This is a genomic window from Rhodococcus sp. 21391 (genome assembly GCF_016772255.1).
Classification (GTDB): domain Bacteria; phylum Actinomycetota; class Actinomycetes; order Mycobacteriales; family Mycobacteriaceae; genus Rhodococcus_F; species Rhodococcus_F opacus.
Map to the genome: position 1 here is coordinate 4476688 of NZ_CP063781.1, position 57671 is coordinate 4534358.

The window sequence follows — 57671 nt, forward strand, 5'->3', positions numbered from 1 at the left end:
CGCGGTCGGTTGCCGTGATCCAGCCCGGATCGGTGCCCGCTCGCTCGACGGCGCCGGCGAACCGCTGGTGATAGCCGGCGAACCGGTCCATGCCCGCGACCGGGCGCGCCTCGAGTTCGCCCAGGGCGTGCGCCGCGGTCGCCAGGCGGGTGATCGTCGCGTCGATCGTCACGGTCGCCTCGCCGAGGCCCATCTCGGCCAGCTGCCAGGCGGTGCACGCGTCCGCCACGGCGACGTTGTGCGGCAGGAAGTCCTGGTGCACCTGCACCACCACGGCGCGGGTGCCGCACCGGTCGAGCTCGGCGGCGAGCAGTCGCTCGCCGTGAACCTTCCCGGTTTCGGTCAGGGACCAGCCGCTGTCCCCGGCAAAGTCGGTGTGGGTGACCCACCCACGGGCCTCGGTCTCGAGCAGGTGCTCGCCTGCCAGTCCTGCAGGCAGCGCGAACCGGGCGGCGATGCGCGCGGTCTCCGCGTAGCCCAGGATCCGCACGGCGTGCAGCACCAGGATGTCCGTCGGTGTGCGGTGCGACATCAGTTTCTCCCAGTGTTCCCGGTGGCGGTGCCGACGTGCCCGTGGGTGCCGTCGACGCGGACCAGCCGGCCCTCGGTCAGGGTGGTCATGGCCCCCGCCGCTGCCGGGACTGCCGGGATGCCGAATTCGCGGGCCACGATCGCGGCGTGCGCGAGCATCCCGCCCGTCTCGGTGACCACCGCGCAGGCTCGGGCCAGCAGCGGGGTCCACGCCGGCGAGGTCGTACGGCTGACCAGCACGTCGTCCGGACGAAAGCGGGCGAAGTCGTCCAGGCTGCCGATGATCCGCGCAGGCCCGACGGCGGTGCCCGGGCCGGCTGCGATGCCTGTCAGCAGAATGTCGCCCGACGTGGCTCGCACTGGCCGCGCGGTGGAGGGAGCGGTCGTGATCGGGCGGGCTTGCAGGACCCGGATGTCTTCGCCGGCGATCGCCCACTCGATGTCCTGCGGGCGGCCGAACAGGCTCTCGATATCGCGTCCCAGCGCCGCGAGGGCGAGGGCCTGGGCAGAGGTCAGCAGTTGCCCGCCCCGGTGCCGGGCGACTTGCACGTGCGCACCGTCGACCAGGTACGCCTCCGGAGTGACGGTCCCGGCCACGACACTGTCGTCCAGGCCTCTCGTAGCCTCGATCACCACCTGCTCGGCCCCGCTGACCGGGTGCCGGGTGAACATGACTCCGGCCGTCTCGGGTTGCACCATCACCTGCACGATCACCCCGGCCGACGCGGGGGCTTCCTGATCCGTGCGAGCCGCGTACGCGACGGCTTCGGGTGAGGAACCCGACGCGGCGCTGCGATGCACCGCCTCGATCACCTCGGCGCTGGTGGTGACCCCGAGCGTCGTGGCCAGTTGTCCGGCGAACGAAGACTCGACGCCGTCCTCCGCGAGGGCGGACGAGCGCGCCGCGAACGGACCGGGACCGAGACGGTGCAGTCCGGCCTCGATCTCCCGCTCCCAACCGGGATCGCCGAGCGGGTCGGGTATCACGAATCCGTCGGGTACCCGGTATCCGGCACAGCAGCCAGCCGAGGTTGCGGGCCTTCACACCGCAACGCTAGGACGCGTCCGGCAGGGGGAGCATCGGCACTGCTCAGGCCTCCGCGCCACGGTCGCCTGCTCTGGCAAGGACCCGGTTCAGGCGCTGCTGGGCTGCCTGCGCCGAACTCAGGCCGAGCGCCTCCGCGACCTGCGGCCAGGTCATCCCACTGGCACGGGCAGCGAACAGCAGGCCGGACTCGATCTGATCGAGCTCGACCCGAGCTGAGGACAGCAGCCGCAGCCCGGCCGCGAGCACCGCCGGGTCCGTGCCCTGTGCGTCCCGGCCGGCCCACGCCGCGAACCTGACGAGGTCGGTGTCCGAACGTGGCTGCCCGGAATGCTCCCAGGGACGCCGCTCGAGCCGGGCGGCACCGGCCTCGTTCAGCGTCGTGCGTGCCTGATCGAGGTCGGCCGCGTGGGTCTGGTCGTCGGTGGTCACCCGACCAGACACACGCTATCAACAGTCTGTTGTCAACATTCTGTTGATGGTCGCGTCGTCGGGCGAGGTCCCGGCGTCCTCAGCCGGCGAGGATCCCGGCGACGAAATCCTGCGCGTCCTTCTGCGACGCACCGATCGTCCCGCGATGGTCCGCACCCTCGTACGTCCGATACGTCAGTTCGTTCCCGTTGTCCTCCAACGTCTTCACCATCAGATCCGTCGACGGCTTGCTCACCACCAGGTCGCCCGAACTCTGCGCGACCAGCGTCGGGACCTGCACGTGGACCCGCGACGGCTCCTGACGGGCCAGATACTCGGTGAGCGGTCCCAGGTCGGCGTCGGGACGGAAGACCTGACCGGCGGGCACGGGCGGCACCTTCCGGATGTCGTCGATGCAGCCGGTCCGCGCCACCGTCAGCAGGGGTTGCGCCTGCTCCGTCAGCAACGTCGACGGGTCGATGGCTGGATCCGCGGCCTGGGCTCCGAGGAGGATCAGCGGGAGGAACGCCTCGGCCGCCTCGATACCCGGAACACCCGAGCGGAAGTACTGCGGCGTCTGGTCGAGCCCGTTGCCCGGCGCGATCGCCACCGCACCACCGAGGCGCAGTTCCGGGGCGCGCTCCCCGCCCTGCGCGGCGGTGAACAACGCCGCCTGCCCGCCCTGGCTGTGACCGATCACGAACCACGTCGAGCCGACCGCCGGATCCATCGTCCGGGCGGCGCGCACGATGTCCACGACGGCGTTCGCCTCCGTGTCACCGTTGATGTACGGGTGGATCCCCGGCGTGCCCAGACCCAGGTAGTCCGTGCTCACCACCGCATATCCCTTGGCGACCCAGTCGTCGAGGGACGCGTCCACCCCGGAGAGATAGCCGTGGGCGGGGCCGCCGGCGAAATCCGCGGACGGGGCGCAGGCGTCCGCGACGCCGGTCGTGCCGTGCGCCCAGCTGATCACCGGATACCCGTCCTCGGGTGCCGGCGTGCGGGGGATCGACACGGTGCCCGACACCACGACGGGGTCGCCGTTGACGTCCTGCGACACGTAGGTGATCACGTCGTTTCGCGCGGCACTCGGCAGTGCGGGACCGTCTGCGACGGCGCGGGACGACAGAAGCTGGCCCGGCCGCAGTGCGCCCGGGTCGGTCGCCGTCTCGGATGTCGCAGTGGAACAGGCGGTTCCACCGACGAGGAGGACGAGTACGGCCACCGCGCCGATCCGGGCGCGCGACAACGTCATGAGAACGCCGCCAGCGGCTCGGAACCCGACCAGTCGTGCCCCCAGTAGCTGTCCGCCGTGATCTCCTCCGCGGTGTAGTGCATCTCGTCGACGAGCATGCCCTCCGTGCCGAACTCGAGGTCCCAGCCGCCGGGGGCACGCACGTAGAACGACACCATGCGGTCGTTGGTGTGCCGGCCGAGGGTCGACGAGATGGAGAAGCCGAGCTTGCCGAGCCGGTCGAGCGCCTGGCCGACGGCGTCGAGGGTGTCGACCTCCGTCATCAGATGCACCATCCCGGGTTCGCCGCTGCGCGGTGCAGGGCACAACGCGAGGCTGTGATGGCGCTGATTGACGCCCATGAACCGCACCCGGCGGGCCGGTCCCGGGGCGTCGGACGGTCCGAGCCGGATCGCGCCGCGCGGCAGGAAGCCCAGCACCTCGGTGTAGAACGTGTAGGCCTCCTCGAACGCCGGCGTCGGGAGGACCACGTGCCCCAAACCCTGTGCGCCGGTGACGAACCGGCCGCCGTGCGGAGTGACGACCGGACTGTGGTCGAGCACGGGCCCGAAGAACACCTCCACCCGTGTGCCGGACGGATCGTCGAACGCGATCACCTCCTCTGCGTCGCGGTGGCGTGACTCCTCCTCGGACAGGACGTCGACCGTGACACCCGACTTATCCACCTGCTCACGCACCCGCTGGAGAGCGAACTGGTCGCGTACCTCCCACCCCACCGCGAGTGCCGTGTCCGTGTCGCCGGGGAGGACGATCAGCCGCGACCGCCGCTCGTCGACGCGCAGGTACAGGCCGTCGGGCTCGGGGCCGGACCCCTCGGCCATGCCCAGCCCGTCCACCACCAGCTCACGCCAGCGTGGCACGTCCTTCGTCTGGATCCTGAGGTAGCCGAGTCCTCGAATGTCGGTCATGTGAAAGTCCTTTCCTGGAGGCGGCTCCGCCGCGCCTAGATCATCGAGCGGTGGATGCCCTGAGGTTCCCCGCCGAGCTGGGTCAACGCCGAGGAGTGGAAGATCGACCCCGGCACGTGGATGGCATGGGAGAGGCCGGCGTGGGCGTCGCGCCAGAAGCGCTGCAGGGGTGTCTTCAGTTGGAGCGCACCGCCACCGGAACGTGCGAAGATCTCGTCCACGGCGCGCACCGCCCGCCACGCGGCGGCCGTCTGCGTGCGCCGGCCGATGGAGCGGAGTTCGAACGAGACGTCCTGCCCCTTCTCTGTCATGTCCCAGAACCGGTCGACCGTCTCGAGGATCGCCGCGCGCGACGCCGCGATCTCCGCCGCCGCCTCGCCGATCGCGAACAGCACGTACGGGTCGTCCTTGATCGCGGTACCCGACACGGTGACACGTTCACGCTGCGCATTCAGGTGGCAGGCCAGCGCGCCCTCGGCGATCCCGATCAGCGACGACGTGATGCCGAGCGGGAAGATGCACGAGAACGGGAAGTTGTAGAGCGTCTGGGTGCGGCCGAACTCCTTCGGCGCAGACCCGTCGAACACCTTGTCGGCCTGCAGGGTCCGGTGCTGCGGGATGAACGCGTCCTTGACGATCAGGTCCTTGGACCCGGTGCCGCGCAGTCCGACGACGTTCCAGCTGTCCTGGTCGATGTCGTAGTCCGAGCGTGGCAGCAGCACGTGCAGGATCTGCGGGGGCATCACCCGGTTGCCGTCCCGGTCACCGACCGCGGCGCCGATCATGATCCACCCGCAGTGGTCGGTGCCCGAGGAGAACGACCACCGTCCGTTGAGGACGTAGCCGCCGTCGGTGGGCACGGCCACACCCATCGGCGCGTACGGCGAGGCCATCCACATGTCGGAGTCCTCGCCCCACACCTCGTCCTGGGCCGTGCGGTCGAAGAACGCCAGTTCCCACGGGTGGACGCCGACGATGCCGCTCACCCAGCCCGCGGCCCCGTCGATGGCGCCGATGCCCATCGCGGTCTCCGCGAACTCGCGCGGATGCGATTCGTAGCCGCCGTACTCCTTGGGCTGCAGCATCCGCATCACGCCGGAGTCGCGCAACCGTTTCGCGGAGGTGTCGGACAGGCGCATCAGCTTGTCGCCCTCGGCGCCTTCCGCGCGGATCTCGTCCGCGTACTGTCCGATCCTGTCAAGAACCTGGCCCATGATGATCTCGGCTTTCTGGTGTCGGTACCCGGCGAAACGCCTAGGCGGACTTCTTCTCGGCGACTGCGGAACCCGCGGACTCCCGGTCTGCGAGACCGAGGGCGATCTCGATCAGCTGGTCCTCCTGACCGCCGACCAGCTTGCGTCGGCCGGCCTCGATGAGGATCTCCGCACCGGACACCCCGTACCGGCGGGCGTGGGAATCGGCGTGCTTGAGGAAGCTGGAGTAGACACCCGCGTAGCCCATGGTCAGCGACAGCCGGTCGAGCAGGCAGTCGCCGTCCATGATCGGCCGGACGACGTCCTCGGCGGCGTCGATGATCTTCAGAGTGTCGATGCCGGTGCGGATTCCGAGCTTCTCGGTGACGGCGGCGAACGCCTCGACCGGGGTGTTGCCCGCGCCCGCACCGAAACGCCGGGTGGAGCCGTCGATCTGCAGGGCGCCGGCCTCGACGGCGAGCACCGAGTTGGCGACACCGAGCCCGAGGTTCTCGTGCCCGTGGAAGCCGACCTGCGCGTCGTCGCCGAGTTCGGCCACCAGGGCGGACACGCGGTCGCTGACGGCGTTCAGGATCAGCGCCCCGGCCGAGTCCACCACGTACACGCACTGGCAGCCGGCGTCGGCCATGATCCGGGCCTGCTTCGCGAGAACCTCCGGCGGCTGGCTGTGCGACATCATCAGGAAGCCGACCGTCTCCAGCCCGAGTTCGCGGGCGAGACCGAAATGCTGCACGGAGATGTCGGCTTCAGTGCAGTGCGTGGCGATGCGGCAGATGCTCGCGCCGTTGTCCGCGGCCTCCCGGATGTCCGACTGGACACCCAGTCCGGGGAGCATGAGGAACGCGATCCTGGCCCGCTCCGCCGTCTCCACCGCGGCCTTGATCAGCTCCTGCTCCGGGGTGTGGCTGAAGCCGTAGTTGAACGAGGAACCGCCGAGTCCGTCGCCGTGGGTGACCTCGATGACCGGAACCCCGGCGGCGTCGAGCGCCCCGACGATCGAGCGGACGTGTTCGACGGTGAACTGGTGTCGCTTGGCGTGGGAGCCGTCGCGCAGCGACGAGTCCGTCACCCGGATGTCGAGATCAGCACTGTAAGGCATCGGTATTTCCTTCGAAGAGTGAATGGGGCGGACGCGCTCAGACGCTCGCGCCGAGGATCTGCGTCGCGAAGCTCTCGCCGACCTTGGTGGCGGCGGCGGTCATGATGTCGAGGTTGCCGGAATAGGGCGGCAGGAAGTCGCCCGCTCCCTCGACCTCGAGGAAGATGCCGACCCGGGCGAGGCCACCGCTGATCGGCGTCGGGTCGTCGAACTGCGGTTCGGCGCGCAGACGGTAGCCGGGGACGTAGGCCTGCACGGACGCCGCGACGTCGTGGATGGACGCGGTGATCGCGGCCCGGTCGGCGTCGGCGGGAATGGAGCAGAACACGGTGTCCTTCATGAACATCGGCGGTTCGGCCGGGTTCAGGATGATGATGGCCTTGCCCTTCTTCGCCCCGCCGATCGTCTCGATGCCCCGGCTCGTGGTGATCGTGAACTCGTCGATGTTCGCGCGGGTGCCCGGGCCTGCGGACGGCGACGCCACGCTGGCGACGATCTCGGCGTACGCCACCTCGGTGATCCGGGAGACGGCGTGGACCATCGGGATGGTCGCCTGGCCGCCGCACGTGATGAGGTTGACGTTCGGCGCGGTCCGGTGCTCGCCCATGTTCACGGCGGGCACGACGGCGGGTCCGAGCGCGGCGGGGGTGAGGTCGACGGCCTGGATGCCGAGTTCCCGGTAACGGGGTGCGTTCACCCGGTGCACGTAGGCGGACGTGGCCTCGAAGACGATGTCGGGCCGCTCGTCCTGGGCGAGCAGCCAGTCGACGCCCTCGGCGCTGGCGATCACACCCCGGTCCGCGGCGCGCTTCAGTCCCTCGCTGTCCGGGTCGACGCCGATCATCCAGCGGGGCTCGATGATCTCCGAGCGGAGGAGCTTGTACAGGAGGTCGGTGCCGATGTTGCCGGATCCGACGATCGCGGCGAGAGCCTTGGTCACAGTTGTCGCCTTTACTTGAATTCTACTGATACGGAACCGATGTCACTGAAATCGGCGCGGAACACGTCGCCGGGCCGGGCGTCGATCGCGCGGGTGCACGAACCCGGCAGGATCACGTGCCCGGCCTCGAGTCGCACTCCGAAGGTTGCGACCTTCCGGGCCAGCCAGGCCACGGCCTTCGTGGGATTGCCGAGCACCGCCGACGCCTCGCCCCGCGCGATCTCCTCCTCGCCCTGGAACAGCACGGCGCAGATCCCGCCGATGTCGACGTTCGCCGGCTCGACCCGTCCGGCGCCGAGGATCACCCCGGCCGAGGACGCGTTGTCGGCGATCGTGTCGGCGAGCCCGATCTTCCAGTCGGTGATGCGGGAGTCGATCAGTTCGATGCTGGGAACGATGTATTCGGTGGCCGCCAGCACGTCCGCCTCGGTGCATCCCTCCCCCGGCAGGGTCTCGCCGAGGACGTATCCGATCTCCACCTCGATGCGCGGGTAGCAGAATCGGGCGGTGTCGATCGGCGTCCCCTCGGCGTACACCATGCTCGACAGCAGATGTCCGTAGTCGGGTTCGTCGACGCCCATCATCTTCTGCATGACCTCGGACGACAGACCGACCTTGTGGCCGTACACCGTCTCCCCCGCACCCCGCCTTGCCCGGATGTTGATCAGCGCGATCTCGTAGGCGTCGACGACGTCGATGCCCGGGAACACGGTGGTCAACGGATCGATCGGCGCGCGGCTCTGTTCGGCGTTCCGCAGGAGGTGGGCGGCGGACAGTCGCTGTGCATCGCTCAGCATCACGCCACCTCTCCCGCACGTGAGTGCTGTCGCGCGCCCCGGGACGTCTCGCCACTCACGTCGGCGACGTGCAGCGCGGCGATGTAGCCGAACACCATGGCGGGACCGATGGTCGCGCCCGCACCGGCGTATTCATTGCCCATCACCGACGCCGACGTGTTGCCGGTGGCGTACAGGCCGTCGATGACGGAACCGTCCTCGCGGAGCACCCGCGCGTCGGCGTCGGTGACGAGTCCGCCCTTGGTGCCCAGGTCGCCGGCCTCGCACCGGATCGCGTAGAACGGTCCCTCGACGATCTCGTCGAGGCACGGGTTCTTCATCGTCGGGTCGCCGTAGTACCGGTCGTATGCGCTGTCGCCGCGGCCGAAGTCCTCGTCCTTGCCGGTGCGGGCGAAGCCGTTGAACCGGTCGATGGTCGCAACCAGGGTGTCGGCCTTGACGCCGATCGCGTCGGCGAGGTCACGCAGGGTGTCCGCCTTGTGCACGACCCCGGAGTCGTAGAACCCCTGCGGGAACGGCACACCCGGCAGCACCTGCGCGAACGGGTACCGCGACTTCGCCTTGCCGTCCATCACGAACCACGCCGGGACGTGACCGCCGTCGAGTTGGTCGTGGACGAAGTTCACGTACGGCGACGACTCGTTGGTGAAGCGTTCGCCGCGGCCGTTGACGATCACCGACGGCGGAATGCACCGCTCCGACACGAGCGGGATCACGGCGCCCGTCGGGTGGAACACCGACGGCATCCACCAGGCGTCGTCCATGAGGTCGACTGCCGCGCCGAGCTTCTGGCCGGCGACGATGCCGTCGCCGGTGTTCTCCCGGGCACCGGCGCTGACGTCCGGGACGCCGTGCTTGGGCAGGTACTTCGCGCGCATGTCCTGGTTGTGGTCGAAGCCGCCGGTCGCGAGCAGCACGCCGCGACGCGCGCCGATCCGGACCGTTCGTCCGTCGCGTTCGGCGAGAACACCCACGACGGCTCCGGTGCCGTCGACGATCAGTTCCGTCATCGACGTCTTCAGCCACAGCGGCACCCCGGCGTCCTTGAGGACCATCCGCATCCGCGCCACGAGTGCGCGGCCGCCGGTGGCCATGTGGCGTCGGCGGATCACGTTGGACGCCACCCGCCACGCCGCGACCAGTGATGCCTTGCGGCCCTTCCAGGTGCGCTTGACCATGGCGAGGTCGTGGTAGTCCTTGGACGTGACCCACAGTCCCAGCGGGCCCTTCATGCTGTTCGGCCGCTGGTACTGCTCGTCCTCCTTCAGCGCCCGGGTGTCGAACGGCGTGCATTCGATGGTGCGTCCGAGCGGACGGCCGCCGTCGTACTCCGGGTGGTAGTCGGAGTAACCCTTCACCCAGTAGAGCTTCATGTGCGGGCTGCGGTCGAGCAGTTCCATCAGCTCGGGGCCCTTGTCGACGAACGCGTCGAGACGGTCGGCGGGAACCGTGCCCTCGGTGATGATGTCCAGGTAGCGGCGGATCGATTCCCGCGAGTCGATCACACCCCTCTCCCGCAGTGTCGGGGCGTTGGGAATCCAGATGCCGCCCCCGGAGATGGCGGTGGATCCGCCGAACGTGGCGCCCTTGTCGATGACGAGAGTGTCGATTCCCCGGTCGGCCGCGGTGATCGCCGCGGCCATGCCACCGCCACCGCTGCCGACGACGAGGAAATCGACTGTGGTGTCGAAGTTTTCTTCGGTGCCGCTCATCGTTCGCTGCCGTCCTTGCGGAGCAGGAAGGCGAGGACGGCACTCTCGAACGCCGTCTTCTGCTCGATCATCGCCCAGTGCCCGCAGTTCGGGAACACGTGCAGTTCCGCCCTGGGAATCGACCGCATCGGGATGATCGCCATGTCCAGCGGGCTGACCCGGTCGTCGCGACCCCACGTGAGCAGTGTCGGCGCCTTCACCTTGTGCAGCTGCGCCCAGTACGGCGTCGCATCGGACTCGAGCGCCGCCTTGGCGCCGGCCTCGAACGCCGCCTTGCTGTACATCTTGCGCGCGCTGGCGAGGGTCTCGGGGTCGGTTGCCTGCGTCCAGCGTTCCTCGATCAGTTCCTCGGTGACCATCGCGGGGTCGAACACCATCGAGTGCAGCCACGCGATCAGTCGTTCCCGGGTGGGGTCGTCCGTGAACTCCGTCAGGAGGTTGATGCCCTCACCGGGGCCGGGGCTGAAGAGGTTCCTGCCGATGCCGCCGATGGTGATCAGCTTGCCGACCCGGTCGGGGTGCGCGATGGCGAACTGGGTGGCGACGATGCCGCCCATCGAGTTTCCGAGCATCGCCACCTCGTCGAGTCCGAGACCGTCGAGGAAGCGGAGTACCGCGTCGCCTGCGGTGAGCATCGGATGACCGCCGAAGTCGTCGCTGACCCCGAATCCCGGGAACTCCAGGACGAAGGTGCGGAAGTGCTCGGCGAAGACGCCGAGGTTGCCGCGGAAGTTGCGCCACCCCGTCACGCCGGGGCCGGAGCCGTGCAGCAGCAGAAGAGGCGGACCGTCGCCGGCCTCGTGGTAGCGAAGCACGCCGAGGTCGGTCTTGAGCTCCTTCAGGGTGCCCTCGTAACTCGAGTCAGTCGTCATGGTCGGTCACGTTGCCAGCGCGCTCCCGGCTCGGACAGAAGCGATCCCGGTCAGCGAGACATCGCCCTGCTCGCGCAGGCATCGGCCGGGGATTTCCACTGACCGAGACGGCATCTCGTGACGGTTCGGGGCCGTCCCTAGCCTCGGGGACGATCGTCGAACGGGTCGGCGACGGAAGAGCAATCGGAGGCGGTCTGATGGCAACCGAACCGGCCGGCACCCAGCCCGGGATACGCTCGGACGCACCGTCACCGGACGAGATGCGCCGCACCCTAAGCCAATTCGCCAGCGGAGTGACAGTGGTAACCGGGCTCGACACGGAGGGTCCGGTGGGATTCACGTGTCAGTCGTTCGCGTCGGTGTCACTGGAGCCGCCGCTGATCCTGTTCTGCGCCGATCACCGCGGGCGGGCATGGCCGCGCATCCGGCGGTCGGGGCGCTTCACGATCAACGTGCTGCGCGAGGACCAGACGGACCTCTGTTTCCGGTTCGGCTCGAGCCGGGGCACCAAGTTCGACGGGCTGTCCTGGGGGCCGTCGCGGTGGTCGACGCCGTCACTGCCGGGGGTTCTCGTGCGCGTGCACGCGGACGTGCAGTCGGTGCACACCGCCGGCGACCACGACGTGGTGATCGGACGCGTCCTGGAACTCGAATCGGTGTGCGAGGAGCGTCCGATGGTGTTCTTCCGTGGCGGTTTCGGCCTCGACGCCGCTCCGCGACCCGTGCGCGCGTAACGAGTCCAGAGATTCGTCACGCGCGCACGGGCGCTACAGCCATTGCCCGGACTGCACCGCGAGGAGCTGGTCCAGGGTCTCGGTCGACCAGGAGCTGTCCGGGATTTCCGGGGTCCGGCGGCCGCGACGGGGTGTTCCCAAATCGGGGTGGAGCGTCCGGGTGACTTCCCGGGCGGCGTCGACGACGAGCGGGGCGACGCGTTCGAGTTGGACGGTGCGCGCGTCGCCGCACAGCGAGATGCCGGCCACCGGCCCGTCGGCGCTGCGGACCGCGACACCGACGCAGCCGATTCCGCGCACCGCCTCCCCCCGCTCGAACGCGAGACCGCGGCGCTGCCGGATCCGGTTGAGCTCCTGGTGCAGTGTGGACCGTTCGGTGATCGTGCGGTCCGTGCTCCGGTTGAGCCGCGGCCCGTACATGCCGTCGACCTCCTCGGGGTCCACCCACGCCAGCATCGCCTTGCCGCCCGCGGTCGTGTAGGCGGGAACGCGCCCACCCACCCGCGACGGCAGGCTCGCGGCCATCCGTCCGCCCACCTTGTCCAGGTACACGCTCTCCGCGCCGTCCAGCACGGCCAGGTGCACCACCATTCCGGTCTGCATGTGCAGTTCGTGCAGCAGCGGGGCCGCCGCGGCCCGAACCTGGCTGTGCCCGTTGTCGCCGCCGCCGAGCCCCATCGCGCGCCGTCCGAGGCAGTAGCCGAAGCTCGCGTGGTCGACCCAGTCGAGGCGGACCAGCTGGTCGAGGATGCGGTGCACCGTGGACCGCGGCAGCCGGGTGCGGCACGCGACCTCCTCGAGGGTCAGGCGCGATGTGCGGCCGTCGAACGCGTCGAGGATCAGCGTCATCCGCTCGACCATCGACGGTGGCAGATCCTTCTTCGCAGCGGGTACCGACAGTGCATCATCCGAATCGACGACAGTCATCGACGCCTCCAAATATCCTGGTCACACGCATACGCCCGACAAAAATTGAAATGAATTCTTAAAATGTACCAGCCGTGCCCGCCGCGGGGAAGAATTCGGACCACCGCCGCGTCCGGTCACCGGGAATGCCCGCGCGGCACCCGGGCACCTCCACTACAACGGTGACGACAGACCGACCCCCGACAGCGGAGTAACGAACTGATGCACATAGGAATCGCGCCGCCCATCGTCATCGCGCACCCCGCCGTCCGCGCGGACTGGGAACTCGGCGCCGGCATCGCGGAGTTGACCGCGATCGCCCGCACAGCCGACCGCCTCGGCTACCACCACCTCACCTGCAGCGAGCACGTCGCCGTACCCACCGACGTCGCGGTCGAGCGCGGCGGCACCTACTGGGACCCGCTCGCGACACTCGGGTTCCTCGCCGCCCAGACCACCGCCGTCCGCCTCGCCACCCAGGTTCTGGTACTCGGCTATCACCACCCCCTCGAGATCGCCAAGCGGTACGGCACGCTCGACGTCGTCAGCGGCGGCCGGCTCGTCCTGGGCCTCGGCGTGGGCAGCCTGCGCGAGGAATTCGACCTGCTCGGCGCCCACTTCGACGACCGCGGTGCCCGCGCCGACGACGCCCTCGCGGCGCTCCGTGCGTCGCTGTCGCAACCCCGGCCCGAGTACCACGGCACGTTCTACGACTTCGACGGCGTCGTCGTCGAACCGCACGCCGTCCAGCCGCGGGTCCCGCTGTGGATCGGGGGACGGACTCTGCGATCCCTGCGCCGCGCCGCGACGCTCGGCGACGGGTGGGTGCCGTTCGGCCTGTCGCTCGACGAGTTGTGCACGCTGCTCGCCAGGGTCGACCTCCCCGACGGTTTCGAAGTGGTCCTCAGCGCCGGCGCGCCCCTCGACCCGATCGGCTCCCGCGACACCGTGACCCGCGCCCTCGAACGACGACGCGACGCCGGCACCACCGTCGTCAGCGCCACCCTCGCGTCCACGAGCGCAGCCCACTACTGCGAGCAACTGGAGGCCCTCCGACAGTTGGGCGACGAACTCGGCGTCTCCTTCCGCACCGCAACCGAAGACAGGATCCGTCCATGACCGGCACCGACGAACTCGTCCGCGCACTCGCCGAACGCGTCACCGCACTCGAAGACAAGCTCGCCATCCTCGAATTGATGACCGCCTACGGTCCCGCCATCGACAGCGGTTCGGCCGACGCGGTCGCGCGGCTGTGGACCGAGGACGGCGTGTACGACGTCGACACCGGGGTGATGCGCGGGCATGCGGCAATCACGGCGATGGTGCAGTCGCAGGCGCATCAGGGCTGGATCGGTGCTGGCTGCGCGCACATGCTCGAGCCCGGGCACGTGCGCGTCGACGGTGACACCGCGGTGGCCACGTGCAAGTCGCAGTTGATCATTCACGACGACGAGGGATTCCGCGTCCACCGGATCACTGCCAACCGGTGGGAGCTCGCCAAGATCGACGGCGAGTGGAAGGTGACCCGGCGCGTCAATCGGTTGCTCGACGGCCGGGAGGAGGCGCGCACCCTGTTGGCGGCTGGTGTGCGGGCCTGAGCACTGGCTCTGCCGCACCGACACGAGGCCCGCAGGTGCTGCGGGCCTCGTGTCGGTGTGCGCGGAGGGAAGGTGTGCGCGGAGGGAAGGTCAGGCGACCATCTCCGACTTGGGCACCGTCGCGCCGACCGGACGCTCGATCTTGTTGCGGGTGAGGAGAAGCCCCATCACCGCGGCCAGCAGTCCGGCGACGGCGAGTGTGAAGAAGGCGTAGACGAAGCCCTTCTCCGAGTACTGCGCGGCACGGCCCACCAGCACGACACCGGGGATCGCGACGATGGCGATCATCACCTGACTGCCGATCGCACTGCCCAGCGAGCCGGACAGGTTCAGCATCCCACCGGCAATCCCCTGCGTCTGCGCGGGCACGGTGCGCATGATGAGGTTCGGCAGCGTCGCCGACGCGGAACCGAGCCCGAGGCCGATCACCAACTGCCCGAATATCATCTGGACCGTCGAGTCGTGCAGGGTGGCGAGCAGGAACGATCCGAGCGCGAGGGACGCGCCGCCGAACACCAGAACCGGCGCCGGGCCGATACGACGGGTGAAGTATCCGCCGACCGGGCCCGCGATCATCGACACGACGCCCGTGGGGACGGTGTAGATGGCGACGGCGAGGGCGGTGACTCCGAATCCGTAACCGAGACCGGGATCGGTCATCACGAACATCGGGATGAGCATCGAATGGCTGACGAGGACGAACTGGACGAAACCGCTGGCGGCCAATGTCTTTGCGACGGGTCCGTGCTTCAGCAGCTGCAGGTCGATGAGCGGTTCCTTCGGCGTGCGTTCGTAGAGAAGCCAGCCGGCGAGGATGGCGAGCCCGCCGCCCACACACAGAAGCGTCTGCGGGGCCGTGTAACCCCACGCGGTGGCCTTACCGATACCGAACAGCAGCACGAATGCGCCGAGTCCGAGGATGGCCGCGCCGAGCACGTCGAGCTTCGATCGCGTCCGCAGCGTGGTCTCGGGAACGAAGATCGCGACCGCGATTCCGACGACCGCCACGTGGAGGAGTTGCGCCCAGAACACGCCGGTGTAGCCGAAGTGGTCGATGAGGTAGCCGCCGATGATCGGGCCGAGGATGGTGCTGGCGCCCATTCCGGTGGCGACGAATCCGACGGCCACGGGAATGATCGACGGGGGCAGGGTGTCTCGGATCAACCCGTAGGCGAGCACGAGTATCGCCATGCCCGCACCCTGGAGTCCGCGGCCCACGAGGAAGAGTTCGAAGTTGGGGGCCAGCGCGCCGAGTAGTGAACCGGCGCCGAACAACGCGGCGGACACGAGCATCATCCGCTTCTTGCCGTAGATGTCGCCGAGTTTGCCGACGAGCGGAGTCGAGGCGGCGAGGACGAGCGTGACGATCGTGATCACCCAACCGACGTTCGCGGTGCCGAAGTGTTTCGCGATCTCCGGCAACGCCGGGGTGACGAAGTTGTAGGCGAGCGGGATGACTTCGACGAGAAGGATGATCAGGGCGAGGAGGGCGAACGACTTCCCGCGTGAGAGCGGTGCGCGCTCCGCCTCACCTGGGGACAGGGGCATGTTATGCATATGTGGCTCCAGGGGATTCGAGAGGGTCAGCACGCCCAACCTGGCATGCCGCTCAGTGACGTCGACCACAGTTCCCACTCACCGAGACCTGTCCGCAGCCGGTGTCGTCGATGCCGAATCGGCAGGAAAAGTAGAAAACATTCCTCTATCAGATTGCGCCTCTCTCGTGACTGATCAGTGGTTCGTGCGATACAACTAGAATGAAATCTAATTCATCTCGCACTCAGGAGTTCCCATGACGGAATCACTCAGCCTCGCCGGACGCACTGCCGTCGTCACCGGCGCGGGCGCAGGCCTCGGCCGGGCCGAAGCCCTCGCACTCGCCGCCGCCGGCGCGGCAGTCGTCGTCAACGACATGGGCGACGGCGCACACGCAGTGACCGCGGAGATCGCGGCGGCCGGCGGCCGCGCCACCGCCGTGACCGGTGACGTCTCCGACTGGTCGCTCGGCGAACGCCTCGTGCACGAGGCCGTCAGCACGTTCGGATCGATGGACATCCTCGTCAACAACGCCGGAATCCTGCGCGACAAGATGATTTTCAACCTCACCGAATCCGACTGGGACGACGTCATCCGCGTCCACCTCAAAGGGCACGCCGCCACGTCGCGGGCCGCGGCCGTGCACTGGCGCGAGGCGAGCAAGGACGCCGGAGGCCCGGTATACGGGCGGGTCGTCAACACGTCGTCCGAGGCGTTCCTGTTCGGATCGGCGGGCCAGCCCAACTACTCGGCCGCGAAGGCCGGGATCACCGCACTCACACTCTCGACGGCACAGGGCCTGTCCCGCTACGGGGTGCGCGCCAACGCGATCTGCCCGCGCGCCAGGACGGCCATGACCGCCGACGCGTTCGGCGAGAACACGGCCGACGCGGGACTCGACCCCCTGTCCCCCGAACGGGTCGCCACCCTCGTCCACTACCTGTCCTCCCCCGCCGCCGACGAGATCAACGGACAGGTGTTCGTCGTGTACGGCAAGATGGTCGCGCTGATGGCGGCACCGACGGTCGAGAACCGCTTCGACGCAGCGGGTTCCGAGTTCTCGCCCGAGGAGCTCGAGGAGCTTCTCACACCCTATTTCGCCGGCCGCGGACCGCACGAGAATTATGCCGCGTTCAGCATCGCCGAACTGGAGAAGGTCGCGCTGGCGACCGGTGACACCGCCGATGTCTGAGCCACAACCGCAGAAGGAGCGCACGATGAGACTGCACGGAAAGACGGCGATCGTGACGGGCGGCGCCGGAGGCATCGGCCGGGCCGTGACGACGGTGTTCGTCCGCGAGGGCGCCAACGTCCTGTTCGTCGACATCGACGACGAACGCGGCAAAGATCTCGAGCAGGAATTGGGATCGTCCGCTCGCTTCCTGAACACCGACATCTCCCGGCGCGAATCCGCCGAGCAGATCCGGGACGCCGCCGTCGCAGCGTTCGGATCCGTGGACGTGCTGGTCAACAACGCCCACGCCTCGCGGCAGGCACTATTGATCGACCACACCCAGGAGATGTTCGACCTCTCGTTCCGGACCGGGTTCTATCCGGTCGTTCACCTCATGCAGGCGTGCTACGAGCAGTTGAAGGCGGCGACGGGGTCGGTGATCAACTTCGCGTCCGGGTCCGGGCTCGATGGCATGCCCACCCAGACGTCGTACGCCGCCGCCAAGGAAGCGATTCGCGGCGTCAGCCGGGTGGCCGCCAACGAGTGGGCGGCCGACCAGATCCGGGTCAACGTGATCTGCCCGTTCGCCGCGACCGAGGGCGTCCTCGCCTGGCAGGAACAATTTCCCGACCGCGCCGCCGCGTCCGTGGCGAAGGTTCCGCTGCAGCGGATCGGCGATCCCGAGACTGACATCGCGCCCGTCGCGGTGTTCCTCGCCTCCGAAGATTCGCGGTACATGACCGGACAGACACTGATGGCGGACGGCGGCAGCATCAAGCTGCGCTGATCCGCCCGGACAGGAGAACGACGATGGAAGACTTCGAAGGCCGGGTCGCCCTGATCACCGGCGGCGCCCGCGGCCAGGGCCGCAGCCACGCGGTCGCACTGGCCGAACGTGGAGCAGACATAGTTCTGTGCGACCGCTGTGAGGACAGCCCGGCCGTGAACTATCCCCTGGCCACTGCCGCCGATCTCGACGAGACCGCGGAGCTGGTGCGCGCCACCGGCCACCGGTGCATCACCGCCAAGGTGGACACCGCCGATCGGGCCGCGATGGACGCACTGGTTGCGGAGGCGGAGTCCGAGTTCGGGCGGATCGACGTCGCGGTCGCGAATGCCGGCGTCTCGGTGGCCGCCCCGGTGCAGTCGCTCGCGCAGGAACAGTGGTCGGAGGCGATCGGTTCCAACCTCACCGGCGTCTTCAACACAGTGGGAGCGGTGGCGCCCGGCATGATCCGGCGGGGATACGGCCGGATCGTCACCATCTCGTCGATGCTCGGCCGGGCCGGCAACACCAACATGGCCGCGTACGCGGCGTCGAAGTGGGGTGTCATCGGGCTCACCAAGAGCGCGGCGCTCGACCTCGCCCCGCACGGCATCACGGTGAATGCGATTGCACCGGGCAATATCTCGACACCGATGATTCACAACGACGCCCTCTACCGGATGATGCGGCCGGACCTGGAGATGCCCGGAGCACAGGACGTGGAACCGGTGTTCCGCAGCCTGCACGCCCAGCCCGTGGCGTGGCTGGATGCCGCCGAGATCACCCGGGTCGTGCTGTTCCTCGCCGCCGAGGGCAGCGCACACATCAGCGGCATCGTCCTGCCCGTCGACGCGGGCAATGCCGCGCGCGGCCTGTGAGTACTTATTAACCGCCCGACGTTAATAAGTACTCACGGGCGCTAATGGTCAAGGCTTTGATTACACCGATTCGGCCGCTAACCTGTGCTCATGCCCGAGGAGACGACCGACCAGAGCAACCTGGACTTCCTGTCCTTCGTGGACTTCGCGGTGGGCAAGACCGTCGACGAACTGCCCGAGGTCGATCCGGTGTCCATGCGCCTGGTTCTCGCGCTGCACCGCGTGACCAGTGCCCTCGTCTACGACCTGGAGTCGACGGTCCACCGGCCCAGCGGGTGGAGCTGGCCCGGATTCCGGGTGCTGTTCGTGTTGTGGCTCGCCGGACCGTGCGAAGCCAAGCGGGTGGCCTCACTGTCCGGGATGAGCAGGTCTGCTGTATCGGCGCTGGTGAATACGCTCGAGCGCGACGGTCTCGTGACGCGGCGACCGTCCGCAGGCGACCGCCGGGCGGTCGACCTCGAACTCACCGACGCCGGGCACGACGCCATCGTCAGCACGTACTCGGCGCACAACAGACGTGAGCAGACGTGGACCGACGCGCTGACAGCGTCGGAACGGCTCGACCTGATCCGCCTGCTGGAGAAGCTGGCGTCGGGCACTGCCGCACGCGAAGCCGTCAAACGCAGTTGAGGTAGACGATGCTCGTGAGCAGTCTCATCCGTCCGGGCGATCAGCGCCTCGTCTCGTTCGACGAGTTCCGCGAGTCGGTGAGCGACGCGTTCGTCCCCCTCGAGATGACGTCGGCAGACCACGACGACTTCCGTGGCGTCGTGCGCGGCGCGACGGTCGGTGCGATCCGGATCAGCGAGGTCATGGCCGCCCCGCACGTCATTCGCCGAACACCGCGGACCATCCGCGCCGCCAACCCCGACTACTTCAAACTCGGACTGCAGGTGCGCGGGTCGTGCGTCCTGAGCCAGGACGGCCGCGAAGCCGCGCTCACCCCCGGCGACTTCGCGATCTACGACACGACCCGGCCGTATCAGCTGTCGTTCGACGACCGGTTCCGGATGCTCGTCGTGATGTTCCCCCGGCACCTGCTCCGCGTTCCGCCCGACGGCATCGCCCAGCTCACCGCGCGCCGGGTGCCGGGCAACCAGGGGCTCGGTGCCGTCGTCACCCCGCTGCTGCGCGGGCTCGGCGAGCAGATCGCCGCCGCCTCCCCCACCGTCGCGGTCCACCTCGGCGATGCCGTCCTCGATCTGGTCGCCGCCGCGTTCGCGGAGCAACTCCACCTCGCCGACGGACTGATCCCACAGTCGCGTGGAAACGCACTGCGAGTCCGGGTCACCGCCTTCATCGACGAGCGGCTCGCCGACCGGGAGCTGGATCTGCACTCGATCGCCAGTGCCCATCACATCTCGGTACGGCACCTGCAGAAGATGTTCGAGGCCGACGGCGACACGGTGAGCGGATGGATCCGACGCCGCCGCCTCGAACAGTGCCGACGCGATCTTGCCGACCCCCGTTACCGCGATCTGCCGGTCTCGGCGATCGGTGCCCGTTGGGGTTTCGCCGACGCCGCCCACTTCTCCCGGCTGTTCAAGAACACGCACGGATCGACGCCCGGCAGATACCGCGCCGACGCCACACCGGTCACCGGGTCGACGCGTCCGGCCCGATGATCTCCGCGATCTCGTCGACGTGCACGGGCCTGCGCCAACTGTCCCAGCCCACGTGGATCTGCCGCGGGTGCACGGACGGGTCGAGCACGCCGTCCTGGTGAGTGTGCCCGTGCAGCAACCAGTCTCCCTCGTCCTGCAACCGGTATTTCACGCCCCGGTCCTCCGCGGTGTGGTCGCCGACGTACGGGAAATGGGAGAGCAGCACGGTCTCGCCCGCGATCTTGCGCCGCGCGAACAACTGCACCGACGCGAACGTCTCCAGGAACACCCGTTGCCGGATGTGGCTGTTGCGGTTCGCCATCGGGTGACACGAGTCGTGATTGCCGGGGATCAGATGCAGTTCGACGTTCCGCTTCCGCGCGAACTCGTCGAGTGCGCGCAACGCCCAGTCCTCGGCGGCCTTACCTCCGACGGTGATGTCGCCGAGTATCCAGAGTTGATCGCCGCTCCCGACGGCGGCGGCCAGCGCGTCGAGGATGGATTCGTCGTGTGCGTCGATCTGCGTTTCGAAGCCCCGGATCTCCACCAGCCGTGCGTGACGAAGGTGCAGATCGGACGTGAACCACACGCTCATGCCAGGAACCGCGACCGCAGTTCCGCGAAGAACGCCGCCGACAGCCGCTCGAAGTCGTCGGCGCTCACGCGGATCCGGTCGCCGATCTCCAGCTTCAGCACGGACTGGCCGGAGACATACTTCAGGACGCTGATGCCGCGCAGGATGCCGTCGTTGTTCATCAACGAGTCGGCGATGATCTCGACTTCGTTGAGCGGGTTCCCGTCCTTGCCCGTCACCGCCCGGATCCGGTGGACGAAGTAGCGGTCCAGCACCAGGACCATGTTGCCGAAGAACAGTGGCTCGAAGTCCTCGAGTGCGGCGAAAACCTTCTTGCCCGTGACCTCGCCCGCAATCGCCCCCGTCAGCGACGTGTACGCGGCGACCTGCTCCGCGACGGACGCCTCGGCGTGATCGATTTCGTCCTTCGTGTAGTTCTTCCGTCCGAGCACTTCGCCGTCTCCTTCGATGCACCGGGTGTCGGATCGACACGCTGAACTCCCAGACCAGCAGTGTTCCACCTTCCACATCCCAGCAGATGAGGGTTCGAGGTGCGATACTCCCGGGTGGCTCTTGCCTCGTATCAACCGGCAACAAAGAAGTCCGGAAGGATGCACCGATGAAGGTCACGATTGCACGAACCGTAGGTATCGCCGCCGCTGTCGCCGGCGCGGGACTACTCGCCGCACCCACCGCGTCCGCGGCACCCGAAGACGTCACGGTCGATATCGGCGTCGACGGGAATGCCGTGGTGATGGACGTCCGGTACGACGTGTCCGGGGCAGTGGTGTGCGTGATGAACATCGTCCCCGTCGACGGAACCCTGCCGGCCGCCACCGTGGGCCCGACCGTCGTGATGGGCGGAGACGACGGCGAGCTGAAGGCCACCGTCGACCCCGGCGAGTACGCGGTGCAATGGTCCTGCTCGAGCGTGCCGTCGTTCGAGCAGTGGGGAAGCATTCCGCCGCTGACCAACGGCACCGTCGAACCCACCATCGTCACCGTCACCGAGACGTCCGGGCCGGGCGGCGGAGGCTCGTCCGTCAGCCCGTTCGGCAGTTGACGGAACTATCCGGGGCGGGTGCGTAACGAAACCGCTGCGAGCGGGGATTGACAGTACGGAATCCCGCAACGGACAGGAACCCTCCGCCATGGCTACCGTCACGCACATCGATATCGCTCGCGCCCGCCGCTCCCGTCGGGTTCTCTTCATCGGCAACCCCACGCGGTACAAAGAGGTGTCGCACTGGGCGATGGTCAAGCAGTGGATGGTGGTCCACGGACTCGAGCCCGTCCGGAAGATGGACGGCCCCGCGCTCTGCGCGATCGTCACCGAGGACGTCCTCGACGGGGTCGGCTCACCCCAGGACGCGCTGACCGTTCAGAATGCTCGTGAACAGGGCATACCGGTGATCAGCGTCCACGACAGCACCCAGATCTGGCAGGCCACGGCCCGCGTCCGCGCGTCCATCGCACGATCCGGCGGCGGCGCACACTCGAGCACGCACCACCAGGGAGCCTGAGGAAGCCGGGCCGCCGCCGTCATGGTCGACTGGGACGGCGAAGGCTACGCCGATGTCGGCGCCCTCCAGCGCGCCGTCGCGGAGACATCGATCGCGGAACTCGCCCTCGCGGGCCGTGAACGGTTGCTCGACGTGGGATGCGGCGACGGATTCGTCACGCTCCGCATCGCCGAACGGCTTCCCGGCGGTTCGGTGGTCGGAGTGGACGCGTCGCCGCGGATGATCGCGAAAGCCCAATCGCGAGTGTTGCCGGACGGCACCCGCGCCGAGTTCCGCATTGCCGACGCACGTGGCCTCCCGTTCGACGCCGAGTTCGACGTCGCGGTGTCGTTCAACGCCCTGCACTGGGTCCCCGACCTGCAGGTGGCCTTGGCCGGGATCGCCCGCAGCGTCGTGGACGGCGGACGGGTGATCATCCAGATGGTGTGCGCCGGCCCGCGGACCAGTGTCGAAGACGTCTTGATGGCCGTAGCGGCGGGCCCGCGATGGGCGGAGTTCTTCACCGACTTCACGGCGCCGTTCATCCACGTCGAACCGGAGAGATTCCGCGACGTCGCGAGGGCGGCAGGACTCGACACCACCGACCTCGTCGTGCGCGACGTCGAATGGGATTTCGGTTCCCGAGAGGAATTCGCGCGGTGGTGCACCGTCGGATCCACCGACTGGACCACGCACCTCGCCGACGCAGCCGTGCCGGAGTTCATGGACGACGTCGTGCGCGCGTACGAGCAGATCTCGGGACGTCCCGGACTGTTCCTGTTCACCCAGATGCGGGCGGAACTCGTCCGAACGTCCTGACCGCAGCTGGAGCACGCCTGTGTAGTGGTGCCCCCAGTCGGACTCGAACCGACACTGGGCGGATTTTAAGTCCGCTGCCTCTGCCAATTGGGCTATAGGGGCTACCGGCCGCCGAGGGTGTCGCTCGGCGACCGTGCGCAGATCACCCTAGCTCAGGCGATCGACAATGCGATTCCGTCGAGGATGTCGTGTTCGCTGACGACGAGTTGGTCGATGCCGGCCTTCTTCTCGAATGCGTCGGCCAGTGTCAGGGTCACGATCGCGCCGCCGCCGATGACGTCGACCCGGCCCGGGTGCATCGGGCCGAGGGCGGCCCGCTCGGTGTGGGTCATGGCGATCAGCGAGTTGCAGACCTCGCGCAGCCGGGGCATCGGGATACGGGACAGGTGCACCCGCTCGGCGTCGTACTCGGGCAGTTCTTCGGCGAGCGCGGCGATGGTGGTCATCGTTCCGGCGACGCCCACCCAGGTGTGGGCCTGTTCGACGGGGACACGCGCGAACGCCTCGTCCAGCCGTTCCTGCGCGAACGCGCGGGCCTCCTCGACCTGTGCGGGAGTCGGCGGATCGTCGTGGAGGCAGCGCTCCGTGATGCGCACGCATCCGATGTCGGTGGAGAATGCGGCGTGGACGCCGGATTCGTCGCCCAGGACCACTTCGGTGGAACCGCCGCCGAGGTCGACGACCACGAACGGCCCCTGCGACGGATCGAGCTCCCCGACCGCTCCGTTGAACGACAGCCGTGCTTCCTCGTCGCCGGTGATGACCTCGGCCCCGGCGCCGGGGATGACTGCGCCCAGCACCTCGCGGGTCATCGAGAAGAAGTCCTCCCGATTGGACGCGTCGCGGGTGGCGGACGTGGCCACCATGCGGACGGCGGTGGCCCCGGCGTCGGCGATCATTCCGGCGTACTCGCTCAACGCGACCCGGGTGCGTTCGATGGCCTCGGGCGCCAGGCGCCCGGTGGCGTCCACGCCCTGTCCCAGCCGGACGACGCGCATCTCGCGACATACGTCGTGCAGTGCGCCCTGCTCGTCGACGTCGGCGACGAGCAGGCGGATGGAGTTCGTGCCGCAGTCGACGGCGGCGACGCGGGTCACTGCTCGGGACTTTCGACGTCGTCGATGCCGGGCCAGTCCGCGGGGATCGCGGTGCCCCTCAGCTTTCCGCCTGCCGCGGACGCGGCGAGGGCCACCGATTCGTCGCCCAGCGGGTTGACGCCCGGTCCCTTCGCCAGCGAGTGGGCCATCAGCACGTGCAGGCATTTGACGCGCTCGGGCATTCCGCCGCCGGTGAAGTCCGTTCCGAGGGGCTCGATGGCGTCACGTTCGGCGAGATACGACTGGTGGGCGCGCAGGTACGCTGCCGCGAGTTCCGGGTCCTGCCCGAGACGCTCGGTCATCTCACGCATCACCCCCGCGGACTCCTGCCGGCTGGCCTCCGCGGTCAGTCGCGGATCGGTCAGGTAGTACAGCGTCGGGAACGGTGTTCCGTCCGGAAGTGTGGGCGCGGTCTTCACGACGCCGGGCGTGCCGTCGGGACTGCGGTACGCGATCTCGAGCACTCCACGCGGTTCGCGGCCCAGCTGGGCGGCGACGGCGTCGAGGTCTTCCTGCGGCACGGGGTTGGACGGGTCGGACGAAGTGGTCACCCGGTGGGTTCTCCTGGTTCTGGCGGTACGGGCGGCGGCACCACGGGGGGCGCCGGAGCCGGTGCCGGCTGCACCTCGGGCGCGGCCGGCGGTTCTGAAATGGTCTTCCACAGGTCGGAGTACCAGGGGCCCGCCATCTCGGCGTCCTTCTCCTCCGGCTTCTCGGGTTCCTTGTAGTCGCCGGGCAGCTGCACCTGGAACGGGGTGTCGCCGGGCTTCACCCACCGGAGCCGGCCGCGTGCCTGCGCCTCGATGTAGGCGGGGTCGGAGTAGCGCTCCTCGAGTATCCGCAGTTCCTGCAGATCCTTCTCGAGCTGAACCTGTTCCGCCGCAACACGGTCCGCTTCCCCACGCTGGGTGAGGTAGTTGCGCAGCGGAACCGCGAGGGTGAGCGCGAGGAGCAGCACGACCATGACGAGGACGAGCGCCCGGCCCGTCGACAGTCCGAGGATCGTGTGCTCGGAGCGCATTGTACGGGCGGCCCCGGCCGCGCCGACCCGTCTCGGGCGGGCGCGACCGGGGAGCACCTTGCCGGTGTCGGCGCCGTCGACGGCGTCCGGCTTGCCGTCGGCCTGCCCCGGCGTCGTCGACTTGGTGGTACGGGGACGCCGCGCTCCGCCCGGAGCGCCGTCCGCCCGGTTTCCGCGGACCCGCTCACCCCGCCCGGAGCCCCGGCCGCCCGGACTTGCTCCGGACGACCGCGGCCTGCCGCGCTGTGCCACCTACCCCAACACCCCTTACTCGACTGTCGAACGTCAGCCTTCGAACGCGAACCGCGGGAACGCGACCTCGCCGGCGTAGCGGGCGGCGTCGCCCAGGTTCTCCTCGATGCGCAGCAGCTGGTTGTACTTGGCGACGCGCTCGCTGCGGGCGGGGGCACCGGTCTTGATCTGACCACTGCCCACGGCGACCGCGAGGTCGGCGATGGTGGTGTCTTCGGTCTCACCGGACCGGTGGCTCATCATCGTCTTGTAGCCGTTGCGGTGCGCAAGGTCGACGGCGTCGAGGGTCTCGGTCAGCGTGCCGATCTGGTTGACCTTCACCAGCAAAGCGTTCGCGGCACCCTTGACGATGCCCTCTTCCAGACGCTCCGGGTTGGTGACGAACAGGTCGTCACCGACGAGCTGCACCTTGTTGCCGATCTGATCGGTCAAGGCAACCCAGCCGTCCCAGTCGTCCTCGTCCAGCGGGTCCTCGATGGACACGATCGGGTAGGCATCGACCAGCTCGGCGTAGAACGCCGACATCTCGGCCGCGGTCCGGTTGCTGCCCTCGAACTTGTAGCCGGTGCCGTCGGTGTAGAACTCGGTGGCGGCGACGTCGAGTGCCAGCGCCACGTCGGTGCCCAGGACCAGGCCCGTCTTGCCGATGGCGACGCTGATCAGGTCCAGTGCTTCCTTGGTGCCCGCGACGTCGGGGGCGAAGCCGCCCTCGTCACCGAGACCGGTGGCCAGGCCCTTCTCCTTGAGCACCGACTTGAGGGCGTGGTACACCTCGGCGCCCCAGCGCAGCGACTCCTTGAACGTGGCGGCACCGATCGGGGCGACCATGAACTCCTGGACATCGACACCGGTGTCGGCGTGCGCACCACCGTTGAGGATGTTCATCATCGGAACGGGAAGGACGTGGGCGTTGGGGCCACCGACGTAACGGAAGAGATCCAGACCCGACGACTCGGCGGCCGCGCGGGCCACCGCCAGCGACGCACCCAGGAGCGCGTTGGCGCCCAGACGCGACTTGTCCGGGGTGCCGTCGGCGTCCAGCAGGGCCTGGTCGACGGTCCGCTGCTCGGTGGCGTCGATCCCGATGATGGCCGGAGCGATCTCGCTCAGGACGGCCTCGACGGCCTTCTCGACACCCTTGCCGCCATAGCGGTCGCCGCCGTCGCGCAATTCGACGGCCTCGTGCTCACCGGTCGATGCACCCGACGGGACCGCGGCGCGAGCGAAACTTCCGTCGTCGAGCAGCACCTCGACCTCCACCGTGGGGTTACCACGGGAATCGAGGATCTCACGGGCTCCGACCTGCTCAATGATGGACACTTGCTGATTCTCCTTATATGGGCTTCGCACTGTGCATCGACCGGTCCGATCGTGCCAGGGACACCAGATCGTGCCAGCACACAGCGTAACGGCACACCGAAACCGGCGCGGGATGGCGCGCCCCGCGGACGGCGAGCCGCCCGCACGACATCCATCGATGTGGCGCCGATCACGTCACAAAGGGGTGGTGGAAGGATTACGGGCGAACCCCGACCGAGTAGGCGGACGCCCGGTCGCGCACCAGCGTGAGGTACTCCCCCGACAGGTTGTAGGCCATCAGCGCCGACTGCCAGCCCTCCGCCGCGGTGAGGTCGCCGCCACGCTCGCACAGGTAGCGGGCGGCGGTCAGCGCCGCATCGTCGATGTTGTCGGCGTCGGCCACGCCGTCACCGTTCGCGTCGACCCCCCACCGCTTCCACGTCTCGGGAATGAACTGCAGGGGACCCATCGCGCGGTCGTGCACCGGGTCACCGTCCATCGCCCCGCCGTCGGTGTCGGGGATTTCGGCGACACCAGGTCCACCGTCGAGGGGGATACCCCGGATCTCGGGCGTCACCTGACCGGTGGGCCCGACCGCCGAACCGGCGTGGGTGCCGTGCCGGCTCTCCACACTCGCGATTCCAGCGAGGGTCGTCCACCCGATTCCGCATTCCGGCTTCGTCTCGGCCATCACCGTCGCCGCGTAGCCGTACGCCTCGAGCGCGGTACTCCCGACGCCGACCGAGTCGGCCAGCCCGGCAGACCATCCGTGCAGCTGGTCCGCCGAACGCCCGGGTGCGTTGATGTCGATCGGCGGGGTCGCCGCGCCGGGCCCGGGTGGGATGCCTTCCGGAATCGCGATCCTCGGTTGCTGCTCCCGCGAGCACGCGCCGTAGGCGAGAACCACGACCACCGTCGCCGCGAGAAGGGCGAACAGCGGTCCGGGCCATCGGGAACGACGTTTCGGCCGCGCGGTATATCGGTTCACGTCTCCATCATCCACACGAAACTCGTCGATCCCGGCCACGCGGGACGGCCCCCGCACCGCGCCGGGTCGCGACCAGGCAACACACCAAAGGTAAAGGGTTGCAAAAGTGCTGGTGAGGGCTTCGTCGGACAAGCAGGCGCGGTGTATGTTTTTCTTCAGGGCTAAGGTTCGCCTTGCCTACCGCAAGGTTGCCTACCCAACCTTGCGGACCACTCGACTCGATCCCGTCTCGCCCAGGAGTATGCATGTCAGTCCTCGCCGCAGGGGCCGCGCCGTCGATCGCCACACAGCTGTTCGGCAGTGGTTTGATCGGTCTGCGCGAGGGCCTCGAGGCAGGCATCGTCGTCATGATCCTTGCCGCGTTCCTCGTGAAAGCGGAGCGCAAGGACGCACTCAAGTGGGTCTGGCTCGGCGTCGGCATCGCCGTCGCGATGGTGGCCGCGATCTTTCTCGTCATCCACTACGGAACGTCCACCGTCACCGGACTCACCGCGGAGGTCATCGCCGGCGTCGCGTCCCTCGTCGCGGTCGCGATCGTCACCGTCATGGTGCTGTGGATGCGCAGGGCCGCGCGGACCATCTCCCACGACCTCAAGGCGGGCATGGAGAAAGCATTGGTCGCGGGGCCCATCGCGGTACTCACCCTCGCGTTCTTCGCCGTCGGCCGGGAAGGCGTCGAGACGGCGCTCCTGATGGTCGGGTACGCCGAGAACACCGCGGGTAGCGCCTGGCCCCTAGTCGGCCTCCTGCTCGGTATCGTCGCCGCCGCGGCCCTCACGGTCCTTCTGTACTTCGGCGCCGTCCGGCTCGACTTCGCGAAATTCTTCAAATACACCGGCATCTTCCTGATCATCGTCGCCGCCGGAATCCTCGGGTACGGCATTCATGCCCTGCAGATCGGCGGAGTCCTGCCCGGCGGCTCGGCACTCGCCTTCGACATCTCGGACGGCTACGACGCGTCCAGCTGGTACGGCACCGTCCTGGCAGGCATCTTCAACTTCCGGCCCGACCCCACGGTCCTGCAGGCCGTCGCCTGGGTCGTGTACGTCGTGGTGGTCCTGTTCCTGTTCCTCCGGCCCGTCTCCGCACCCACACCGGCCCCCGCGGCACCCGAGCGCACCGCTTCCCCCACCCCCGACGAGACCGTTTCATGAAAGGCACCTTCCGCCCATGAAGACCAAGCGCCGAACCACCTTCGCCCTCGCCTCGGTCGCCGTACTGCCGCTGGCGCTCGCCGGCTGCACGGAGAAGTCGACGGCGAGCAACGACGACATCACCGTCACCGCGAGCGACGACACGTGTGACGTCAGCGCCGACTCCGGGACCACCGGGAACAGCACGTTCCAGGTCACGAACAACGGCACCAAGGTCACCGAGTTCTACGTATTCGCCGAGGGCGACCGAGCGATGGGCGAGGTCGAGAACATCGGTCCCGGCCTCACCCGCCAGCTCATCGTGTCGCTGCCCGACGCCGGCACCTACCAGCTCGCATGCAAGCCCGGCATGGTCGGCGACGGCATCCGCCAGGAGTTCACCGTCACCGGAAACTCGATGAGCGCCTCCGACGAGAGCGGACAGCTCGCCGAGGCCGCCGACGGCTACCGCCGCTACATCCGCAGTCAGGTCGTGGCCCTGCAGGACACCACGCAGCAGTTCGTCGACGCGGTCAAGGCCGGCAACATCGATCAGGCCAAGGCACTCTTCCCCGTCTCCCGCACCTACTACGAGCGCATCGAGCCCGAGGCGGAGAGCTTCGGCGAGCTCGACCCCAAGCTCGACCTGCGGGAGGCCGACCTCGAACCCGGGCAGGAATGGACGGGCTTCCACCGGCTCGAGAAGGATCTGTGGGTCACCGGTCCCCAGCCCGACACCAATGCGATCGCCGACCAACTCGTCGTCGACGTCCAGTACCTCGCCGACCAGGTGAACGCCGAGGACTACACGATCGATCCCACCAAGATCGCCGGCGACGCGCAGGGACTGCTCGACGAGATCTCGACGTCGAAGATCACCGGTGAGGAAGACATCTTCTCGCACAGCGACCTGTGGGACTTCCAGGCCAACGTCGACGGCTCGCAGGCCGCGGTCGCCGCACTGCAGCCGATCATCGACGAACGCAATCCCGAACTGGCCGCGAACATCACCCAGCGTTTCGCGGACCTCGATGCCGAACTCGCTCAATACCGCCAGGGTGACGGGTTCGTCTTCTACGACACTGTCGACGAACAACGGCGCCAGGAACTGTCGCGCAAGATCGACGCCCTCTCGGCCGAGGTCAGCCAGGTCCAGGGCGTGGTGGCAGGCGCATGATCATGACTGATCCGACCGGTACGACCGACACGACCACCTCGGTGGACGAGCGCAAGGGCATGTCCCGACGACGTCTGTTCGGCGCCGTCGGGGCGGGAGCCGCCCTCGCCGGCGCCGGTGCACTGGTCGGGCGCGCCACCGCCGCCGAACCGCCGTTCTCGCACGGCGACGTCGTCGCCTTCCGGGGCGAACACCAGGCGGGCATCGTGACGCCCGCGCAGGACCGGATGCACTTCGTGGCGTTCGACGTCACCACGAAGTCCCGTGAGGAACTCGAAGGGCTGCTGAAGAAGTGGACCGTGATGGCCGAGCGGATGACCGCGGGCGAGGAGGCCACCCCGGACGGTGCCATCGGCGACGGAGCCTACGTTCCGCCCAGCGACACCGGGGAGGCGCTCGGCCTGCCGGCGTCCCAGCTGACGCTCACCATCGGGTTCGGACCCTCACTGTTCGACGACCGGTTCGGCTTCGCGTCCAAGAAGCCTGCCGCGCTCGTCGACCTTCCGCACTTCCGGGCGGACAACCTGGATCCGGCGCGCAGCGGCGGCGACATCGCGATCCAGGCGTGTGCCAACGACCCGCAGGTGGCCGTGCACGCCATCCGCAACCTGGCGCGCGTCGCGTTCGGGACGGCCTCCGTCCGGTGGTCGCAGCTGGGGTTCGGCCGCACCTCGTCGACGTCGACCACCCAGGACACGCCGCGAAACCTGTTCGGGTTCAAGGACGGAACGAACAACATCAAGGCCGAGGAACCCGGCGTCCTCGACCAGCACGTGTGGGTGGCGTCCGACGACGACCAGGCGTGGATGGGCGGCGGCGCGTACCTCGTGGCGCGGCGGATCCGCATGCTCATCGAGCAGTGGGATCGCACCGTGCTCGGCGAGCAGGAACGCGTGATCGGACGGTCCAAGGGCACCGGCGCCCCGCTGAGCGGCAAGGCGGAATTCGACGAACTCGACTTCGATTCCAAGAAGGGTCACGACCCCGTCATCGACGTCGACGCGCACGTGCGACTGGCATCCGCTCAGGAACTCGGCGGCATCCAGATCCTGCGTCGTGGATACAACTTCACCGACGGCTCCGACGGTTTCGGCCACCTCGACGCCGGACTCTTCTTCATCGCCTACTGCCGCAACCCACAGGAACAGTTCGTGCCGATGCAGCTCAACCTGTCCAGGAACGACGCGATGAACGAGTACATCCAGCACGTCGGTTCCGCCCTCTTCGCCTGCCCGCCCGGCCTCGCCGAGGGGCAGTACTGGGGTCAGGGCCTGTTCACGTAGAGCCTCCCGATCACCGCACCGGACCGTCGTATCGCGTCAACGGTGCCGGCCGAGCAACCGAAGGTCGAGCTGGTCGGGAGGCAGCGGGCGGCCATGGTAATGCCCCTGGGTGACGTCGCAGCCGTATCGACGCAGGGCCCGCAGGGTTTCCTCGTCTTCGACACCTTCGGCGACCAGAGACGCGCCCAGGCTGTGTGCGAGCTCCACGGTCGATCGCACAATCGCGACGGATCGAGGGTCGCTGGCGAGGCGGGCGACGAAGACCCGGTCGAGTTTCAGCTCATCGACGGCAAGGTCCTGCAGATAGGCAAGGGAGGACCACCCGGTGCCGTAGTCGTCGATCGACAATCCGATTCCGAGACCCTGCAGCGCCTCGACCACCCTTCTGGCGCGCATGTAGTCGGTCATCAGGACACTTTCGGTGATCTCGAGAATGAGTGCGTCGGCGGGTAGTCGAAAGTCCTTCAAGAGCCGGTCGATCTCGGCAACCAGGTCTGCGTCGAGCAGATTCGTGACCGAAAGGTTCACCGCGACGGTCAGCGATACCCCGCGATCGAGCCAGGTGCGCGCTTGACCCAGAGCAAGCTCCAGGACTCTCGTTGTCAGTGGCCGCATCAGGCCCGACTGTTCGGCATGAGGAAGGAATTGATCGGGCAGGAGTAGGCCGTGGCGAGGGTGTTCCCATCGAACGAGAGCCTCGACGCTGTGCACCTGCCCGTCGCACGCGCTGACCTTCGGTTGGTAATAGCACGTGAGCTCGTCGCCGGCGATCGCTGTGCGCAACTCCTCGATGGACTGCCTCTCCTCGATGCTGCGTTGGTACTCGGCAGCGTCGTACACCTCGAGCGCGCGACGGTCGCACTTGGCCCGATACATCGCCACTCCGGCGCGCTGAAGCAAGTCCTGGGGGTTGGCGCAATGTTGCGGGCAGAGGGCGATTCCGATGCTCGCCTCGACGTGAACGGTGATCTCATCGAGGTGGAACGGCTCGCGCAACGCTTCGAGGAGACGACCAGCCAGCGCACGGGCTTCCGTAAGGTCGATCCCGGACGGGAGTAGGACCGCGAACGCGTCTCCGCCGATCCGGGCCGGCAGATCACCCGGTCGCACCGACCGCGCCAGCCGGTCCGCGACCTGGCGCAGCAATTGATCGCCCACGTACCGTCCGAAAGAATCATTGATCTCCTTGAACCGGTCCAGATCCATCAGCAGCAAGCCCGGACCCGGGCGGTGGGGTTGCCCGACCGGCTGCGCCACATGGTCGAAGTATTCGGCCGTCAACGCGGCCGTGATCGCCCGCCGGTTTGCCAGGTTCGTGAGGTCGTCGGTCCTCGCCTCGCGGTGGCTGTCGGCCAGGACGACCACTTCACGGAACGTCACCGCGAATCGGGCCGCGACCGCGACCAGGGTGAGCGCGGCGAGAACCACCGCGAGCCGCGACAGCCGCGCATCGTGGTCGAGCACCAGCAGGCCCACCGACGCAGCGGTGCACACCAGTGGGGGGACCCAGATAGCCAGTCCGGGAAGCTGATTGGATCGCCGCCGGCCGGGGGCCCGCCAACTGGCCAAGGCCACCAGCAGCACCGCGACGTGCGGGAGCGCATCGATCCACGTGCCCTCGACGTAGCCGTCAGCACTGCGGAACAGGTAAAAGGTGTCGGCCACCGCAAACAGCATGAACCCCGCAACCAGCAGCACCCACCGCTGCTCGGCACGCCAACCCAGCACCGCGAGCGCCCCGACCGCAAGCGCGAGGAGCAGCACGTCTCCCACCGGGTACGCCAGCCCGACGATCACCGCTGCGGGTGACCCGCTCGCCACCGACTCGATCGGACCGAATGCGAGGGCCGCCGCCAGAGCCGCGAGCGTCAACCCGGCGGTGACGGCATCCAACCAGATCTCCGCCGGTAGTCGCCGCGCTCGCGCACGGAGGAGCAACACCAGCCCGGTATAGACGAGTGGGTAGAACGCCAACTTCAGCGGATCGGCCACGGATGGGGACTGGCCCTCGGGCACCCACGACATCGCCACGACATCGCCCACGCACCAGCTCGTCAGCCCCAGCGCGATCAGCCACCACGCCTGGCGCTCGGCCGGCACCCACCACGCGCGAGCGGCGACCACGAAGGCGACCGAGAGCGTCAATCCGTCGTAGAGCGCCTCGCGCAGCACGATCCAGCCAGCCCGATCACCCACCGCGATCGAGATCGCGTACGAGACCGCACCGATCAGCAGAATCCCGAGCACCGCCATCACACCGCGCCGTGACCGACCTGGTGGCGACACCCAGCCCGTCCGAAACGGCCGTGTTCGGCTGTGTGCCGACGTCATTCCAGTTGCGGCACGCCGGCCCGAGAGAGGCTGCTCTGTTACGGGTTCCGCGGCTCGAGGCAGGTTCTCGATCTCCCCCGGCCCGGTGTCGACGGTGCGGGAGGTGGGATGGTCGACACAGGGCCGCCCGTCGAACTCGTCGAAGCCGGCCGCATTCGGCATGAAACTGCGAAGGCAGCCACCGCCGCCGCGTTTGGCCGCGTACATTGCCAAATCTGCCTGTTTGAGCAGGCTCTCGGTCGTCGCGTCGGGGACCTCGGATGCGGCAATGGTCAGCCCGATACTGGGACGGATGGAGAGCGCGACACCGTCGATGACGAACGGCGGGATGAAGGCCTCCAGCACCCGATCCGCAGCAGACAGGGCATCCTCGACGCTCCCTTCGACCAGGGCCGCGAACTCGTCACCTCCGAGCCGGGCTACGGTGTCGGTGCTCCGCACGCACCCGGTGAGCCGTTCGGCAACGCGGATCAACAGCTCGTCCCCTGCGGGATGGCCGAGGCTGTCGTTGACTGTCTTGAAATCATCGAGGTCCACACACAACACCACGATCGGTGACCGTTCCCGCCGTTGTCGCTGCACTGCCTGGTCGAGACGGTCGAGAAACAACGCACGGTTCGCCAGTCCGGTCAGTCGGTCGCGAAAGGCCTGTCGGGCCACGGTGAGCAACAACCGCCGGTTCTCGGCCAACACGATGAACTGCCGTGCCAGCAAGGCCGACACCAGGACCATGATCGCAGCGGGAATCGGGCCGGAACCCAGCCCGGGCAGCTCCCGCTGCAGGCCGACGGCAACGGCCAGCAACAACGGAACGTACGGCAACCACAACCGTGCCCGGGACGGAATCTGCACCGGAGCCGGTTCGGGTGACGGTGCGCGGGTGCTCGACAGCGCCGCCAGCCCGATCGCGACGAAGGCGGCCACCCAGCCCAGGTCGGTTACACCGCCGTTGCGATAGGTGCCCAGCGCGGTCAGGTAGGAGACTGCGCTGGCAGACAATGCCATCAGGATGATCCCGATGCACAGCAATCCCAGGGTCAGGCGTTGCCCAACCCGCGCTCGGGTCAGCACCACAATCGCCATCGTCGCAATCACCAGGTCCGCGACAGGATAGGCGAGGGACGACACGAGGCTTGCCGGTGTGTCGCTCCCCGCGTGGTACACGCTGCCGAGCACGCTCACCCACGACACCACGAACAGTGAACCGGCCACGATGATTCCGTCCAGAATCAGCCGGGTACGGGACTGTCCGCTGTCACCGGCCGGGAACAGCAACAACGCCGCGCATGCGCCGACCGGAAACAACAGATACGCCGCAGCCGCCGCGGAGGGGAACGGTATCTGATCACTTCCCTCGTTCACCACGTAGTAGCACCAGATGGCTTGACCGACCGACCAGGCCGCCAGCCCACCTGCCAACGCCGACCAGCTGTGGCGCACCATGCCCCGCCCTACCCAGGCAGCCCAGGCGGCACACGCGGTGGCGAGCACGGCGAACACCAGCAAACTCACGTCGGCAATCGCGATCGTCGTGAACGCTCCATCCCATCCCGACCACCAACCCATCGCGAACAGCAGCGATGGGACGATGAATGCGACGGCGATCGCACACAGACCGCCTCTCCACACGGCCTCGGCGCTCGACGACGTCCCCACCCGCTCGGCTGTCCGATGTCCCATCGTCACCACCCGAACTGCCGCCTGCTGTCAGTGAATTCTTGAATTCAAAGTATCCAGACGTCCATCCTTGCACGACGTACATACTGAAATACAGTGCAGAACGATACTATTAGTATGTTTTGTCGTCACCGTAAGGCAGGCAGGCAAGCACGAACGTTCGACATCGCTTGCCCGATCCGCACCGCTACCGTGCGCGGATCGCGGTCAGCGGCCGACGAGCTTCCGGATCAACCGGGGAAGCGGCCGCCGAAACCGCGGACAGTCGCACAGTGCACAGGACGTGCCCTTGCGGTAGTGCTCGTGAGCGTCGAATGGGTGGCCGCAGCGGCACTCTGAGTTCGACACGGCCATGAACTTGATTCTATTCACACCCGAAACTCGCGCGTCCCGGACGTCACTGGGAGAACCTCACCCAGTCCACCAGCATGGTGGCGGGAAAGCGTGTCGACGACGTGACAGGGCCGGGCCAGTTCCCGCCGACGGCCACATCGAGCAGCAGGTACGCCGGGGCGTCGAACACCCAGCGCTCCTCGGGTCGCAGGTCCGCCGTGGTGACCGTGCCGACGATGTTCCCGTCGATGCCCACCGAGATGCGGCCGGGCGCTTTGATCAGGGCGTAATCGTGGAAACCTGCGCTGAGGTTCGCACCGATAGAGCCGTCCGTCGAGCGTTCCCAGTGCCCGCCGCCGACGGTCGGGCCGTGCACTCCCGCGTGGTATCGCGAACCATCCCCGATCACCTCGAGGATGTCGATCTCGCCGCAGGCAGGCCACCCGACGCTGGTGATGTTGCTTCCGAGCGTCCAGAACGCAGGATGGATTCCCGGACCGGACGGTACCTGAATCCGTGCCTCGATCACCCCGTACGTGAATTCGAACTTTCCACGGGTCACGAGTCGAGCCGACGTGAATCCGCCACCGTTTCTGCGGGCCTCGACGACGAGACGACCGTTGCCGTCGAGCCGCGAATTCTGCCGGGAGTCGGTGTACACCTGCTTCTCGTTGTTGCCCCACCCACCGCCGCCGAGGTCGTAGCCCCAGAACAGTGGATTGGGTGCCGCGTTTGCGGGTCCGTCGAATTCGTCGCTGCCGATCACGGTGTATCCGGGGTAGGCGGTCCGGACGCCTCCACCGCCGGGCGCGGCGGCGGCGACAGCCGGGGTGAGGGACAGCGCGCACAGCGCCACCGAGCACGTCAACGCAATCTCGAACAGGGCCGAGCGCATCCGCCGCATTGTGCCGATGCTAGGCGTCGCCGCGACCGGTCGTGACCGAATACGCGACGTGGCCGTTACCGGCGCGGCCCCGTGTAACGGAAGATCGTGCTGTTGTCGTCCTGCGCGTACACGGACCAGTCGGGGCTGGACCGCATCTGGTCCTCGAAGTTCTCGACGGATCCGTCCGGTAGATAGCCGTAGTAGCGGATGGCGGCAGTGCCCTGCGTGTTGAACACGAGATACGTGTCGCCGTCGCGTTCCGCCGCATCCGCGGTGAGCATCTCGATCTGGCCGCCGTGCGGGAAGCCCTCCAGCACGGCCGGGGGCAAGGCCAGCAAGGGTTGATCGAAATCCTTGTCGACGACGGCGAACTTGATGTAGTCGGCGCTGACCCGAGTGGGAAGGCCGGCGGGATAGAGCGACATGATCGTCGCCGGCGGCTTCTCGTTCGCGAGGATGTCCTCTGCGAATGTCACCTGGGACTGATACCCGATGACCAGCGACCACAGCCCGACATAGCCTTGCAGGCCCGCGAACGTCACGTACGCCAGTCCGCTCGCGAGTCCGACCGGGACGACTCGACGGAGCAATCCGGACCGGAACCTGATCGTGAGAGCGTCCACGAGGATCGGCGCGATGAGAATCGCGCACCCGGGCACGGCGTAGAGATAGACCCGGAAGATCGCCTCACCGCCGTAGCTCTGACCGGCCAGCAGCGCGAACGAGCTGAACGCCATGACGGTTGCGACCCAGGCGGGACGCTTGCGACGCCAGAGGACGATCGCACAGACCACGGCGAGCAGGATGATGCCCGCTGACAGGGAACGGCACACGGCGGAGGTGAAGATCTTCCCGAACGTGCCGACGGCAGTCACGTTGCTGGCGGCGTTGTCGACCGGGTTGAAACCGGACAGCAGCCCGTACGGTGCCACGATGTCCAGCCGGGGAACGAGATAGGCGACGAGGATCGCGAAGTAGGGAACGGGGATCCACCACGGACGGATCTTCCGCGTCACCGCCAGGGCCACTGTCACGCCGAACAGCCAGTACGGGGTCAGCTGGTGGGTGGGCACCAGAGCGGCGAAGACGAGGATCGACAGGTACGCCGCAGAGCGGTGCTCCGTCGACACCACGAGCAGTGCCACCACGCCCAGCGCCATGACGAGGGCGATGGCCTGCGGCGAGAAGTAGTCCTGCCCCACCCAGTTGGCGAGTTCCGCCACCATCGCAACCGTCAGTGCCACCCGCATGCCGAACCCGAGGAGCCGGGCGATCGCGGCGATCACGACTGCCAGCAGCACGTGGATCACCGGCGCGAACCAGTGGGCGATCGACATCATGTCCGCGGACGTGATGTCGCCGAACCACGCGAAAGCGGTGAAGAAGCCCGGCCACTCGCCGTAGATGTCGACGCCCTTGGGCGGCAGTGTCTGGAACTGCTGGATGTAGTCGACCACGCCGAGGTGCTTGTACGTCCACCCGTAGATGGGCACGACGGTGATGAGGGTCGGGGTGAGCCGTTCCACCGCGATCACGCCGAGCACGGCCGCGGCGGCGGTCCCGACGGTCCTCTTGCGAAGAGCCCAGACGAATGCACCGAGCATCATCAGCGCGCACACCACCAAGCCGGGCCCGCTGCCGACGAACAGCAGACCGAACTGTGAGTACGCAGTGGAGCCGAGCCCGAAGAGAACCACCACCCACACGGCGAGCGCCACGGAAACGAGGATCAGGGGCCGGTTGCGGCGGGCAGCGTGCCACCATTGCGACAGACGGAACGACACCTGCTGCACGGTCACCGCGCGAACCGGCTCGGCGCCGGTGTCGTGCCACCGATGCCGCAGCGCGGACGCCACGACGGCAAGGACCATCACCAGCAGCAGACCCGTCGCGGGCCATCGGTAGAACCAGGCCAGGACGGTGGTGGCCGCAGTCACCACGGACAGTCCGAGAACGGGGACGGCCGCGACGGCTGCGGCGACCGGTATCCGCATCCACGTCACGATCGCGAGACCCGGTCCGACCAACACGAACACCGTCAGTAGCACCGAACTCACCGACGACGGAAGCGGCGCCAGGGACGTCAGTCCCGCGACCGCCGAGGCCAGCGCGGCGACGTCGTAGTACCGGGTCAGCTCCGGAGCCCTGGTGTCGAGGCGCTCCCCAGTGAGGAGATCACTCATCGGTGACCCTCACCCAGTCGACGAGCATTGCGGCGGGAAACGTCGTGTCGGCTCCGACGTCGCCCGGCCACCGTCCCCCGACGGCGACGTTCAGCAACAGGGAGAACGGTTTGTCGAACACCCACTCCTGCCCCGGGGCCAGGTCGGCACGCGAGAACTCGCCCGTCACCGCGTCGTCGATGCCGAACGTGACCCGGTCCGGCGACCGCTCCACCCAGTAGTCGTGAAAATCGTCCGACATGTTTCCGCTGCCTTCGGCTTTCACTTCCCAGGGCGTGCCGTCCGAGGAGGGGCCGTGCAGCGCACTGTGGTAGAACGACGCGTCGTTGATCGTCTCGATCACGTCGATCTCCCCCGACTGCGGCCAGCCCACACGGTTGACGTCCGTGCCCATCAACCAGAACGCCGGGTGCAGGCCCTGTCCGCTCGGCAGCTTGATGCGGGCCTCGGCCCGTCCGTACTGGAATGCGAAGCGGTCGAGGGTGACAAGCCGGGCGGACGTGTAACCCGACCCGTCGGGACGGGCTTCGATCACGAGGTTGCCCTCGCCGTCGAGCCGGGAATTGACGGGATCGTCCGTATAGACCTGCGCCTCGTCGTTGCCCCAGCCTCCTCCCCCGACTGCGTGTCCCCAGTAGCGGGGGTCGGGCGCGGTTCCGGCGGGCCCGACGAAATCTTCGAACATGAGCACGGACTCGGCCTTCCTCGATGCCTGCGCGACATCGCTCGACGCGTACCACCCGGTGGCGCCGATGCAGACGAGCGCGAGGAACACCGTCGCCGCAGACACGGCGCGGGTTCGGCGTGGACGGTTCAGCTGCCTATGCACCGGCACTGTCTCCGACCCGGGCGACGGCCGAATGTCGAACCGACTGCAGTTGCGTCACGAGGTGGACGCACACGACGAACCCCAGGATCGCCGAGTAGGCCGCGACCCGTTCGATACCACCCACGCCGAGACCGAGGTCCCAGGAGTAGGTGAAGCAGAAGTACCCCACCAGTCCGAGGACCCCCAGTGCGAGGGCGAGGTACGTTGCCGGCCCGGATATCCGAGGCCCGACGGTAAGTGCCGTCGTCAGTGTGAAGAGACTGCCGAAGATGAGGAACAGCGTGGCGCCGAGTGAATGCAGTTCCCAGTGCGTGTTCGACGGCGCGAGACCGACCACTACTCCGCCGATCCCGGCCACCACCAGGAAGACGACGGGGGCCGGCGGCAGCACCCGTTCGATACGGTGCCAGAGGACGGCGGCAACCATGTAGGCGAGTCCGGTCACCACGAACGACGCGTCCATCAGCAGTGATGTCTTGCTGCACGGCGCGTTTCCGTCCGTGCCGCAGAACGGGACGCCGAGGTCACTGATGAAGTTGGCGGAGTAGCTGTAGTGACCGCGCCACGTGCCGGCGACGAGGAATTCGACGACGAACAACTGCAGGACGGCAACGGTGAGGTACAGCGGAGTCCGCTTCGATGTCTCGAGGACGTGTGAGGGCATGGTCAGAACATCCTTCGAGACAGTAGAGACAGTGGGTCGCACAGTGCGTCCGCGAGTGCGGTGCGGACGAGTTCGGGGTCGAAGACGTTGTCGTGCAGCGACGCCGACACGTCCAGTTCGGAACCGTGGCGCACCGAGTTGAAGACGATCGATGCAGGGTCGGCCGGTTCGCTCAGTGCGGTGACGAGACGCCGGCAGGGCTCGTCGGTCCAGTCGAGATCGGCCAGCAGTGCGGCCTCTCCCATGTCGGAGTACACGAGCCGCGCCAGGGGGTCCGCAGGAACGTGGGTGGCCTGCGCGTGCGCACTGCCGGCACGCACCCGCCTGCGGAACGTGGCGGTGCTGAGTGCGAGCGAGGCGAGCGGCCGGCCCGACGCCGTGGCCTGCGCGATCGCTGCACTCATCTCGGCGGCATCACCCGGATCCGAGAGTGAGAAGCGCACCAGGGCGGCGAAGTTGCCGTTCACCGTCGCAGCCTCGGGAAGGTATCGGCGGCAGTCGAAGAGGACGTCGACCGTGTCGTCGACAGCCAGTCCATGACTCCGCATCGCCCGCGCGACGGCCGCGAACAGCAACGACGACACCGACGCCCGGGGCATTTCCCGATCCCGCCAGCGACGCAGTTCTGCGGTGGTCCCGGACGCTGTGGACGCGATGACCGCGGTGGGCGCGCGGTGCCACGGCACGACCACCCCGGCCGATCCGGAACCGTGTGTGGCAGGTGGCCGGGACTCGAGAAGCGTCGCGACACGTGTGGGGGTCGACGCGAAGGTCCGGGTCAGGGCGCGTGCGAGCGGCAGTGCGCTGTCCCGTGTCCGCGCCCATTCCGGAACTGGCGTCCCGGTGCGTCCACCGGCGACGGCGCGGACGAGAGACAGCGCGAGCCTGCCGTCGCCGAGTCCGTGGGAGATGTCGAGGAGGAGGAAATCGCCCGCGACCGCGACGTTCAGCGCGTGTGCGGACGCACCCGACCGTGCCAGCCGGGTCAGCAACTGCGGCACCTCCTCCCGGGTACAGGGTTCGAGTTCCCGTACCTGCCCGAGGAAGTCCTGCGGTCGGTGCTCCCACCGGCGTGATCCGGGGGCCGGGACGAGACCGATCGGGGTGTGCCGCCCGCCCGCGTGCGCGAGCAGGGTCAGCGTGTCCCGGATCTCGCCGATGCTCGGCAGTCGGACGGGACCGATCGCGGTGATCATCCGGCTCCCGCTGCGCATCAGGTCGCGGGAACTCGCTCTATGCGTCGACATCGGACACCTGCCACATCGGTTTCTGGTTCACGCTCTTCTTCGCCAGCCACCGCTCCCACTTGGCGCGGTTCTGGAGTCGGCGGAGCCAGGAGATGAGCGGTCCGGCGAGGATCACGGCGGTGAGCGTCTCGGCGGCGAGATACGCCCAGCCCACACCCGCGACCCCGATCGACGCGCTGAAGACCAGGCTGCCGACGATGATGACCACCGTGGCCAGGCACTGGGTGACGACGGCGAGGGTCAGCCGGCGGTACACCCGCGCGAGACCGTCGTAGACGGCGCCGATGACGGTGAGAGGCACGAACACCGCGGCGAGATGGAGCAGAGGCGTTCCTTCCACACGGTATTCGTCACCGATGAATCCGAGTGCGGGCGGCGCGACGAAGGCCAGCCCGAATCCGCCCACCACCGCGACCACGGCAATGGTGCGGACGAACCGGCGCGACAGGCTGACGATCTTGTCCGGATGGGCGGCGGCCTCGGCGACGAACGGGCCCACCATGAGGTTCACCATGATGTAGAGGGCGCTGACGATCGACCAGGTCACCGCGAAGTACGCGTTCGCCGCGGTGCCGACCCGGGTGACGACGATCAGCGGGACGACGAGCGGGGCGATGGCCCCCAGCGCCGAAATGCCGTACGAGGAACCGAAGTACACTCCGAGTTCCTTGTTGGAGGGCAGCGCGGGTACCTGCCGGTATCGCGGGTCGGACCGGATGCGCAGGCCCATCGACGTCAACACGACCACCACGGCGAGCGCCGCGGTGACCCCCCAGGACGCGACGATGGCGAGCGCCGACCCCGACGCCGCGAGCACCACGACCGCGAGCAGTTTGGCCAGTGCGTGGAAGACGTTCTTCGACGCCGCCCAGCGGGCCACGCCCAGCCCGGAGACGGTCTGGTCCTGAAGAGCGAAGAGCGCGAGGACGACGACGAACACCGGATAGATCGCGATTTCCAGGTTGTTCTCGAACAGCGTGTCCCGCGGACCGAGGACGATGAGCCCGACGGCCGACACGAAGGCCAGCGTGGCCACGGCGGCGAAACCCTTGACCAGCAACGGTCCCGCGCGGTGGCCCGCCACGGGCAGGAAGCGCTCGAACATCGAGCCGAGGCTGAGATTCGACAGCGTCGACAGCATGATCGCCGTCGAGATGAGAGCGGACGCCACGCCCACCTGATCGGCGGGGAACAAGCGCGCGGCCGCGCCCCAGAAGGCGAGGCCCAGTACACCGGTGACGACACTCGACAGCATCAGGGCCATCGAGTTGAGCTGCAGATTCCGCCCCGCGGAGCGCGGTGGCTGCTCGGCACGGTGCTTCGCGCGTAGTTGCGACTGCGTCGCTGTCGGGGATCCCATGGCTACCCGACCAACTCCGGCCGGGAATCGTCACGGGCGTCGTCGACAGAGCCCACGGTCAGTTCACCGAGCGTGGTGGCGAGGACGTCCCGCAGGACCCTGTCCCGCAGGGCGGTGCTGTACAGCGAGTGATCGCCGGACGGGTACGTCACCAGGCGGCCGTTCCAGCCGGCGCGCCGGAGCCGGCGAAGGCTGCGCTCGCCCTGGTTCTCGACGAACGCGGCGTAGTCGATCGGTGAAAGCAGAACGGTGGTGTGCACGCCACGCTCGTTCAGCGGAGCGAGCATGACCTCCGGCACCTGCAGCAACCCGGCCCGGCCCAGCCACAACCAGCCGCGGTACGGCATCCACACCCGCAGGTACTTTTTCGCTGTCGCCGCGTGCCGGTGGAGCAGCGCGAGCGCTGCACCCTTCAGAGATTTCCGGTCGGCGCCCATCGTCGACTGCTTCACGAACGCCTGACGGGTGATGGTCCAGTCCGCCATGTTGACGAGGACCACCGCCCGGACGGGACGCCGGAGGGCGGCGTAGCTCGAGTTCCACGCCCCCGAACACATGCCCACGAGCACAGCCGATTCGGGCTGCGCACCGCTGACGGAGATGATGTCGACGGCGTCGACCCGGGATTCGTCCGTGTAGATGGTGGTGCATTCGCCGTGCTGCACGGTGCCGGTGTCGCCGGTGCCGCGACGATCGAAGCGGACGCTGACGATCCCGTGGGCAGCGAGTTCGCGCGCCGTCTCGGCCCACAGCCGGACCGGGCCGACGCGGTGCTCGTTGGCGGTGCCGTGGAAGATCACCGTCGGTGCCGCAGGGTTGGGCGTCACACCCCGCTCGGCCGCGACGGACGTTCGGATCGTGAAGAGTTCGGATGCTCCCGCGAAGCCCAGAGTCTCGACGACGTGCCTTCCGTCGACGGTCCGATCCACGACGGCGGTGGTGCGGAGATCGAGTGCCGCACCGGTGTGCTGGTCGCCGAAGGACGCGGACATCCAGTCGGCGATCCGGTCGATGTCGCCGAACGGGAGCCGGACCACGAAGTCCGGCGGCTCGAGGAACGATTCGTAGTCGTGAACCGAGAAGTTCTCGGCGTTCCAGGACGCGACGGCCTCACGCATCCCGACGGAATCGACCTCGCTCTCCCGCAACGCCATCAGGACCTTCGCGCCCGGCGGCGGGGTGGCCGCTCGCAGAGTCATCGCCGACAGTGCTGTAGCCGCGGCCGGTGCGAGCACCGCACCGATGAGGGTGATCCGCGGATCGTCCGCGCCCTCGGGACCGACCACCATCCGGTGGAGCGCGGTCTGCTTGCGCAGGTAGGCGCGGCCGCGCACCACCGGGTCCCACAAGGTTACGGCCCGCACCGGACCGCACGTCGCGGCGACCTGTGCGGCGAGCAGGGCGCCGACCCGGAGGCCGACCAGTCCGACGTCCGTGATGCCGCAGCTGCGCACGAAATCGACGGCCCTCCGGATGCTGTCGAGCCATCCGGCGACCGCGTCGGAATCGTCCTGGGCGCCCGGCGAGTCACCGGTGCCGCGGTAGTCGAACCGCAACACCAGTAGACCGCGAGCCCGCAATTGCTGGGCGAGATACACCATTCCGCGATACGCGTCGACCTGTTCCTTGCCGATCGGCGGGCAGAGGACGACGGCACCGCGGCAGCGGCCGTCCGCGGGAAGATCGACGACGCCGAACAGCGGCGCGTCCTCCGGTCCGAACCAGGTGGCGAACCGGGTACCGTCGGTGCGGCGGGCGAGATCAGGATGGGCCGTCATTGGTCATCCCCCTCAGCGGTGCCGGAGCCCGGCCCTCCACTCGGGCCATCAGATAGGCGAACGGACCACGCGCGATGGACCGCAGCTCGGTGGCTCCGATCCCCACGGGAAGGTCGTCGGCGAGACTGTCCGGAGGGGTGGCGACGCGGGACATCTTCCGCGACAGACGGAGAAACGTCGGCGCCTGCCGCACGGCGATGCGCGCTGCGAGCCAGGCGGTGCGGGGGTCGACGGCGATCTTGGCCAGCCAGGCGCCGAGTCCGAGTCCGTAGCCGCGCGCCTGGACGGCGAGCGCCTCGTTGTCCGCCCGGTGCCGATGCCACACGACCGCCCCGGGCCGGTACGCCAGCTGCCGCCCGGAGTGCAGTACGCGGAAGAACATGTCGAGGTCTTCGCCACCGTCGGTAGGGGCTCCCGCCCCGAGCGCTTCGTCGAAACCACCCAGCGCGAACACGGCCTGCCGATCGACCGCGAAATTCGCACCGGTGCCGTAGACGCCGACCTGGAACGGGAAGAGCGGCACGTCGACGGGCGGGTGCGCGAGGTCGAACAACCGTGGGACGCAGCAACTCGCCCACCCCACCCGCTGATCGAAGTACGCCTGCGCGGGTGTGCGGATCTCCCCGCTCGGGACGATCCCGCACACGCACGCCACCGCATTACCGGCGCCGAATCCGGCGACGAGTTCGGTGAGCCAGTGCGGGTCGACGACGACGTCGTCGTCGGTGAAGGCGACGATCTCCGCGTTCGCCGCGCGGACGCCCGCATTGCGCGCCCGGGACAGGCCCGGGCGGGGCTCGGCCACGACGCGCACACGGGGGTCGCCGAGTTCGGTGACGTACCGCTGCGTGGCATCCGTGCGGGATGCGTTGTCGACCACGATCACGTCGTAGTCGGGATGGTCGAGCGACAGGATCGATTCCAGGGCGACCTTCAGGCTGTCTACCCGGTCCCGGGTGCACACCACCACGGTGACGGAAGGGCCGGATGCGTCGGTGGCGGCGGCGCTTTCGGCCACCGCTCCCGGCAGTAGCCCATCCGATGCGCGCCGCAATGCGGCGGCGTCGAGTCCGCCGTCCTCGATGTCCAGCTCGACGAATCCCAACAGGGTGCGCTCTTCTCGCACGAGCAGCCGGGCACGCCGATACCCCTCGGCTCGCTCCAGCCGGTATTCGGTGTCGTCTCGGACGGGACCGCGTAGTTCGCCGACCCAGACGGCCCCGTCCCACGTCGGTGCCTCGTCACTCACGAGAGCGGGCACGAGGTCGATCCGGCGATCGAGTGTCCCGGTCATGCCGTCACCCGCTTCGATCGCAGACCGACGAGACCCCGGACGTAGCCGGCAGTGGTCGCCGTGAGTCCCGCGACCACAGCACCGGCCCGGGCCAGTCCGCCGTGCCGCGGGGAGGCGATCCCCGTGACGACGGCTCGCGGGAGTACACGCGCGGTGTACGCCCGTTCGCTGCTGAGCGCGTCGCCGGCCCCGACGAGATCGGAGACCAGCGCTTTCGACATGCCCTCGTGGAAGCAGCGCGAGAGGAAGTAGCGGAACGTGGTGCGGTCGTCGCTGACGCGGTGCGCCACCTTCATCGCGGGGTCGAACAGCAGCTGCGCAGTGGGCTGGTGGGCGCGGATCCGGATGCAGAGTTCGGTCTCCTCGCACCCGACCGGCGTCGTCCCGACCCGGCCGATCCCGTCGCTGAACCCGTCGACGGCGTCGAACACCGTGCGCCGCAGAGACATGTTGCAGCCGATGAAGTTCCGCACCGGCTCGATACGTGTCGGCTGCCCGACGTAGCTGCAGCCGACCACCCAGTCGAACTCGGCGGGCATCCACACGGGGCGGTCCGAGGGCCAGACGGGACTCGCGAATCCCCCCACACCGAGCACGTCGGGGTCGGAGTAGTGGGCGGCGGACACCCGGTACCAGTCGGGTTCGGCGCGCGCATCGTCGTCGAGGAACGCGATCATGTCGCCGCGCGTCGCGCGCACGCCCGTGTTGCGGGCTCCGGAGAGCCCCTTCGACCCGGAGTTACGCAGCACGGTCACCCGGGTCTGCTCTGCGAAGTGCCGTTCGGCACGCGAGAACAGTTCCTCGGAGTGGTCGATCACCACCAGGACCTCGAGCACGGGCACGTTCTGCGAGAGCACCGAGTCGACTGCGGCACACAGGTCGGTCCACCGTTCGGTGGTGTAGGCGCAGATCACGACGGAGCAGGACACGAGTGTGGACACCGTCATGGTTGCTCAGCCTCGCGAGACGGGGGCCGGGAACACGTCCGCTGCGGAGACGCGCTGTTCGCTCCTGATGGTGCGCAGCACCCGGAGCCCGTCACGTACCGCGTTGAGATTGCTCTCGCCGTGGATGCGGTCCTGTTCGAAACTCGGCACCTCGGTGATCTTCAGGCCCGCGTTGGCGACCCGCACGTTGATGAGTGTCTCGATCTCGAAGCCGTCGCCCCATTGCGCCTCGGTCGCATCGACGGACGGCAATGCCATCACCGGGACGTGGTGGCGCCAGAATGCGTTGTAGCCGTAGCACAAATCGCTGAACGAGGCCCCGAACTTGAGGTTGACGATGACGTTCAACGCCTTGTTGCCGAGCTTTCTGCTGAACGTGATGTCCGAGCTTCCGCCGCCGGCGGCGAAGCGGGTTCCCTTCGCAAAGTCCGCGCCTGCCACGAGAGCCCCGACGAACAGCGGGATCTCGGCCGGGTCGGTGGATCCGTCGGCGTCGATCATCACGATGATGTCCGACGTGGAGGCGAGGAAACCGCAGGCCAAGGCATTGCCCTTGCCCTTTCGGCTCTGCGTCACGACCGTGGCGTCAGGCCACAGGCTCTTGGCCACCTCGACGGTGTCGTCGACGGAATGTCCGTCGACGAACACGATCTCGTCGATGTCGGCCGGCATCCGCGCGGCCACGTGCGGGAGATTCTTGGCTTCGTTCATGGCAGGCACGACGACCGTGACCGTCGGCCGCTGCGACCCGTCCCCGTCGTTGCGACCGTTGTCTTCGCCATTGCGTTGGTCGACGCCCACGACGTCGGTACCGTCGGAGGGTTCCAGGCGATCAGGCGTGTACAGGCTCATTTGTCCGTCTCTCCTCGTCGGGCGAATCGCCCGGCAGCATCACAGTCGTCCCATGCGAGCACTGACCACCCCTTGTCTGGAGTGATGTCCTCACCACGTGCAGCGTGCAAAGGAAGCAGAGACCGTTCGAACCCCCGCAGTTCAGAAAACTTCAATGTTTTCGACCATAGGTCTTCTTTGCATGGGTAAACCTATCTCAAGTTTGTTTCGAGCGCACCCGTTAACCCGAAGTGATGTAAAACTCAGTTACATTTCGGCAAACCGAAACGATCGCGTGGAACGGCCGCCCTCACGACGGCCAGTGACCCGCCCAATCCGCCGCTCCGAGGGAGGCCTTCCCCTGTGCACGCGCCGCGTTCTCGGCTACCCGGATCCGGGTGATGAACGCGTGCGTCGCCGCCCGGAGTCTCGTCTCGGCCTCCGCCTCAGCTACCAGACCGGACTCGAGCTCGACGGGCACGAGTTCGGACGGCAGGCCGGCCTTGCGCGCGCGGGCGATCACCTTCGCCGCGAGGGACGCCGCGGGCTGGCTCATCGCGACGCCGTCGAGGCAGGAACTCCGCGCCTTCTCCGCCGCCTTCCGGATCTCCCATGCCCGTTCCTGCTCCGCGATGTCGATCGGCCCGACGACATCTTCCCCGAGGTGGGGGCTGCGGTGCACGAGCTTGGCCACCAGGGTCGCGGCTACGTCGTCCACGTCGAAATTGCCCGACGCCGACGCGATGCGCGAATGGAACAGGACCTGCAACAGCAGGTCTCCGAGTTCTTCCCGGAGATCGCCGGGTTCGGACGACTCGATCGCGTCGAGCACCTCGTACGTCTCCTCGACGAGGTAGTGCGACAGGGTGCGGTGCGTCTGCGTCACTTCCCAGCCGCCGTAACTCCACAGTCGATCCATCACCTCGGCGGCCTCGACGAGGTTGTCGCCCGGGACCTTCGGTGCCGCGATGACCCCGGACCCCGACGCGACCCACTCGCGCACGGTGGGGTGGTCGGGATCGGTACTGACCAGGACGGCGGCCCCGGGCGCCTCGGTCAGCAACGTCCGCACGGCCTCGGGTACCTCGTCGGTGAACTCCACTCCGTCACCGACCACCCCGACGGCCTGCATCGGGAGCGTCGTGGGCCGCAACGGATCGAGCAGGACCACCGTCATCGGGTCAGGCCTCCATCACCACGGACCCGGCAGCCTTGCCGTCCAGCGCGAGCACGAAATCGGCAATGTACTGCAGCAACTCCACGTCCCGCACCCGCTCCGCGCCGATTCCGCCCGACCCTGCCCGGGGCAGCGGCAGCTGCACCATCCCGGTGGTGGCACGGTACTGCGCGCTCGGGTAGATCCGCTTGAGACGCAACTGCTTCGAGTCGGGCAGGGCCATCGGCGCGATCTTCAGCTGCGTCCCGACCACGGCGATTTCCTCGAGTCCGTACTCGCGGGCCAGCAGGCGCAGCTTGGCCACCGAAACCAGTCGGCGGACCTCCTCGGGGAGCGGTCCGTACCGGTCGACGAGTTCGTCGACCACGGCCGTGATGCCGTCGAGTTCGGTGGCCGCCGCGAGCTTGCGGTACCCCTCGAGCCGGAGACGGTCGCTGGTGACGTAATCGGGAGGGATGTGCGCGTCGACGGGCAGGTCGATACGGACCTCCTTCGGAGCGTCCTCCGTCGTGATCGGCTTGCCGTCGGCGGCCGCCCGGAACGCCTCGACCGCTTCCCCCACCAGCCGCACGTACAGGTCGAACCCGACACCCGCGACGTGACCGGACTGCTCGGCACCCAGCACGTTTCCGGCGCCGCGGATCTCGAGGTCCTTCATCGCGACCGCCATGCCGGCACCGAGGTCGGAGTTCTGCGAAATGGTCGCGAGGCGGTCGTAGGCCGTCTCCGTGAGCGGCTTCTCCGGCGGGTACAGGAAGTACGCGTAGCCGCGTTCCCGGCTACGCCCGACGCGACCGCGCAACTGGTGCAGCTGCGACAGGCCGAGGGAATCGGCGCGTTCGACGATGAGCGTGTTGGCGTTGGAGATGTCGAGACCCGTCTCGATGATGGTGGTGCACACCAGCACGTCGTAGTCACGTTCCCAGAAGCCCTGCACGGTCCGCTCGAGCGTGTCCTCGTTCATCTGCCCGTGCGCCACCGCGACCCGCGCCTCGGGGACGAGGTCGCGGATCCGCTGGGCCGACTTGTCGATCGAGCTGACCCGGTTGTGGACGTAGAACACCTGCCCGTCGCGGAGCAGTTCCCGTCGGATGGCCGCGGCCACCTGCTTGTCGGCGTACGCGCCGACATAGGTGAGGATGGGGTGCCGCTCCTCCGGCGGCGTGAGGATCGTGGACATCTCGCGGATGCCCGCCATGCTCATCTCCAGCGTTCGCGGGATCGGCGTGGCCGACATCGTGAGAACGTCCACGTGGGTGCGCAGCGCCTTGATGTGCTCCTTGTGTTCCACACCGAAGCGCTGTTCCTCGTCGACAATGACGAGGCCCAGGTCCTTCCACCGGATCCCGGTCTGCAGCAACCGGTGCGTGCCGACGACGACGTCGATCTCGCCGTCCGCCATGCCGGCGATGATCTCCTTGGAGTCCCCCGCATCCGTGAAGCGGGAGAGCCCGCGCACCGTCACCGGGAACGCCGCCATGCGCTCGGTGAACGTCTGCAGGTGCTGCTGAGCGAGCAGCGTCGTCGGCACCAGGACCGCCACCTGCTTGCCGTCCTGCACGGCCTTGAATGCCGCGCGCACCGCGATCTCGGTCTTGCCGTAGCCGACGTCGCCGATGACGACGCGGTCCATCGGGACCGCCTTCTCCATGTCGGCCTTGACCTCGCTGATGACCGTCAGCTGGTCGTGGGTCTCGGTGAACGCGAAGGCGTCCTCCATCTCCTTCTGCCACGGGGTGTCCGGGCTGAACGCATGACCGGGTGCGGCCTGCCGCGCCGCGTACAGCTGGACGAGTTCACCGGCGATCTCACGAACCGCCTTGCGCGCCTTGCGTTTGGTGTTGGCCCAGTCGGAACCGCCGAGCTTGCTCAGCGCGGGCAGCTCGCCGCCGACGTACCGCGACAGCTGGTCGAGCGACTCCATGGGAACGAACAGACGGTCTCCCGGGTGTCCGCGCTTGCTGGCGGCGTACTCGATCACGAGGTACTCGCGCCGCGCGCCGCCGATGGTGCGTTCGACCATCTCGACGAATCGTCCGATGCCGTGCTGGTCGTGCACCACCATGTCCCCGGCGGTCAGAGCGAGCGGGTCCACCTGGTTGCGGCGCTTCGCCGGCAGCCTCTTGCCGTCGCCGACCGCGGCCACCCGGTTGCCGGTGAGATCGGCCTCCGTGACGATGACGAGTCCGGCGATGGAGGCGTCGCCGGGGAAGACCAGGCCGTCGTGGAGCGAACCGCGCAGCACCCCGACCTGGCCCCGCGGGGGCTCGGTACCGGGCGCGAGTTCCGCCGCGGGTACCTCGGCCTCGCGCAGACGCTCGAGGACGCGATGCGCTGTGCCGGCGCCCGCGACCACGATGACGGCCCGCCCGCCGGTGGTGACGTGGGCGCGCAGGCTCACGAACAGTTCCGACAGCAGGTCGTCGGAACCGCGGATCTGCGGTGCCGGCGTGACCGCCAGCTCCAGTTCCTCGCCGTTGCCGGACGCGAGCGGGCTCAGCGTCCACCACGGCAGACCCGTGGTCTCCGCGGATTCACGGACCTGGCTGAGCGAGCGGTAGGCGGAGGCGCCGAGGTCGATGCCGTCGCCCTTCAGCACCGAGGTGTCGAGCGGGACGGCGCCGCCGATCGAGGCCGCCGTCCACGACGCCTCGAGGAACTCCTGACCGGTGCGCACCAGGTCGGTGGCGCGAGTCCGGATCTTCTCCGGATCGCACAGCAGCACGTGTGCGCTCTCGGGCAGCACGTCGGTGAGCAACTGGAGTTGCCCCGGCCGCAGCACGGGCAGCAGTGCCTCCATGCCCTCCACCGGGATGCCGGCCGACATCTTGTCGAGCATCTCGACGAGCGCGGCGTCGGCCTGGTTGTCGACCGCGAGCTGCGCGGCGCGGTCGCGGACGTCCTCGGTGAGCAGCAGTTCGCGGCACGGCGGGGCGATCACGGCGTCGATATCGAGTTCGGGCAGCGACCTCTGATCCGCGACGGAGAACGCGCGCAACTCGGTGACCTCGTCGCCCCAGAATTCGACGCGCACGGGATGATCCGCGGTGGGCGAGAACAGGTCCAGGATGCCGCCGCGGACGGCGAACTCGCCGCGCTTGCCCACCATGTCGACGCGCGTGTACGCCATTTCGACGAGCCGCTGGATCAGCCCGTCGAAGTCGTGCTCGACACCCACGCGCAGCGTGACGGGTTCGATCTCACCGAGACCGGGGGCCATGGGTTGCACCAGCGAACGGACAGTGGTGACGATGACCTGGAGCGGAGCCCCGTACGAGCGGTCGTCCGGGCGCGCGAGTCTGCGGAGCACCTCCACGCGGCGACCGACCGTGTCGGCGCTCGGAGACAGCCGTTCGTGCGGCAGCGTCTCCCACGACGGGAACTGCGCCACGGCGTCGCCGATCATCTCCTGCAGTTCGGCGGTGAGGTCGTCGGCCTCGCGACCGGTCGCGGTGACCAGCAGCAGATGGGTGCGCTCGGCGAGAGCCGCGGCCACGAACGGCCGGGCGGGTGCGGGCGCGACGATGTCGAGGTGATGCCGCCCGAGCGCCTCGGTCACCTGCGCGATGACGGCGTCGCCCAGCGCGATCTTCGCCAGACCGGCGAGCGGGGTGTCGGACGAGGGCTCGGCAGCGATGAGCGGGGAAGACAACGACGCACTCCTGAGCAGTGATGACGAACTGCCGGCGAACAGCTCGGGCCGGGACGAGCGGCCAGTTGCGGACTGAGCCAGCCTAGTCGATATCGCACACGGACGGACCGGGGTCCGTATCAGGTGCAGACCTGCACGACCGGTGCGACGGCCACCGAGTTCAGCGCCCGCACGTGCCCGGTCACCGCGTCCGCTGTCCCGGTCCTGCGCACCGGCACGATCCGTGCTCCGCCGGGCGGCAGGTGGAACCAGGAGTCCGCCGGTTCGAAGCCGCGGAGTTCGAGGTGGACGTACTGGGCAGCGCCGTCGGTTCCGACGTCGACGACCCAGTCCCCAGGCGCCGCCTGCCGCGCCACCGCCGTCAGGCCGACGGTGCGTTCGAGGGCCCGTGCAGGTCCGCCGACGAGGTGCACGGACTCGGCGACGACACCGCCCTCGCTCGACAGGGTGACGGTCACGCTCTCGTAGCCGCGGGGGCCGAAGCGGTGGACGTGTGTCGCGTCGGTGAAACGCCCGAGCACCATGTCGAGCGACCACCGGCGGGCCGCGTGCCCGGCGAGGGTCACCAGTTCGGTGACGTCGAACGCCCGGGCACCCGTGCGGGGGTGCACTTGCACCCGTAACTCCCCCACGACCGTGTTGTCGGAGTCGTTGACCGCGTCGATCCGCAGTCCGTCCAGTCCGTCCTCGGCGAGGAGGACGGCGACCGGCAGCGACATCCGCCGCATCACGAACCACGGCGCCTTGGGCCTGCCGTCGGAGTCGAGCAGCCCCCACCCGGCGCCGGGTTCGAGGTCGCGTAGCGCGAGCACCAGGGCGCCGTCGCATCCCGAATCGGGCCGTCGCCAGTAACCGAGAGTCGCCGCGAACACCTCGCAGACGGCGGCCCGACCGAGGGCGAGGTACCGCTCGGGGTCGCTCCAGCGGACCGTCGACGGTTCCTCGCCGAACAGCGTCCGCACGTAGTGATCGCGGACGTCCTCGAAGTCCCAGGACGCCCCGTTGTCCCGCGGCACGGCCGCCTTCCACCGTGGATGGTGGCCGGCCGCCGCGAGGCTGCCGAACTCGGCCTCGATCGCCGCGTCCGACGGGGGGATCGAGAATGCGAGGCATTCGGCGGCGAACCGCACCCGGGCCTGGCGGACGTCGGACGGCGGAAGCCGGTAGCCCCCGACACCGAAGTAGTGCGCGATACCCGTCCCCACGTGGGTTGCGAGCGCATCGCCGCCCGGCGGCGAGGTCGGTGTCGACGACACCGGCACCACCCCCGGCGCCGTCGTACCGACCACCGCCGGGATCACGTCGTGCACCGCCGTCATGTGCGGCGCCGCGAGTCCGAGCATTGCCGGTTGCTGTTCGGTCTCGCTGCCTCCGCTGAACACGGTGAGCGCGGGGTTCCCGGACAGCGGCCGCAGCACCGCCTCGACCTCCGCGGTCAGCAGGTCCAGGAACGGCTGGTCGTCGGGCGGGTCGAACGTCGACAGCATGGCGTCCTGCCACACCATGACACCGAGTTCGGCACAGTCGTCCCAGAATGCGGCGTCCTCGTACACCGCCGTGCCCGGCACGCGGACCATGTTCAGGCCGGCCTCGACCACCCGCTCGAGGGTGGCCCGTGTCTGATCCCGGCCGCCCAGCCCGACCGGATCCACCGGCGTCCAGACGGCACCGCGGCAGTACACGTCGACGCCGTTGACCGACAGCCGGAATCCGCCGTCGCCGCGCGCCGCGCACACGGTGCGGAATCCGACCGCACCCAGGTCGACGACGTGCTCCCCCAGGACGACGCTCAGCGGATACGTCACGGGGATGCCGTGGGTGTGCGGCCACCACAACCGGACGTCGGGGACGCGCAGGTGAGCGCGGACCTCCTGCGCGCCGGACCCGGAGTCCACGATTGTCGCGTCCACGGTGAGGTCGCCGAGCCGCACGACAGGCGCCGGCCCGGCCGAGCGGTGCACGCGCACGGCGAGGTCCAGTACGCCCGCGCCGGCCTCCACGGTGGTGACCACGTGACGGTCCGACAGGACAGGGGCGGCGCCGTCGTGCAGACGCGCCGCCCGCCACGGACCCACCGGGGCCGGCACACCGCCGAAGACCGGGGCGCGACCGAGCAGGCTCGTGCGAATCCAGCGCAGTCCCTGCGCGCTCACCAGCGACGACCGCCAGCGTCCGCGTGGCCGTCGGCGGCACAGCGCGGCATCGAGCGACGGAAAGCGGATCGCCAGCGTGACCGCGCCGGGGCGGAGAGCGAGTTCGACCGCGGCCGGCACGAACATCGACTCCGACGACAGGACGAGGTCGTCACCGGCCCACACCTCCGCATGCGAGGCGAGGCCGTCGAACTCGAGACGCCACGGGCCCGGGCCGTCGCCGGACACGTCGGTGACGAACCACCAGTCCACCGCATCGGTCTTCGCCGCGCGCGCCGCCGCAGCGCCGTCGATCGCCCGGATCGCGCCTGCCGCGGTGCCCGGCACCTGCGCGTGGTACCACGGACCCGGCACACAAGCCAGGCCCGAGGGATCGGTGACCGATCCCGGTTCCGTTGCCACACAACGCCACCGAGCACCGGTGAGAAGATTCACTACTCGCGTCCGACCACTCGCGCCACGCCGCCCACCGACCGTTCCCACGCCTCGGCCATGCCGTCGAGTTGAGCCGACGGGTCGACACTGCGTCCGCGAGCGGCCCGAGCCATCTGGAACTGCACGCTCTTCGCGCCCTGCGCCACCGCCCGGAAGCCCGGCGCGAACGCCGCCGCCCTCGCGAACCCGTTGCGCTCGAGGTACTCGCAGACGTCGGCGGCCAATTCCGCGGTGGCACCGCACTGCCGCAACACCCCGAACGTCCACAGGTGAAAGGTGTCGATGCCCGCGTCGCGGATCCAGGGCACGTCGGCGACCACCCGCTCACCGAGATCACGCACCGGATTCCCGTCCGGTCGGGTGGCGAGATGATGGCGCAGTACCGCCTCGAAGCGCGCCGGCCGGTACCCCGGGTCCCCGTCGAACCGGACCTGCTCCATGTAGGGGGTGAAGGTCGCCGATCCGGCGACGTCGAGCCCGAACAATCCGCGAAAGTCGTCCCCGGCCAACCGGTGATACCCGCTGTTGTGGAAATACTCGAGCACACCGGCCTCCCGGTCGATGTAGTTCGCGACGATCGTCGTCTTGGTGTGACTCTCGCGGTAACCGGTGCCCACCGTGTCCGGGAGCCAGTGGGCATCCACCTCGACGGTCGACAGCATTCCCGCAGCGAAATTGTCCTCGACGTGGTCGAGGACCCGGCGCCAGACGTTCATCTCCCCCACGTCGATCCCGTACAGCGTGAACAGATCCTCCGGCTTGAACTTCAGGAATGTCCACTGCGATCCGTCGAACCGGGCCCCGAACGCGCACGCGGCGGCGGGCACCGGATCGAGCCCGAGCGAGTGGAGTACCTCCACCCACAGGTCGAGGTAGCAGTTGGTCTCGGTCCACGTCCGCTCGCCGGAGTGGATGGTGTGCGGTTCGTATCCGTCCGGCGAGATGCCGATCAACCGGGACGTCACAGCGACATCCGGGATTTCACCGCACTCGGCCAGCGTGACGGGTCGATGCCGTGGGTCCGCAGCATCGCGAGCGCGATGCGTTCCATCCCGAATCCCACGCACGCACTGTCGGCGACGCCGCCGTCTGCGGTGGCGATGTCGAACGTGACACCGAAGTGGTCCTGATGGCAGTTGCACGAGACGACGGCGGTCCCCTCGTCGAGATCGCCGTACAGGCGCACCGTGAGCTCGGTCTTGAGGTTCTCCTCGCGCTGGTTGGCGGCGAGCATGCGTCCGACCCTGCCGAAGAACGGGTCGTTGGCGACCACCGGCGTGGCGTCCAGCCACAGGTCGGACAGCACCTCGAGCCCGCGCTCGATCCACGAATCACGGTGCGTCGCGGCCTGGTCCGCCGTGCCGATCCGCACGAACTCGTGCATCCGGAACGCCTGCATACGGGCGGGATCGAACGCCGGCTCGTGCCGGAAGCAGTAGCCGTACACGTCGAGCAGCGCACCGCCGTCCGGCAACACACCCGTGAACATCGGGTACGCGGGGTGGCACGCCGCCGACACCAGCATTGTGTCGGCCGGTTCGAGCCACTTGTCCCAGCTCTCGCCGTCGGCTCGCGCCGCGAGCAGTTGGGCGTGCTCGGCGTTGGTGCCGGTGAACGTGTTGATCGCCCCGGTCAGATTGGGGAACGACGCGATGTAGTCGGTGCGCTCGAAACTGGTGCGGGGGAACACCGGAGGAAACCGGAATCGGGCCGCGGACGCGCCCGGCCCTGCTGCCCGCACGACCGCGTCGATGCCGTCGACGATGTCCTCGAACAATCCCGACCGTCCGTAGAGGCCGGCGACGGACGTGTCCACCAGGAGTCCGGCGTCCAGCAGTTCCGCCCGGAACGCACGCCGGGCCCGCTCGAGTTCGCTCGTCTCTTCCCGCTCCACTGCTGTATCCGTGCTCATATCGTCCCCCGGTATGCCGTGGCCATCTGCGCCGAGTTGGCCATGATTCGATCGTTGTTGACCATGACGGCCGCCCCGTGCGCATCGCGCAGGTGCCGGCCGAGCGAGTACTCCGTGTCTTCCCGGTAGCCGGCGATCCCGCAGATCAGCAGGGCCCTGCCGACGAGGTCGACAACCAGGGTCGACGCCGTCACCTTCAAGTTGTTCATCGCCAGCGAATAGCCCACTCCGCCCGCGACTTCGGCCTCCGGCGAACCGGCGGGTGCCGCATCGGCGTCGTCGAACCGGCGGGCCGCCGCGAACACGATGTCCGAGAACTGCTGGTGCACAGCGGCCGCCTCGGCGAGACGCGACGCCGCGGGCGAGGCCACGCCCGGCTGCTTACGCGCTGCCGCTCGCACGTACCGGCGCGCCTTCTCCACCGCGGCGTCGGCGATGCCGAGCCACACGGCCGACCACACCGAATGCGACACCGGGAGCATCGTCGCCGCCGAGATCTCCGCGTAGGGATCGGCGACGACGAGGTCGGGGCTGGTGGTGGCACGCAGCACGAAACCGGGGCTGCAGGTTCCGCGTAGTCCCAGCGTGTTCCAGTCACCGGTGCGCTCGAGCGTCACGTCGGCACGCCGGCAGATGACGAGCACCTGGTCGCTCGGCGGGCTGTCGGGGGTGCGCCGCGCGGTCGCGAGGATCGCGTCGGCGTACTCGCCGTAGGAGATCACGGGGGCATTCTTGACCAGCGACACCACCCCGCCGGACTGCTCCACCGCGCACGTACTGCGCCGGACGTCGCCCCCGATGCCCAGTTCCGTCGTCGCCGATGCCAGCAGGTACCCACCGGCGACCGCGTCACG

General features: G+C 68.5%; 51 protein-coding genes and 1 tRNA gene (2 of these 52 only partly in view). 14 read left to right on the plus strand and 38 right to left on the minus strand.

The window, feature by feature from the left end; all coding sequences use genetic code 11:
* The 11 genes from GO592_RS20765 to GO592_RS20815 form a co-directional block, all read right to left on the minus strand.
* On the minus strand, window positions 1–532 hold the 5' portion of the coding sequence (locus tag GO592_RS20765) for a hypothetical protein (protein WP_007300163.1). Its footprint begins 68 nt before the window's first position; 532 of the gene's 600 nt are visible here — the first part of the coding sequence; it begins with the start codon at window positions 530–532; its stop codon lies beyond the left edge, outside the window.
* The gene (locus GO592_RS20770) at window positions 532–1518 is read right to left on the minus strand and encodes a PEP/pyruvate-binding domain-containing protein (RefSeq protein ID WP_007300162.1); all 987 of its coding nucleotides are present in this window, start codon (window positions 1516–1518) and stop codon (window positions 532–534) included. The genes GO592_RS20765 and GO592_RS20770 overlap by 1 nt, the downstream gene beginning before the upstream one ends.
* A gap of 103 nt (window positions 1519–1621) precedes the next feature.
* Window positions 1622–2008 carry a hypothetical protein gene (locus tag GO592_RS20775; RefSeq protein ID WP_007300161.1) on the minus strand — a complete coding sequence of 129 codons (387 nt, stop codon included), beginning with the start codon at window positions 2006–2008 and terminating at the stop codon, window positions 1622–1624.
* Window positions 2009–2087: 79 nt separating this feature from the next.
* Window positions 2088–3245 carry an alpha/beta hydrolase family protein gene (locus tag GO592_RS20780; RefSeq protein ID WP_007300160.1) on the minus strand — a complete coding sequence of 386 codons (1158 nt, stop codon included), beginning with the start codon at window positions 3243–3245 and terminating at the stop codon, window positions 2088–2090.
* The gene (bphC, locus tag GO592_RS20785; RefSeq protein ID WP_007300159.1) at window positions 3242–4153 is read right to left on the minus strand and encodes a biphenyl-2,3-diol 1,2-dioxygenase; all 912 of its coding nucleotides are present in this window, start codon (window positions 4151–4153) and stop codon (window positions 3242–3244) included. Before bphC ends, GO592_RS20780 begins: the two co-directional genes overlap by 4 nt.
* Before the next feature lie 35 nt (window positions 4154–4188).
* Window positions 4189–5367, minus strand: coding sequence for an acyl-CoA dehydrogenase family protein (locus GO592_RS20790; protein WP_007300158.1), 1179 nt, complete (start codon window positions 5365–5367; stop codon window positions 4189–4191).
* Between the two features lie 40 nt (window positions 5368–5407).
* Complete coding sequence (gene dmpG, locus GO592_RS20795) at window positions 5408–6466, minus strand: 4-hydroxy-2-oxovalerate aldolase (protein ID WP_007300157.1); 1059 nt, start codon at window positions 6464–6466, stop codon at window positions 5408–5410.
* A gap of 37 nt (window positions 6467–6503) precedes the next feature.
* Window positions 6504–7406 (minus strand): acetaldehyde dehydrogenase (acetylating), encoded by a 903-nt coding sequence (locus tag GO592_RS20800; protein WP_005565236.1) that lies wholly within the window; start codon window positions 7404–7406, stop codon window positions 6504–6506.
* 11 nt (window positions 7407–7417) lie between these two features.
* Window positions 7418–8203: a 2-keto-4-pentenoate hydratase gene (locus GO592_RS20805; protein WP_007300156.1), complete on the minus strand. Its 786-nt coding sequence runs from the start codon at window positions 8201–8203 to the stop codon at window positions 7418–7420.
* Window positions 8203–9915, minus strand: a complete 1713-nt coding sequence (locus GO592_RS20810; protein ID WP_007300155.1) for an FAD-binding protein — start codon at window positions 9913–9915, stop codon at window positions 8203–8205. Before GO592_RS20810 ends, GO592_RS20805 begins: the two co-directional genes overlap by 1 nt.
* Complete coding sequence (locus GO592_RS20815) at window positions 9912–10787, minus strand: alpha/beta fold hydrolase (RefSeq protein WP_007300154.1); 876 nt, start codon at window positions 10785–10787, stop codon at window positions 9912–9914. Before GO592_RS20815 ends, GO592_RS20810 begins: the two co-directional genes overlap by 4 nt.
* 197 nt (window positions 10788–10984) lie before the next feature.
* On the opposite strand from GO592_RS20815, the gene GO592_RS20820 reads away from it, so the two are divergent.
* Window positions 10985–11521: a flavin reductase family protein gene (locus GO592_RS20820; protein ID WP_007300153.1), complete on the plus strand. Its 537-nt coding sequence runs from the start codon at window positions 10985–10987 to the stop codon at window positions 11519–11521.
* Window positions 11522–11554: 33 nt separating this feature from the next.
* On the opposite strand, the gene GO592_RS20825 is transcribed toward GO592_RS20820, so the two are convergent.
* A complete protein-coding gene (locus GO592_RS20825; RefSeq protein ID WP_007300152.1) occupies window positions 11555–12448 on the minus strand; it encodes an IclR family transcriptional regulator in 894 nt (297 codons plus the stop codon).
* Between the two features lie 201 nt (window positions 12449–12649).
* Here GO592_RS20825 and GO592_RS20830 point away from each other — a divergent pair, with 201 nt between their 5' ends.
* Both GO592_RS20830 and GO592_RS20835 read left to right on the plus strand, forming a co-directional pair.
* Window positions 12650–13546, plus strand: coding sequence for a TIGR03619 family F420-dependent LLM class oxidoreductase (locus GO592_RS20830; protein WP_007300151.1), 897 nt, complete (start codon window positions 12650–12652; stop codon window positions 13544–13546).
* Window positions 13543–14025: a nuclear transport factor 2 family protein gene (locus GO592_RS20835; protein WP_007300150.1), complete on the plus strand. Its 483-nt coding sequence runs from the start codon at window positions 13543–13545 to the stop codon at window positions 14023–14025. The genes GO592_RS20830 and GO592_RS20835 overlap by 4 nt, the downstream gene beginning before the upstream one ends.
* 90 nt (window positions 14026–14115) lie before the next feature.
* Here the strand turns inward: GO592_RS20835 and GO592_RS20840 are convergent, their stop codons facing one another.
* Complete coding sequence (locus GO592_RS20840; protein ID WP_007300149.1) at window positions 14116–15573, minus strand: MFS transporter; 1458 nt, start codon at window positions 15571–15573, stop codon at window positions 14116–14118.
* A 244-nt stretch (window positions 15574–15817) separates the two neighbouring features.
* Here GO592_RS20840 and GO592_RS20845 point away from each other — a divergent pair, with 244 nt between their 5' ends.
* From GO592_RS20845 to GO592_RS20865, 5 genes are all read left to right on the plus strand, one after another.
* The gene (locus GO592_RS20845; RefSeq protein ID WP_007300148.1) at window positions 15818–16753 is read left to right on the plus strand and encodes a 3-oxoacyl-ACP reductase; all 936 of its coding nucleotides are present in this window, start codon (window positions 15818–15820) and stop codon (window positions 16751–16753) included.
* Between the two features lie 25 nt (window positions 16754–16778).
* A complete protein-coding gene (locus tag GO592_RS20850) occupies window positions 16779–17522 on the plus strand; it encodes an SDR family NAD(P)-dependent oxidoreductase (RefSeq protein WP_007300147.1) in 744 nt (247 codons plus the stop codon).
* A 23-nt stretch (window positions 17523–17545) separates the two neighbouring features.
* Window positions 17546–18379, plus strand: a complete 834-nt coding sequence (locus GO592_RS20855; protein ID WP_007300146.1) for a mycofactocin-coupled SDR family oxidoreductase — start codon at window positions 17546–17548, stop codon at window positions 18377–18379.
* A gap of 90 nt (window positions 18380–18469) precedes the next feature.
* On the plus strand, window positions 18470–19009 hold the full coding sequence (locus GO592_RS20860) for a MarR family winged helix-turn-helix transcriptional regulator (RefSeq protein WP_039952746.1): 540 nt from the start codon (window positions 18470–18472) through the stop codon (window positions 19007–19009).
* A gap of 8 nt (window positions 19010–19017) precedes the next feature.
* Window positions 19018–20004, plus strand: a complete 987-nt coding sequence (locus GO592_RS20865) for a helix-turn-helix domain-containing protein (RefSeq protein ID WP_007300144.1) — start codon at window positions 19018–19020, stop codon at window positions 20002–20004.
* On the opposite strand, the gene GO592_RS20870 is transcribed toward GO592_RS20865, so the two are convergent.
* Entirely contained in the window at window positions 19976–20578 is a 603-nt protein-coding gene (locus GO592_RS20870; RefSeq protein WP_007300143.1) for a metallophosphoesterase, read from the minus strand. The two genes, GO592_RS20865 and GO592_RS20870, sit on opposite strands and share 29 nt — an antisense overlap.
* A complete protein-coding gene (locus GO592_RS20875) occupies window positions 20575–21009 on the minus strand; it encodes a hypothetical protein (protein ID WP_007300142.1) in 435 nt (144 codons plus the stop codon). The genes GO592_RS20870 and GO592_RS20875 overlap by 4 nt, the downstream gene beginning before the upstream one ends.
* Window positions 21010–21176: 167 nt before the next feature.
* Here GO592_RS20875 and GO592_RS20880 point away from each other — a divergent pair, with 167 nt between their 5' ends.
* From GO592_RS20880 to GO592_RS20890, 3 genes are all read left to right on the plus strand, one after another.
* Window positions 21177–21620, plus strand: coding sequence for a hypothetical protein (locus tag GO592_RS20880; protein WP_007300141.1), 444 nt, complete (start codon window positions 21177–21179; stop codon window positions 21618–21620).
* Between the two features lie 88 nt (window positions 21621–21708).
* Complete coding sequence (locus tag GO592_RS20885; RefSeq protein ID WP_007300140.1) at window positions 21709–22080, plus strand: hypothetical protein; 372 nt, start codon at window positions 21709–21711, stop codon at window positions 22078–22080.
* A 21-nt stretch (window positions 22081–22101) separates the two neighbouring features.
* Window positions 22102–22878, plus strand: a complete 777-nt coding sequence (locus GO592_RS20890; RefSeq protein WP_007300139.1) for a class I SAM-dependent methyltransferase — start codon at window positions 22102–22104, stop codon at window positions 22876–22878.
* A 25-nt stretch (window positions 22879–22903) separates the two neighbouring features.
* Here GO592_RS20890 and GO592_RS20895 read toward each other — a convergent pair.
* The 6 genes from GO592_RS20895 to GO592_RS20920 all read right to left on the minus strand — a co-directional run bounded on the left by GO592_RS20895 (window position 22904) and on the right by GO592_RS20920 (window position 27535).
* Window positions 22904–22980, minus strand: a tRNA-Leu gene (locus tag GO592_RS20895).
* Window positions 22981–23030: 50 nt separating this feature from the next.
* Window positions 23031–23975, minus strand: coding sequence for a Ppx/GppA phosphatase family protein (locus GO592_RS20900; RefSeq protein WP_007300138.1), 945 nt, complete (start codon window positions 23973–23975; stop codon window positions 23031–23033).
* Complete coding sequence (locus GO592_RS20905; RefSeq protein ID WP_005255623.1) at window positions 23972–24526, minus strand: DUF501 domain-containing protein; 555 nt, start codon at window positions 24524–24526, stop codon at window positions 23972–23974. Before GO592_RS20905 ends, GO592_RS20900 begins: the two co-directional genes overlap by 4 nt.
* Entirely contained in the window at window positions 24523–25248 is a 726-nt protein-coding gene (locus GO592_RS20910; RefSeq protein ID WP_005255615.1) for an FtsB family cell division protein, read from the minus strand. Before GO592_RS20910 ends, GO592_RS20905 begins: the two co-directional genes overlap by 4 nt.
* 33 nt (window positions 25249–25281) lie before the next feature.
* Entirely contained in the window at window positions 25282–26568 is a 1287-nt protein-coding gene (gene eno / locus GO592_RS20915; protein WP_005238851.1) for a phosphopyruvate hydratase, read from the minus strand.
* A gap of 196 nt (window positions 26569–26764) precedes the next feature.
* Window positions 26765–27535 (minus strand): lytic transglycosylase domain-containing protein, encoded by a 771-nt coding sequence (locus GO592_RS20920; protein WP_007300137.1) that lies wholly within the window; start codon window positions 27533–27535, stop codon window positions 26765–26767.
* A 245-nt stretch (window positions 27536–27780) separates the two neighbouring features.
* On the opposite strand from GO592_RS20920, the gene efeU reads away from it, so the two are divergent.
* Genes efeU through efeB form a run of 3 tightly spaced genes read left to right on the plus strand, consistent with a single transcriptional unit; the run spans window position 27781 to window position 31128 of the window.
* A complete protein-coding gene (efeU, locus tag GO592_RS20925; protein ID WP_007300136.1) occupies window positions 27781–28689 on the plus strand; it encodes an iron uptake transporter permease EfeU in 909 nt (302 codons plus the stop codon).
* Window positions 28690–28705: 16 nt separating this feature from the next.
* A complete protein-coding gene (gene efeO, locus GO592_RS20930) occupies window positions 28706–29845 on the plus strand; it encodes an iron uptake system protein EfeO (protein ID WP_007300135.1) in 1140 nt (379 codons plus the stop codon).
* A gap of 2 nt (window positions 29846–29847) precedes the next feature.
* Window positions 29848–31128, plus strand: coding sequence for an iron uptake transporter deferrochelatase/peroxidase subunit (gene efeB, locus GO592_RS20935; RefSeq protein WP_172650281.1), 1281 nt, complete (start codon window positions 29848–29850; stop codon window positions 31126–31128).
* Between the two features lie 36 nt (window positions 31129–31164).
* Here the strand turns inward: efeB and GO592_RS20940 are convergent, their stop codons facing one another.
* The 17 genes from GO592_RS20940 to GO592_RS21020 all read right to left on the minus strand — a co-directional run.
* A complete protein-coding gene (locus GO592_RS20940) occupies window positions 31165–35139 on the minus strand; it encodes a bifunctional diguanylate cyclase/phosphodiesterase (RefSeq protein WP_039952744.1) in 3975 nt (1324 codons plus the stop codon).
* Window positions 35140–35533: 394 nt separating this feature from the next.
* The gene (locus tag GO592_RS20945) at window positions 35534–36373 is read right to left on the minus strand and encodes a glycoside hydrolase family 16 protein (RefSeq protein ID WP_005573367.1); all 840 of its coding nucleotides are present in this window, start codon (window positions 36371–36373) and stop codon (window positions 35534–35536) included.
* Between the two features lie 56 nt (window positions 36374–36429).
* Window positions 36430–38538 (minus strand): hypothetical protein, encoded by a 2109-nt coding sequence (locus tag GO592_RS20950; protein WP_007300131.1) that lies wholly within the window; start codon window positions 38536–38538, stop codon window positions 36430–36432.
* On the minus strand, window positions 38531–39367 hold the full coding sequence (locus GO592_RS20955; RefSeq protein WP_237720595.1) for a glycoside hydrolase family 16 protein: 837 nt from the start codon (window positions 39365–39367) through the stop codon (window positions 38531–38533). Before GO592_RS20955 ends, GO592_RS20950 begins: the two co-directional genes overlap by 8 nt.
* Window positions 39360–40031 (minus strand): DUF998 domain-containing protein, encoded by a 672-nt coding sequence (locus GO592_RS20960; RefSeq protein ID WP_005573370.1) that lies wholly within the window; start codon window positions 40029–40031, stop codon window positions 39360–39362. Before GO592_RS20960 ends, GO592_RS20955 begins: the two co-directional genes overlap by 8 nt.
* A 2-nt stretch (window positions 40032–40033) precedes the next feature.
* A complete protein-coding gene (locus GO592_RS20965; RefSeq protein ID WP_050998690.1) occupies window positions 40034–41278 on the minus strand; it encodes a hypothetical protein in 1245 nt (414 codons plus the stop codon).
* The gene (locus GO592_RS20970; RefSeq protein WP_005573372.1) at window positions 41265–42638 is read right to left on the minus strand and encodes a lipopolysaccharide biosynthesis protein; all 1374 of its coding nucleotides are present in this window, start codon (window positions 42636–42638) and stop codon (window positions 41265–41267) included. The genes GO592_RS20965 and GO592_RS20970 overlap by 14 nt, the downstream gene beginning before the upstream one ends.
* A 2-nt stretch (window positions 42639–42640) precedes the next feature.
* Window positions 42641–44416 (minus strand): alpha/beta fold hydrolase, encoded by a 1776-nt coding sequence (locus tag GO592_RS20975; RefSeq protein WP_005573373.1) that lies wholly within the window; start codon window positions 44414–44416, stop codon window positions 42641–42643.
* On the minus strand, window positions 44400–45710 hold the full coding sequence (locus tag GO592_RS20980; protein ID WP_007300128.1) for a glycosyltransferase: 1311 nt from the start codon (window positions 45708–45710) through the stop codon (window positions 44400–44402). Before GO592_RS20980 ends, GO592_RS20975 begins: the two co-directional genes overlap by 17 nt.
* Window positions 45707–46657, minus strand: a complete 951-nt coding sequence (locus GO592_RS20985; RefSeq protein WP_007300127.1) for a glycosyltransferase family 2 protein — start codon at window positions 46655–46657, stop codon at window positions 45707–45709. The genes GO592_RS20980 and GO592_RS20985 overlap by 4 nt, the downstream gene beginning before the upstream one ends.
* A 6-nt stretch (window positions 46658–46663) precedes the next feature.
* A complete protein-coding gene (locus tag GO592_RS20990) occupies window positions 46664–47509 on the minus strand; it encodes a glycosyltransferase family 2 protein (RefSeq protein ID WP_005573376.1) in 846 nt (281 codons plus the stop codon).
* Window positions 47510–47798: 289 nt separating this feature from the next.
* Complete coding sequence (locus GO592_RS20995; protein WP_007300126.1) at window positions 47799–48665, minus strand: MazG family protein; 867 nt, start codon at window positions 48663–48665, stop codon at window positions 47799–47801.
* A 4-nt stretch (window positions 48666–48669) separates the two neighbouring features.
* The gene (gene mfd, locus GO592_RS21000; protein WP_007300125.1) at window positions 48670–52317 is read right to left on the minus strand and encodes a transcription-repair coupling factor; all 3648 of its coding nucleotides are present in this window, start codon (window positions 52315–52317) and stop codon (window positions 48670–48672) included.
* Between the two features lie 119 nt (window positions 52318–52436).
* Window positions 52437–54872 carry a glycosyl hydrolase gene (locus GO592_RS21005; protein WP_237720594.1) on the minus strand — a complete coding sequence of 812 codons (2436 nt, stop codon included), beginning with the start codon at window positions 54870–54872 and terminating at the stop codon, window positions 52437–52439.
* Between the two features lie 32 nt (window positions 54873–54904).
* Window positions 54905–55870, minus strand: coding sequence for a DUF1839 family protein (locus GO592_RS21010; protein ID WP_007300123.1), 966 nt, complete (start codon window positions 55868–55870; stop codon window positions 54905–54907).
* Complete coding sequence (locus tag GO592_RS21015; RefSeq protein WP_039952696.1) at window positions 55867–56817, minus strand: amino acid--[acyl-carrier-protein] ligase; 951 nt, start codon at window positions 56815–56817, stop codon at window positions 55867–55869. The genes GO592_RS21010 and GO592_RS21015 overlap by 4 nt, the downstream gene beginning before the upstream one ends.
* A protein-coding gene (locus GO592_RS21020) for an acyl-CoA dehydrogenase family protein (protein WP_007300121.1) crosses the window boundary here: on the minus strand, window positions 56814–57671 show its 3' portion. The gene runs 351 nt beyond the window's last position; the window shows 858 of its 1209 coding nt (coding positions 352–1209); its start codon lies beyond the right edge, outside the window; the stop codon is at window positions 56814–56816. The genes GO592_RS21015 and GO592_RS21020 overlap by 4 nt, the downstream gene beginning before the upstream one ends.

Coding starts and splice junctions, on each gene's coding strand:
- GO592_RS20980 (WP_007300128.1), bottom strand. CDS start 45,710: ATGACCGGGACACTCGATCGCCGGATCGACCTCGTGCCCGCTCTCGTG.
- GO592_RS20830 (WP_007300151.1), top strand. CDS start 12,650: ATGCACATAGGAATCGCGCCGCCCATCGTCATCGCGCACCCCGCCGTC.
- GO592_RS20985 (WP_007300127.1), bottom strand. CDS start 46,657: ATGACGGTGTCCACACTCGTGTCCTGCTCCGTCGTGATCTGCGCCTAC.
- GO592_RS20815 (WP_007300154.1), bottom strand. CDS start 10,787: ATGACGACTGACTCGAGTTACGAGGGCACCCTGAAGGAGCTCAAGACC.
- GO592_RS20780 (WP_007300160.1), bottom strand. CDS start 3,245: ATGACGTTGTCGCGCGCCCGGATCGGCGCGGTGGCCGTACTCGTCCTC.
- GO592_RS20850 (WP_007300147.1), top strand. CDS start 16,779: ATGAGACTGCACGGAAAGACGGCGATCGTGACGGGCGGCGCCGGAGGC.
- GO592_RS20840 (WP_007300149.1), bottom strand. CDS start 15,573: ATGCCCCTGTCCCCAGGTGAGGCGGAGCGCGCACCGCTCTCACGCGGG.
- GO592_RS20960 (WP_005573370.1), bottom strand. CDS start 40,031: ATGCCCTCACACGTCCTCGAGACATCGAAGCGGACTCCGCTGTACCTC.
- efeB (WP_172650281.1), top strand. CDS start 29,848: ATGACTGATCCGACCGGTACGACCGACACGACCACCTCGGTGGACGAG.
- efeU (WP_007300136.1), top strand. CDS start 27,781: ATGTCAGTCCTCGCCGCAGGGGCCGCGCCGTCGATCGCCACACAGCTG.
- GO592_RS20855 (WP_007300146.1), top strand. CDS start 17,546: ATGGAAGACTTCGAAGGCCGGGTCGCCCTGATCACCGGCGGCGCCCGC.
- GO592_RS20995 (WP_007300126.1), bottom strand. CDS start 48,665: ATGACGGTGGTCCTGCTCGATCCGTTGCGGCCCACGACGCTCCCGATG.
- GO592_RS20880 (WP_007300141.1), top strand. CDS start 21,177: ATGAAGGTCACGATTGCACGAACCGTAGGTATCGCCGCCGCTGTCGCC.
- GO592_RS20970 (WP_005573372.1), bottom strand. CDS start 42,638: ATGGGATCCCCGACAGCGACGCAGTCGCAACTACGCGCGAAGCACCGT.
- GO592_RS20860 (WP_039952746.1), top strand. CDS start 18,470: ATGCCCGAGGAGACGACCGACCAGAGCAACCTGGACTTCCTGTCCTTC.
- GO592_RS20820 (WP_007300153.1), top strand. CDS start 10,985: ATGGCAACCGAACCGGCCGGCACCCAGCCCGGGATACGCTCGGACGCA.
- dmpG (WP_007300157.1), bottom strand. CDS start 6,466: ATGCCTTACAGTGCTGATCTCGACATCCGGGTGACGGACTCGTCGCTG.
- bphC (WP_007300159.1), bottom strand. CDS start 4,153: ATGACCGACATTCGAGGACTCGGCTACCTCAGGATCCAGACGAAGGAC.
- GO592_RS20810 (WP_007300155.1), bottom strand. CDS start 9,915: ATGAGCGGCACCGAAGAAAACTTCGACACCACAGTCGATTTCCTCGTC.
- GO592_RS20865 (WP_007300144.1), top strand. CDS start 19,018: ATGCTCGTGAGCAGTCTCATCCGTCCGGGCGATCAGCGCCTCGTCTCG.
- GO592_RS20825 (WP_007300152.1), bottom strand. CDS start 12,448: ATGACTGTCGTCGATTCGGATGATGCACTGTCGGTACCCGCTGCGAAG.
- GO592_RS20975 (WP_005573373.1), bottom strand. CDS start 44,416: ATGACGGCCCATCCTGATCTCGCCCGCCGCACCGACGGTACCCGGTTC.
- GO592_RS20845 (WP_007300148.1), top strand. CDS start 15,818: ATGACGGAATCACTCAGCCTCGCCGGACGCACTGCCGTCGTCACCGGC.
- GO592_RS20945 (WP_005573367.1), bottom strand. CDS start 36,373: ATGCGGCGGATGCGCTCGGCCCTGTTCGAGATTGCGTTGACGTGCTCG.
- efeO (WP_007300135.1), top strand. CDS start 28,706: ATGAAGACCAAGCGCCGAACCACCTTCGCCCTCGCCTCGGTCGCCGTA.
- GO592_RS20965 (WP_050998690.1), bottom strand. CDS start 41,278: ATGTCGACGCATAGAGCGAGTTCCCGCGACCTGATGCGCAGCGGGAGC.
- GO592_RS20835 (WP_007300150.1), top strand. CDS start 13,543: ATGACCGGCACCGACGAACTCGTCCGCGCACTCGCCGAACGCGTCACC.
- GO592_RS20890 (WP_007300139.1), top strand. CDS start 22,102: ATGGTCGACTGGGACGGCGAAGGCTACGCCGATGTCGGCGCCCTCCAG.
- GO592_RS20870 (WP_007300143.1), bottom strand. CDS start 20,578: ATGAGCGTGTGGTTCACGTCCGATCTGCACCTTCGTCACGCACGGCTG.
- GO592_RS20990 (WP_005573376.1), bottom strand. CDS start 47,509: ATGAGCCTGTACACGCCTGATCGCCTGGAACCCTCCGACGGTACCGAC.
- GO592_RS20940 (WP_039952744.1), bottom strand. CDS start 35,139: ATGGGACATCGGACAGCCGAGCGGGTGGGGACGTCGTCGAGCGCCGAG.
- GO592_RS20950 (WP_007300131.1), bottom strand. CDS start 38,538: ATGAGTGATCTCCTCACTGGGGAGCGCCTCGACACCAGGGCTCCGGAG.
- GO592_RS21015 (WP_039952696.1), bottom strand. CDS start 56,817: ATGAGCACGGATACAGCAGTGGAGCGGGAAGAGACGAGCGAACTCGAG.
- GO592_RS20805 (WP_007300156.1), bottom strand. CDS start 8,203: ATGCTGAGCGATGCACAGCGACTGTCCGCCGCCCACCTCCTGCGGAAC.
- GO592_RS20885 (WP_007300140.1), top strand. CDS start 21,709: ATGGCTACCGTCACGCACATCGATATCGCTCGCGCCCGCCGCTCCCGT.
- GO592_RS20790 (WP_007300158.1), bottom strand. CDS start 5,367: ATGGGCCAGGTTCTTGACAGGATCGGACAGTACGCGGACGAGATCCGC.